This is a genomic window from Pseudomonas sp. 39004, assembly GCF_028682155.1.
GTDB lineage: Bacteria > Pseudomonadota > Gammaproteobacteria > Pseudomonadales > Pseudomonadaceae > Aquipseudomonas > Aquipseudomonas capeferrum.
This window is the reverse complement of the sequence record NZ_JANIAG010000030.1, coordinates 1-41,595: the sequence shown is the minus strand read 5'-3', so window position 1 is coordinate 41,595 and position 41,595 is coordinate 1. Positions and strand designations below refer to the sequence as shown.

Sequence of the window (41,595 nt, the reverse complement as noted above, 5' to 3'; positions counted from 1 at the left end):
CTGTCCAGTGACAGACAGCACGTATTGCATGGACACTTTCACCGAAAGGCGTCCAACCCGCTAAGATGAGCGACTCTTCAACAAGATGCAGACTCCAATGCCCAACGACGCACCCATCGGACCAGGCCGGCCCAAGGACCTGGCCAAACGCGAGGCGATCCTCGAAGCGGCCAAGACACTGTTCCTCAGCCTTGGCTATGCCAACACCAGCATGGATGCGGTCGCTGCGGCGGCAGGTGTTTCAAAACTCACGGTGTACAGCCACTTCAACGACAAGCAGACGCTGTTCTGCTCGGCGGTCATGGCAACCTGCCAGATCCAGCTACCGGACCTGCTGTTCGAGTACCCCGAGGGGGCACCGGTGGACGAGGTACTGCTGACCATCGCCCGTAACTTCCAGGCGCTGATCAGCAGTGACGAAGCAGTCAAGCTCAGCCGCCTGATCATGGCCCAAGGCAGCCTGGACCCAAGCTTTGGCGAGTACTTCTACGAAGCTGGGCCCAAGCGCGTGCTGGCGGGAATGGAAGCGCTGCTGCGCGGGGCGGATGAGCGCGGGTTGCTGCGCATCGACAACCCGTTGTGCGCCGCCGAGCACTTCTTCTGCCTGGTCAAGGGCGCACCGGATTATCGGTTGCTGCTCGGCTGCGCGGGGCCGTTGGAAGGGGATGAAGCCGAGGCGCATGTGCGGGAGGTGGTGGGGGTGTTCTTGCGGGCATATCGGCAATGAAGCAGTAATCAACTAATTTTTGAGCTTCTGCCCTTTTGAGATCACGCTCGCAAAGGGCAGATTGAATACATGTCTCCTCAGGCATTCACGTGTCGCGCCTTCTGAGCTCTGCTACCAAAACGTTTTGAACCATCACATCTCGTGATGACCCAGCGCCTCTCATACGGTTGTTAACTTGGTCCAATTCTCGAGTGAGCTCTTTCTGACCGAGTACATGTGCATGTTTTATCGTCAAATCTCTTTCCTGACTCAAAGAATTTTCAAATCGTTTTCCAGCGGCGCCATCCGGAGTCGAACCGTGCGACTGCACAAACCTACTACTTTTGAGGGGAGCCGAGCTTCTAGCAGGCTTAAAATTTTCAAGCATTTGATATTGCTCGGCAATTTCAGCATCAGAAAATAACTCCTCAAATGGAACTGCAGCAGATTTTTCCACAAAAGATTTTGAGGCAGCGGGACCTACGGGGCGATTTGTGCTTGCCGCTACTTTCTGCGCGGGGACGACTGTCTTCACTACCTTTGGTCTCTTCGGATTCAGCCCAAGCTGTTTTCTGATGAACTTCTCCCCCCAAAAATGCCCAGTCGGATCAGTGCGGTTAATGGGGTCTCCTGCACAATAGGCATACGCATTCAGCCCTCCGCCCCTAAACGGGCTCCAACTGTCCGGGCTGCAGAACCGCATCATTACAACGTTGAACTGCCTGTAGCCATTCCCCAGAAGATAGTTCCCGGTCACCGTCTCCGGTCGCTCGCCATTGAAAGCGAGCAATGAAAGGACGCCACCGCCTCGCGTGAGTTGGCCGTAGGGCGAATAGACCTGCGGTGCCGGGCGACCGCCTTCATGCATTGAAACTACTGAGCGCATCTGATCGCATGCTACCAATGCGTTAGCTAAGCCAGGCGTATTCTCGTTCTTTTGCGCCAAGAAATGGCCAGCTGCCTGAAGGGTGCGCCAATGGCCTTGGCGATTAATTTCAGTAGCCAGGAGGCCTTTACAATAGAAAAGCTTACTGCGACTTTGTTTGATATCAGGTACTGAGATCATGATGCGCAAGACCAACATGACAGCAATTTCCGATATGATTGCGCCTCGCGACACTCTTAACAACTGGCATATTTAACAGGTCCATTCAGGATCGATGTGCGTTACATACAATAAGAACTGAGCTGGCAGGCGGCACTTTAACCTGGCCGAGCGGGCTTGCCCGCGAACTATGTGACACGGTGCATGGCATCAACTCCGCCGGTGTTCGCGGGTAAAGGCAATACTGAGGTCAGGCCTTCAACGCCTTCTTCGGATAAATGTCATACCGGCTCGACTTGCCCTCCAGGCTGTGGCTCGGCTTCGGCCCGTCGATGATCGGCGCCTTGCGCGGCCGTTTCACCACCACCCGGTGGCTGGCAAGCGCCAAAGCGGCTTCGAGCAAGGCCGGGGCATCCAGGTCATCGCCGACCAGTGGCCGGAATACGCGCATCTCTTTTTTCACCAGCGCGCTTTTGTCCCGGTGCGGGAACATCGGGTCGAGGTAGATCACCTGCGGCGGCTCCCCTTCCCAGGCACGCATGCGCTCGATGGCATTGCCGGTCAGCAGGCGCATGCGCCCAACGATCGGGCCCACCTCGTCATCGGCCCGGGCCCGCGCCAGGCCGTCTTCCAGCAATGCGGCAATCAGCGGCTGGCGCTCGATCAGGGTCATCTGGCACCCCAGGCTGGCCAGCACGAACGCATCCTTGCCCAGCCCCGCCGTGGCATCGAGCACCTGCGGCCGTACGCCCTGGGCGATGCCCACCGCCTTGGCGATCATCTGGCCGTTGCCACCGCCAAACTGGCGCCGATGCGCGGCCTGGCCGTCGACGAAGTCCACCCGCACCGGCCCAGGCGCCTGCGGGCCCAGTTGCTGGATCTGCAAGCCTTCAGCGCCCACCTGCACGGCAAAACCCGCAGCATCGTCCTGCAGCGGCAGGCCCAGGCGCTCGGCCCACGCCGTAGCCTGTTGCGCATACTCTGCCGACATCGCTTCGACCCTGATACCCGCGCCTTGCTCTTCCATCGTCCACACCTAAAAAATCAAACCAAGCCCTTATGAATCGGCAACCACGGCCGATACAGGCAATATCCCGCTATTCTGCCAGAGCACAACGCGCGCGACTGCCATGACAGATACTCTTCCCATCGGTTTGACCTACCTGTCGCCTGTCGGCCACTACGGTCAACAGAATACCCAGACCCTCGGGGGCGTCAGCCACCTGTGGCAGGATTTCTTTGCCCGCGCCATGGCCGAGCAACAGGCAGAGGAAGCGGACAGCGTCAGCCAGTCGTTCGTCCAGTACGATCAGCACAGCGGCGAGCCGGTCGGCGGTGCCAGGGCGCTGGCGCTGATCGATGCCCAGCGTGCGCTGCCGGTGCACGACACCGAAATCGCACCGCCCGAGCCACTGTTCCTGCCCAAGGCCGAGCTGGAAGCCAACCTGCTGGAGCCCGCCGCCGAGCCGTTCAGCGCCATCGAGTTGATCGAACAGCAGCGTGAACTCGACCTGAGCAACAGCTGGTTGCGCCCGGTGGTCATGAGCCAGGGTCACCCACTTGCCGAGCCCGGCCCAGGCCCCTCCCCGCGCCCGCTGTTCCTGCCTATCGCCGAATTCGAGACGAACCTGCTGGACCCGGCCCCCGAACCCTTCGACGAAACCACGCTGGCCAAGCAGCAGAATGACCTGGCGTTCGACATCCACTGGGCGCGCCCGGTGGTGCTGAACAACGTTCGCGTTCACGCCTGAGGTTGCGCAAGCTCAGCGGCAGATCTGCCAGCGGCCCATATCGAGGTGGAAGTGATTGTGGTGCGCGGCGTTGTAGTCAGGCCCCAGCACGGTACTGAAGCGTTCACAGGCCACCTGCTGCACCTGACGAAGGAATTCAGCTTTCTGCCCCGCCGCCTGCCAGTCCCGAGCCAGTACGATGCGCTGCCCGTCCTGCAAGCGAAAACCACTGATGTCCAGGGCATTGGCGGTGGCGTGCTGACTGAGCCGGCCTTGTTTGCGGTGATAGACATTGCGGCAGGCAAAACTGCCCAGGTGGTCAACCTGCGTCACCCGCTGCCCCAATACTCGCTGCGCCACCGGTTGCAGCCCATGCTGCTCGAACAGCGCGTAGGCTACCGCCAACGGGCAACTGGCCAGGAAGCTGCTGCTGAGCCGCGCCTGGCCGCCCTCGATGCGCCATACGTTGCGCAGCGGGCAATTGGCCGAGGCCGGACTGTCGGCTTGCGCCCGGTACCGCAGATCGCTGGTTTCCAGTGCCTGACGGCATAGCGCGGGGTCATCGCGCAGGCGCGACAGCTTGAAGGTGGTGAGCAGGTTCGGCGGCTGGCGCACGTCCAGCGGCGCCCAGGGGTTCCAGGCAGCCGGCAGGCGCCAACCAAAATGCCAGACCAGGCCTGCCAGCAGCGACAGACCCAGCAGCAGTGCCAGCAAGGCACGCACGGCGATTCAGCGGCGGAACAGGTCGTTGAGCTGGGCGAAGGGCAGCGCCTGTTCACCGTAGCCGAACGTGCCCTCGTCACGAATCTCCAACGCGGCCCGGTGGAAAGCCCCCAGTGCCGCACGGGCCAGCGACGAGCCGACACTGATGCGGCGCACCCCAAGGTCTTGCAACTGGTTGACGCTCAGGGTCACGCCCGCCAGCCCCATCAGCACATTGACCGGCTTGGGCGCCACCGCCTGCACTACCGCGCGAATTTCTTCGACGGTGCGCAGCCCTGGCGCGTAGAGCACATCGGCCCCGGCCTCGGCATAGGCTTGCAGGCGCAGGATGGTGTCGTCCAGGTCCAGGCGCCCGTGCAGCAGGTTTTCGGCACGGGCGCACAGGGTGAACGGAAACGGCAGGCTACGCGCTGCCTGAACCGCCGCGCGTACGCGTTCTACAGCCAGGCCATGGTCATAGATAGGGGCTTCACTGCGCCCGCTGGCGTCTTCGATGGAACCCCCTACAAGACCCGCCTCGGCGGCCCGCAGGATGGTCTGTGCGCAGTCTTCGGGCAGGTCGCCGAAGCCGTTCTCCAGGTCGGCAGCAACCGGCAAGGCCGTGGCATCGACAATGGCCCCGGCGTTATCCAGGGTTTCGTCCAGGCTCAAGGCACCTTCGGCATCCGGTCGGCCCAGGCTGAACGCCAGGCCCGCGCTGGTCGTGGCCAGCGCCTCGAAGCCCAGGCTGGCCAGCAACTTGGCGGAGCCGGCATCCCACGGGTTGGGGATGACGAAGGCGCTGTCACGTTCGTGCAGTGCCTTGAAGGCTTCGGCTCGCAGGGTTTGCACATCCATGGTCTCAACCTCAGGCAGTCAGGAGTGGTCAGAGTAGTCCCAGTTGTTCGACCTCAGGGGCGCGTGGCAATTCCGGCAAAGGTGCAAGGCCAGGCAGGCGCTGCATCAGACGCTGATGAAAACGCTGGGCCAACGCCGCGGCCAGGCGGTTATCCGAGGTGTGCAGGAAGATGTAGGGGCTACGACCTTCCTCGACCCAACTGGCCACCTTGGCCACCCAGGGCGTCAGGAAGGCTTCATTGGCTTCAAGCTGCGGATGGCCAATGAAACGTATCTGCGGATGCTGGCTGAAGGCGGCCGGGCGTGGCGGCACCTTGGGCTTCTTGGCCTGGGCATGCAGCACGGCGGGCTCGCGCGAAGTGCAACTGAACAACGCCCGCGGGTCGAGGCAGATGCGCTCGACACCACGCTCGAGCAGCAGCCGGTTGAGCTGCCGCTCCTCTTCACCGCGCGCAAAAAAGGCCTCGTTGCGCACTTCGACGGCCAACGGCACGCCCACTTCATCCAGAAAACAGCTCAACTCTGCCAGGCGCGAAGGCCCGAATAGCGCAGGCAACTGCAGCCAGTAAGGCGATACCCGTTCACCCAGCGGTGCCATCAAACGGGTGAAGGCAGCGGCCGCGTCCAACTGGTCACGCAGGTCCCCCGCATGGCTGACCTCGCGGGGGAATTTGGCGGTGAAACGAAAGTGCGCCGGCATCGTCTGCGCCCAGCGTGCCACGGTGGCGGCTGCGGGGCTCGCGTAGAAGGTGGTATTGCCTTCGACCGCGTTGAACACCTGGCTGTACAGGCCAAGGTACTCAGCGGCTCGGGCATCGGCGGGGTACAGGTAGTCGCGCCAGGCGTTTTCGCTCCATGACGGACAACCCAGAAAATAAGGCAGAAGAGAAGGAATCATCCCTCAAATGTACAGGTCGAGCCCCAGTACTTCCATGTCCCAATCGGTAAAACCGGCCGTGCTCAGGTAGCTGGCCAACGCAGTGGCGGTACGTCGGTCACGGGCGCGAGGGAAGACCATGTCTTGCTGACGGGCTGGCAGGCCACCGCTGCGACGGCGAATGGCCGCCTCCTGGGCCAGTTCACCCTGCTCGCCGCTGTCGATGACGTCGGCATCTTCGATGGCCTCATCGCGCACCGACGCTTTGCGCGGTGTGCGCTTGATCGGGTAGGACTGCGATGAGAAACCGTCGATACGCATGGCGTGAACACTCAGAACCGATGATGGCAATTTAGCAGCATCAGGGTTCCGTCGCTAATGCTTGAGTGATAACTGGACCACAGTTCGCGCGAAAGGTTTTATCGTCATCGGCGATAACCGACGAACAACACTCAACGCTTCTTGGGTGTCGCTACATTATCGCGCAAGTACACAGGTTGCGCCTGCTCGGCGGCGATCGCCTCGCCGCGCGCCCAGGCAAAGCTGGCCAGGCTGAGGATATCCAGGGCATTGGGCAACGCCGCCGCATTGCTGGCGGCGACTTGCACAGCCAGGCGCTCGGCATAGCCCCAACCGGTACCGGCACCGAACCACTCGGCGCTGCTGGCGTCGGGCAGCGCCACGCGCTCGGGCGGCAGTACCGCTTCCTGGCCAACCAGGCGCATTTCGCCGGCGCTGGCCTGGTAACAGCCCCAGTACACCTCGTCCATGCGCGCATCGATGGCGGCCGCCACGTGCTGCGCACCCTGCTCGCGCAACGCACCTTGCGCCAGCGCGGCCAGATTGGACACCGGCAGCACCGGACGCTCAAGGGCGAACGCCAGGCCCTGGACCACACCGATGGCGATCCGCACGCCGGTGAAGGCCCCCGGGCCACGGCCGAACGCGATGGCATCCAGCGTATTCAAGGCCACCCCCGAGTCAGCCAGCAGCTGTTTGATCATCGGCAGCAACTTCTGCGCGTGCTGACGTGGGATCACCTCGTAATGGCTGGTTACCTTGCCGTCATGCAACAAGGCGACGGAACAGGCTTCGGTGGCGGTATCCAGGGCCAGCAGGGTGGTCATCGAACGGGTTTCCAGGTGCAGGGAAAAGAGCGCCAGTATAAACGACAACGGCCCGCAAGCGGGCCGTTGTGATGCAAGGCGATGGATCAGCTCAGGGCTGCCAGTACCTTGGCGGTGATAGCGTCGACCGAGCCGACACCTTCGATGTGGCTGTACTTCGGCTTACCAGCATTTGCAGCCGACAGCTTCTGGTAGAACTCGACCAGCGGCTTGGTCTGGGTGTGGTAGACCGACAGGCGATGACGCACGGTTTCTTCCTTGTCGTCGTCGCGCTGGATCAGCTCTTCGCCGGTCACGTCGTCCTTGCCTGCCACTTTCGGCGGGTTGTACTGAATGTGGTAGGTGCGGCCCGAGGCCAGGTGCACACGGCGACCGGCCATACGGCCAACGATTTCTTCATCGTCAACGGCGATTTCGACCACGGCGTCGATGTCGACACCGGCGGCGACCATGGCTTCGGCTTGCGGAATGGTCCGTGGGAAGCCGTCGAACAGGCAGCCGTTGGCGCAATCCGGCTGGGCGATGCGCTCCTTTACCAGGCTGATGATCAGATCGTCGGAGACCAGCTGGCCGGCATCCATGACTTTCTTCAGTTCCAGGCCCAGCGGGGTACCGGCCTTGACGGCGGCACGCAGCATGTCACCGGTGGAGATCTGTGGAATACCGAACTTCTCGGTGATGAACTTTGCCTGAGTACCTTTACCGGCCCCGGGAGCTCCCAGCAGAATTACGCGCATCTCGTGCTCCTCAAATTTTTTTATGAAATTCAATGGATTCGGCAACCAGGGCCAAGTCCGGAAAATCGGGTATGACCATAAATCGGTCAGAAGGCTGCTCAAGATACACAGCGCCCGGCAGCCAGACAAGCGTCCCAAAGTTGCAGGAATGCGCCACTTGCGACCTGCCCGGCAAGCGGTTGCGCTCAGCGCAACCGCCCTCCCCGTTCCTGATTGCCTCCCTCCTCACACCTGCGCCTGGCAAACCAGAGGCGGCCTCAGCCGGTGTTGCGCAGGCCCGCGGCAATACCCGCCACGGTGACCAGCAAGGCCTGTTCCAGCGGGCTGTCCAGAGCGGCTTCGCGCCTGCGCGAGCGCGCCAGCAGCTCGGCCTGAAGGCGGTGCAGCGGGTCCAGGTAAGTATTGCGCAGGCTGATGAATTCCAGGGTCTCGGGGCTGTGCGCCAGTAGCACCGGCTGCCCGGTCAAGCCCAGTACCACCTGGCAGGACTGCGACAATAGGTCGCGCAGGTGCACACCTAAAGGAAGCAGGTCCGGTTGCACCAGACGTTCGTCGTAGGCCTCGGCGATTTGTGCATCGGCCTTGGCCAGCACCATCTCCAGCATGTCGATACGGGTGCGGAAGAACGGCCATTGTTCGCGCATCTGCGCCAACAGTTCGCCCTGGCCGCGTTGCAAGGCATTGTTCAAGGCGGTTTCCCAGCCCAGCCAGGCTGGCAGCATCAGGCGCGTCTGGGTCCAGCCGAAGATCCACGGGATGGCCCGCAGGCTCTCGATGCCGCCGGCGCGGCGCTTGGCCGGACGGCTGCCCAAAGGCAGGCGCCCCAACTCCTGCTCCGGCGTCGACTGGCGGAAATACTCGACAAAATCGGGGTTGTCGCGCACCACGCTACGATACGCCTGCACCCCATCAGCAGCCAGTTGGTCCATCACCTCACGCCAGGCAGGCTGCGGCGGGGGTGGCGGTAACAAGGTGGCTTCCAGCACGGCCGCCAGGTACAGGTTGAGGTTTTGTTCGGCAATGCCAGGCAAACCGAACTTGAAGCGGATCATCTCGCCCTGCTCGGTGGTGCGGAACCGCCCAGCCACCGAGCCCGGTGGCTGCGACAGGATCGCCGCGTGCGCCGGGCCGCCGCCACGGCCAACGGTGCCGCCACGGCCGTGGAACAACAGCAACTCGACTTGATGCTCGCGGCAGATGCGCACCAGGTTTTCCTGGGCCCGGTACTGCGCCCAGGCGGCTGCGGTGGTGCCAGCGTCCTTGGCGGAGTCGGAATAGCCGATCATCACTTCCTGCGGGCCGCGCAGGCCGGCGCGATAGCCCGGCAGGCCAAGCAGGCGCTGCATCACCGGGCCGGCGTTGTCCAGGTCGGCCAAGGTCTCGAACAGCGGTACCACCCGCATCGGGCGGGTCAGCCCGGCTTCCTTGAGCAGCAGTTGCACCGCCAGCACATCCGACGCGGCACCGGCCATGGAGATGACGTAGGAGCCCAATGAAGCGGCCGGGGCCGCCGCAATTTCCCGGCAGGTGGCCAGCACCTCGGCGGTTTCCGCCTGGGGCTGGAAGTGCGCTGGCAGCAGCGGCCGGCGGTTTTTCAGTTCGGCCAGAAGGAACGCGATACGTTGCTCTTCATCCCAGTCGGCATAGCGCCCCAAGCCCAGGTAATCGGTGATCTCGGTCAGGGCATCGCGGTGCCGGGCAGCGTCCTGGCGCACGTCCAGGCGCCCCAGGTACAGGCCAAAGGTCACGGCCCGGCGCAGGCAGTCGAGCAGCGGCCCTTCGGCGATCACGCCCATGCCGCATTCATGCAGCGATTGATAGCACAGCTCAAGCGGCGCGATCAGGTCGCGGTTGTCCACCAGCACTTCGGCACCGGCGGGCTGGCTGCTGGTCAAGGCGGCATGCGCCCAGGCGCGGGTCGCCCGCAGGCGCTCACGCAATTGCTTGAGCACGGCGCGGTAAGGTTCGGCGCTGTCGCCGACTCGCTCACGCAGCGCGCTGCTGGCGTGTTGCATGGACAATTCTGCAGCCAAGGCGTCGATATCGCGCAGGAACAGGTCGGCCGCCATCCACCGCGCCAGCAACAGCACTTCGCGAGTGACTGCGGCCGTGACATTAGGGTTGCCGTCGCGGTCGCCGCCCATCCAGGAGGCGAAGCGGATCGGTGCGGCCTCCAGCGGCAGGCGCAGCCCCGTGGCATCGTGCAGCGCCTTGTCGACCTTGCGCAGGTGGTTGGGGATGGCCTGCCACAGGGAATGCTCGATCACCGCGAAGCCCCACTTGGCCTCGTCCACCGGGGTCGGCCGGGTACGGCGGATCTCTTCGGTGTGCCAGGCTTCGGCGATCAGCCGGCGCAGGCGCTCGCGCACCTGCTGGCGCTCGCCAGGGGTCAGGTCGCGATGGTCCTGGGCTGCCAACTGAGCGGCGATGGCGTCGTACTTCTGGATCAAGGTGCGCCGCGCGACCTCGGTGGGGTGGGCCGTCAGCACCAGCTGGATATCCAGCTTGGCCAACTGCCGGGCCAAGGCGTCGTTGCCGTGCCCGGCCTGCTTCAGGCGTGCCAGCAGCTCGGGCAGCACCCGCGCTTCGAATGGCTCTGGCTGGTCGGCATCGCGACGGCGGATCAACTGATACTGCTCGGCCATGTTGGCCAGGTTGAGAAACTGGTTGAACGCCCGGGCCACCGGCAGCAAGTCTTCATCGGCCAGGTCCGCCAGGGTCGAGCTCAATTGCTCGCCGGCCACCCGGCGGTCCGCCTTGGCGCTGTGACGAATGGCCTCGATCTTCTGCAAAAACGCATCGCCGTGCTGCTGACGAATGGTTTCGCCGAGCAACTCCCCCAACACATGGACATCTTCACGCAAACGCACATCGATATCGGTCATTGGCCCTCTCTGTGGCGCAGCCTTGGCGCACTCGTTCAGGAAACAGCACTGGGCCAAGAGTGCCCATAGCCAAGCGTCGATGGCAAGCGCCCAAGCCAAGCCGCGATCGGCAAAGCAAACTAAAGTGCAAGCAGAGCACTCCGATCCAATGCAGCCCTTCGAGGCGTAGACAGAGGTCATCATGAAAATCCGTGAACTCGCCCAGCACTGGGAACAGAATGCCGCAGGTACCCTGAGCCGTACCGGCCATGTACTGCATCTGGACCTGGAGTCGGAGGCGCGCCTGGCCGCGCTGATCGACATGTACCCCAAACGTACCGCCGAAGAACTGCTCGGCGAACTGGTGGCGGCAGCCCTTGAGGAACTGGAAGCCAGTTTCCCTTATGTACAGGGGCGCCAGGTCATCGCCACCGATGAAGAAGGTGACCCGTTGTTCGAAGACATCGGCCCTACCCCTCGCTTTCTGTCCTTGTCCCGTCGGCACCTGCATGAACTCAGCAGCACTGCTGACGACAGCGAAACATAACCACCCCCCTGTTCCGGGCCTGCAAGGCCCGGAATACCGCGCATGGCGCTGAAAGTTCCAGGCAAATCTCACTGACCAATCAGTCAGAAAAAGTTATCCGTCAACGGCACTTTTTTCTGAACTATTCGAAAAACGCCCGAGTCCGAGCAAATAGCCATCACGCTAAAACCCTGCACACTGCCCTCGTGCACCGTTCAGCTGAAGTACACGGCAACTGTCAGGGAATAAGCGATGGACTGCTACGGACATCGTCGTTATCAGGAGTGATCCAATGGAGCTGACCACCATGAAGACCCGCACTTTCAAACCGTCATCCACTCATGTGCGCGGGTTCAAGCTGGCCGCGCTGGCCCTGGGCAGTAGCCTGGTCCTGGCCGGCTGTGCGGGTAACCCGCCCACCGAGCAGTATGCCGTTACCCAGTCCGCCGTGAACTCTGCCGTCAGTGCCGGCGGTACCGAGTTCGCCGCCGTTGAAATGAAAGCGGCCCAGGACAAGTTCAAGCAGGCTGAAATCGCCATGCATGACAAGAAGTACGACGACGCCAAGCGTCTGGCCGAACAAGCCGAATGGGACGCCCGCCTCGCCGAACGCAAGGCTCAGGCGGCCAAGGCCCAGAAGGCCGTGCAGGATGCCCGCCAGGGCGTTCAGGACGTACGTGAGGAAGGCCTGCGCAGCGCTCAATGAGCCCTGCCCGACTTCCCTTAGCCTTCGCACTCGATCAAAGGATGAACACTATGCGCAAACACGTCATGATTCCCGCCCTGCTGGCCCTGAGCGTCGGTCTTGCTGCCTGCTCGCACGACCCGAACGCCAACCTTGAATCGGCCCGCACCAACTTCTCCGCGCTGCAGAGCGACCCGCAGTCGACCAAGGTCGCGGCGCTGGAAACCAAGGATGCCCAGGACTGGCTGAACAAGGCCGACAAGGCCTATATGGATCGCGAGGACCAGAAAAAGGTCGACCAACTCGCTTACCTGACCAACCAGCGGGTCGAGGTCGCCAAGCAGACCATCGCCCTGCGCACCGCCGAAGGCGAACTGAAAAACGCCTCCGCCCAACGCGCCCAGGCCAAACTGGATGCCCGTGATGCGCAGATCGCCAAACTGCAGGACAGCCTCAATGCCAAGCAGACCGACCGCGGTACGCTGGTCACCTTCGGCGACGTGCTGTTTGACTTCAACAAGGCCGTGCTCAAGAGCAACGCCTACCCTAACGTGACCAAGCTGGCCCAGTTCCTTCAGGAGAACCCGGAGCGCAAGGTGATCGTAGAGGGCTACACCGACAGCGTCGGCTCGGCCAACTACAACCAGACCCTCTCCGAGCGCCGCGCCGCTGCCGTGCGCATGGCGCTGGTACGTGCAGGCGTAGACCCAGCACGCATCGTCGCTCAGGGCTACGGCAAGGAGTACCCGGTGGCTGACAACGGCAGCAACTCGGGCCGTGCGCAGAACCGTCGGGTAGAGGTGACCATCTCCAACGACAACCAGCCGGTGGCACCGCGCTCGGTGAGCCAGGCGCAGTAAGGCTGGCTAGTTGAAAGAAAAAACCCCGCCTTGATGGCGGGGTTTTTCATTGGTCTGCCCGCGAAAGGTCAGGTGCAGCAACGCAGATTGCAGCTCACTGCACCTGCTGCGGTGTGTCCTCGCCCATGCAACGCACCGCACGCTTGCGGTCGTCGACCAACACGCCGGTCAGGCCTTTCTGTTGGGTATCGAACAGCACCAGCACACCGTCCACGCACTGGGCCACCTGTGGCGCCGGGTCGAGCGATACTTTGTAATCCTCGCCTGGCAGGGTCTTGAGCATGGTGAAATCCTGCAGCAACAGGGCATCTTCAGGCTTGGCGAAATGCAGGTAACCGTAGTACCAGAGGGCCCCCACCGTCACGATGATGCTGCCGACGCCGGTCAGGATCAGCGGGATGGCGTTGCGTTCTTCACTCATTGCTTGTTCTTCTCGTCAGGGTAATTGGGCACTTCGGCAAGCCGCCGCAGGCCGTTGAAATGACTCGGGTCGTCCAGAAAGCGCAGCATCACCTGGCGCCACACCGGGTCGGCGAAGGTCTGCACATGGCCACCACGGGTCAGTTGCAGTACCCGCGGCGGTGGCGCGTGCTGGTACAGGCGGATGCCGTTATCCATCGGCACCAGGTGGTCGTCGATACTGTGGAAGAACAGCTTCGGCGGGCCGTCCAGGCGCTCGACCGAACGGATCGCACTGTCACCGTCGGGCACCAGCCACGACAGCGGCACCTGCAATGGCCAGGTCATCCACGACGTACTTAGGGCGAACCGCCCGACCGCACGGTAGCTGGCCGGCACGCCATCGAACACCAGTGCGCTGAAGCGCTGGCGCTGTTCGGGGTGGGCCGCCAGGTAGTGGATGGCCATGGCGCCGCCCAGGCTCTGCCCCAGCAGCACCAGCGGCTTGCCCTTGACCTCGGGCGCCTGGTCCAGCCAGCCCAAGGCCGCCGCAATGTCCTGGTAGACCTCCGGCAAACCCGGTTTGCCCTGAGACAACCCATAACCCCGGTAGTCGACCATCAGTACCTGGTAACCCTGCTCCGGCAGCCAGTAGCTGCCCCCCAGATGGCCGGCCAGGTTGCCGCCGTTGCCATGCAGGTGCAACACCGTGCCCTTGACCTCGACCCCGGCCTTGGCCGGCAGCCACCAGCCATGCAGACGCACACCGTCGGCGGTGGTCAGAGTAACGTCCCGGTATTCCAGCTTGGCCCGTTCCGGTGTGAACGGTTGGCCCGGCTCGGGGTAGAACAGCAGGCTGCTGCACCCGCTCAGGCCCAGCAGGAGCACACCGAGTACCAGCAGGCGGCAGCGTTCAGAGAATGTTCGCGTAGTCGGCTTCAATGCGATCCAGGCTCAGGTGGTTGAGGAAGTTGGAGAAGCACATCCAGGCCGACAGCGCGTTGAGGTCGCGGAACTGTTCGGGCAAGTACTTAGGCGGTTCCACCAGCCCTTCCTCGACCAGTTGGCGCAGGGTACGCATGTCTTCCAGGGTGGTCTTGCCGCAGAACAGCAGCGGGATCTGCTCGAGTTTGCCCTTCTTCACGGCCAACTGAATGTAGTTGTAAACCATGATGAAGCCCTTGAGGTAGGACAAGTCCTTGGTGAATGGCAGCCCATTGGGCACCGAGCCGCGGAACACCCGGCTGGCGTTGCTGTAGCTCTGCGCCATTTCGAAGCCCTGGGCGCGGAAGAACTCGAACACCTGAAGGAAATCGGCGCCTTCCTCGACCATGTGGATGGCGCGTGTGCGGTTGGTGAGCTTGCGCAGGCGGCTGGGGTAAGAGGCGAAGGCAATTACCTCCATGAGAATCGCCAGCCCTTCCTGCGTCACCGTCGACGAGGGTGGCCCTTTGGCCAGGAAGGTGCAAATCGGCTGGTTGAGGCCGTTGAGCGTGGTACCGACATGCACCAGCCCCTCATGCACCTCCAGCGCACGCACGTCGCGGCTGTTGAACATGGCGTCGGCGCGCACCTTGATGTAGTCGGCACCTGCCGCTGCGTCGGCGACGATGCCGTCGGACTCGAACACACGGATGGTTTCTTCGGCTTCACCGAACACCTTGTTCAGGCGGCGCTGGAGGATGTCTACGGCCTCCTTGGCGGTGAGGTTCTTGGGCTCGTCCTTGAGGTCGCCACGGCCATCGATGTTGTTCAGGTAGTCCGAGAGCATCAGGCCCAGGTCGGCCAGGGTCGGGTCACCGGCATGGAAGGCGTCGGAGGCGGCGCCGTAGAGCTCCTGCGAGATCAGCCCGAAGTCTTCGGTGCCACGCGCCTCGAGCATGCGCACCACCATGCGGTACTCCTTGCACATGCGCCGCATGATCTGCCCGACGGGGTTGAACTGGCCCAGCCGGCGGGTGATGTCGCGCTCGATGCTCTGGAACTCGGCCTTGACCGCACTGGAGTCGAACGACAACGGGCGCGACTGGTAATAGGCGCGGTCTACGGCAGGTGGCTCTTTGCCCTTGGCCTTGAGGAAGCCGTGGCGGATGTTGTCGTCCCACTTCACCGCGTCGAGCACACGAATGGGGGTCTGCGCCGCGACGATGCGGTCGGACAGTGCACGGATGGTCTGTTGGTACTCGTCCACTGAGGACTCCTTGCTAGAGGGCAGTACAGGCAACTACTTGCCGCTGCGCTGGAAGCGCGCCACCTCGACGAACAGGTCGGAGTTGGCCGGGTCGTCCAGATAGGCCAGCACCCGCGCCGATGGGCTGTCGATCAGCACGCCCTCACCATTGTCTTCCGGCACCTCGGTGCTGCGCCCGGTCAGTTCTTTCTTCTCGACAGCCTGCTGCACCTGCTCGACATCGAGGTTGTACACCACCAGTTCCTTGCCATCGATGACTTCGAAACCGCCAATCAGGAAATTACCGCCCAGGCGCTTGGGCACGCCGGCCGAGAGGTACCAGCGATTGCCGTGGCGCGACACGGTGAACACATACTCTTCGGGGGCCTTGCCCTTGGCCGTGGCCACGGCCTTGTAGGCATCGCCGCCACTGCGGCTGATCGCAAGTTTCAGCGGCTCGCCCCAGGCGTCCTTGCTGCTCCATTTGCCGAGCAGAGCCTTGGGCGCGGCCTGGTTGCTCGGCAACGGCTCGTGAAAGGTCACCAGACAACCGCCCAGCAGCAGGAATGACAGAGTCAACAACACCACACGCCAGGCTTTCATCAGGTTCTCCTTGAAAATTCAGGTCTGTGCTCAGGCCGATGCCAACACCAGGTGCAGGTAACGGGTAAGCATAGCGAGCATCTGCCCATCGGCTTGCGCGTTCGCATCCTTGAGCAGGCCCTGATATTCCATCTGCTCGATAATCGCCGTCAACATCTGGGCGTCCTGTTCCGGTTGCCGCGACCCGACCACCTGCAGCAACTGTCGGGTACCGTGCAGAAGGATCTGCTCGTGGGCGCACACCAGTTCGGCCAGGCGTGGGCACAGCAGCGCCTCCTGGCGGAACGCCTGCTCGGCCATGAGGAAGTCGCGGCGATTGAGCAACTGGCGGGACACATAGTCAGCGGTCATGCGCGCCACTTCGTCGGCCAGCCGCGCCCTCGCCTGCGAGCTGCCATCGCCCTGGGCCAGCATCTGGCGCAGCACTACCTCGGTGTTGGCCCAGAGCTTGGCCATGTAGGCGGCGCTGCGCTCGACGTACTGGGCGAAGGTATCGGTGAGCAGGTCCTCGATGTCCTTGAAGTAATAGGTGGTGGCCGACAATGGCACACCCGCCTCGGCGGCCACCGCGCGGTGGCGCACACCACGTACACCATCGCGCACGACGATGCGCATGGCGGCGTCGAGGATCAGTTGGCGGCGCTGCTCGCTGCCTTGGCGGGCAGTCTTGCGGCCTTGGTATTGCACGCTTTCGGCGACGGCGGTGGCGATGCCGGCGGCGCCTTGCGGGGCGATTACGGGGGACACGGGGTTACCTCACGGACGGTGTGCTGGCTGCGCCGGCGCTTTTGCGGCTACAGGTAACATAAAGCTTCAGGCACGAAAAAGCCGCCCCTAGAGGCGGCTTTCTCAGATCACTCAGGCCTGCGGACGCATATGTGGGAACAGGATCACATCGCGAATCGACGGCGAGTTGGTCAGCAGCATCACCAGGCGGTCGATGCCGATACCTTCACCGGCGGTCGGCGGCATGCCGTACTCCAGGGCACGGACGAAGTCGGCATCGTAGTGCATGGCTTCGTCGTCACCGGCATCCTTCTCGGCCACCTGGGCCAGGAAGCGCTCGGCCTGGTCTTCGGCATCGTTGAGCTCGGAGTAGGCGTTGGCGATCTCGCGGCCACCGATGAACAGCTCGAAGCGGTCGGTCACGGCCGGGTTCTGGTCGTTGCGACGGGCCAGCGGCGAGACTTCGAACGGGTATTCGGTGATGAAGTGCGGCTGCTCCAGCTTGTGCTCGACCAGCTCTTCGAAAATCATCACCTGCAACTTGCCCAGGCCTTCATGGCCGAGCACCTTGGCACCGGCTTTCTTGGCGATGTCACGGGCCTTGTCGACGTCCTGCAGGTCGGCGGCGGTCAGCTCGGGGTTGTACTTGAGGATCGAGTCGAATACCGACAGGCGCACGAACGGCTCGCCAAAGTGGAACACCTTGTCGCCGTACGGGACGTCGGTGCTGCCCAGCACCAGCTGTGCCAGCTCGCGGAACAGTTCCTCGGTGAGGTCCATGTTGTCGTTGTAGTCGGCATAGGCCTGGTAGAACTCGAGCATGGTGAACTCGGGGTTATGCCGGGTCGAAACGCCTTCGTTACGGAAGTTGCGGTTGATCTCGAAGACCTTCTCGAAACCACCCACCACCAGGCGCTTGAGGTACAGCTCCGGTGCGATGCGCAGGAACATGGCCATGTCCAGGGCGTTGTGGTGGGTTTCGAACGGCTTGGCCGCGGCGCCGCCGGGGATGGTCTGCAGCATCGGCGTTTCGACTTCGAGGAAGTCGCGCTCGATCAGGAACTTGCGGATGTGCGAGATCACCTGCGAGCGAACGCGGAAGGTGTGGCGGGTTTCTTCGTTGACCATCAGGTCGACGTAACGCTGACGGTAGCGCTGTTCGGTGTCGGTCAGGCCGTGGTGCTTGTCGGGCAGCGGGCGCAGCGACTTGGTCAGCAGGCGCACGTTGGTCATTTCGACGTACAGGTCGCCCTTGCCGGAACGGGCCAGGGTGCCTTCGGCGCTGATGATGTCGCCCAGGTCCCAGGTCTTGACGGCGGCCAGGGTTTCTTCTGGCAGGGTCTTGCGGTTGACGTAGACCTGAATACGGCCGGTCATGTCCTGGATGACCATGAACGAGCCACGGTTGAGCATGATGCGCCCGGCAACCTTGACCGGAATCGCTGCAGCTTCCAGTTCTTCCTTGGTCTTGTCGGCGTACTGCTTCTGCAGGTCGTTGCAGTAGCTGTCGCGACGGAAGTCATTGGGGAAGGCATTGCCCTTGGCGCGCTCTGCGGCAAGTTTTTCCTTGCGCAGGGCGATCAGGGCGTTTTCTTCCTGTTGCAGGTCTTGCGGTGCGCTATTGAGGTCGCTCATGTGGTCACATCTTCCATCAGGGAATTCATTGCCCTCGCCCGCAGGCGAGGGTCTTCTCAGCAGGAGTGAAGCTTACAGGCCCTGTTTCAGGCTGGCTTCGAGGTATTCGTCGATGTCGCCGTCGAGCACCTTGTTGCAGTCGCTGCGCTCAACGTTGGTGCGCAGGTCCTTGATCCGCGACGCGTCGAGCACGTACGAGCGGATCTGGTGGCCCCAACCAATGTCCGACTTGCTGTCTTCCAGGGCTTGGGAAGCGGCGCTGCGCTTCTGCATTTCCAGCTCGTACAACTTGGCCCGCAGCATTTTCATGGCGGTGTCTTTGTTGGCGTGCTGGGAGCGTTCGTTCTGGCAGCTGACCACGGTGTTGGTCGGCACGTGGGTGATACGTACCGCCGAGTCGGTGGTGTTGACGTGCTGGCCACCGGCGCCGGAGGAGCGGTAGGTGTCGATGCGCAGGTCGGACGGGTTGATCTCGATCTCGACCTTGTCGTCGATCTCGGGCGATACGAACACGGCCGAGAACGAGGTGTGGCGACGGGCGCCGGAGTCGAACGGGCTCTTGCGCACCAGGCGGTGCACGCCGATTTCGGTACGCAGCCAGCCGAAGGCGTATTCGCCTTTGATGTGCACGGTTGCGCCCTTGATACCGGCGACTTCACCTTCGGACAGTTCCATGATGGTGGCATCGAAGCCGCGCTTGTCCGCCCAGCGCAGGTACATGCGCAACAGGATGTTGGCCCAGTCCTGGGCTTCGGTGCCGCCGGAACCGGCCTGGATGTCCAGGTAGGCGTTGTTCATGTCCATCTCGCCGCTGAACATGCGGCGGAATTCCAGTTTGGCGAGGGAGTCTTCCAGGCGCTGCAGTTCGGCGACCACGTCGTCGACGGTGCCTTCGTCGTTCTCTTCGACGGCCATGTCCAGCAGGTCGCGGCAATCGTTCAGGCCACCGGCGAGTTCATCCAGTGTGCCGACGATGGTTTTCAGCGACGCAAGCTCACGGCCCAGTTCCTGGGCGTACTCGGGCTTGTTCCAGACGCTGGGGTCTTCCAGCTCGCGGTTGACTTCGATCAGGCGGTCATGCTTGTGATCGTAGTCAAAGATACCCCCGAATGGACTGGGAACGCTCGGTGAGGTCCTTGATGGTGTTCAGGATCGGTTGGATTTCCATGGGGGGAGGCTCTCGTGCGAATTCGGTGAAAAGCCTGCGAGTATAACTGAGTCAGACGCGGGGCGGCAGACCCGCCGGGCGGTAGGTTTGGGGGATTTACGATGTGTTGGGCCATAGGCTTTCGGCGCCAGAGAGATCGAGCGCCGCGCGAGCGGCGCTCGATCTCGCCCTCAGGCAATCCCCACCTGATTACGCCCGCTGTTCTTGGCCTGGTACAAGCCCTTGTCCGCCGCCGAAATCAGCTGCCGGCAATGCCCGCCAACCGCCGGCGTCTGCGTCGCCAGGCCAATGCTCACGGTCAACCGCGCATCAGCCGCCGGCGCCGTATGGGCAATACCTAACCCCACCACGGTCTGGCGCAATTTCTCGGCAATCAGCCGCGCGCCACCCGGGGACGTATTGGGCAGCACCAGGGCAAACTCCTCGCCCCCATAGCGCGCCGGCAGGTCAGTCGGCCGCGAACACGAGCCGCGAATCGCTTCGGCCACCTGGCGCAACGCCTCGTCACCCGCCAGGTGGCCGAAATTATCGTTGTAGGCCTTGAAGTAGTCGACGTCGATCATCAGCAACGACAGCTGCTGCTGCTCGCGCATGGCCCGGCGCCACTCCAGCTCCAGGTACTCGTCGAAATGGCGCCGGTTGGAAAGCCCGGTCAGGCCATCGGAATTCATCAGCCGCTGCAGCATCAGGTTGGAATCGAGCAACTGTTGCTGGCTCACGCGCAGGGCGCGGTAGGCTTCGTCACGCTGGAGCAAGGTCAGGTAGGAGCGCGAGTGGTAGCGAATACGCGCCACCAGCTCGATGTTGTCCGGCAACTTGACCAGGTAGTCGTTGGCCCCCGCAGCAAACGCCGCGCTCTTGACCAGCGGGTCTTCCTTGGTCGACAGCACGATGATCGGGATATCCTGGGTGGCGGGGTTGTTGCGGTACTCGCGCACCAGGGTCAGCCCATCCAGGCCCGGCATGATCAGGTCCTGCAGGATGACCGTCGGCTTGATGCGCATGGCCTGCGCCACGGCCTGGTGCGGGTCGGCGCAGAAGTGGAAGTCGATGTTGTCTTCGTGGGCCAGGCCACGACGCACCGCTTCGCCGATCATCGCCTGATCGTCGACCAACAGGACCATCGCCGAGTTTTCATTGGCGGTCGCGAAACCTTCGATCGGTAGATCATTCATCCCTATTCACCTGATCACTGCCGGCCAGGCGGCGTGATTCAATACATATCGTCATTTTGCAAAGAATTCCATCAAGCGCCCGGCTATTCGCTCCAGCGGGCGGATTTCCACCGCCGCGTCGATCGCTGCGGCGGCCTTGGGCATGCCGTACACGGCACTGCTGGCCTGGTCCTGGGCGATGGTCAGGAAACCTTGCTGGCGCATCAGTTTCAGGCCTTGGGCACCATCGCGGCCCATGCCCGTGAGCAGCACACCTACAGCATCGCCGCTCCAGTAGCGCGCCACGCTCTCGAAGAACACATCGATCGAGGGCCGGTAGATTTCGTTGACGGGTTCGGCAGTGTAGGCCAGCTGGCCGTTTTTCAGCAGGCGGATATGGTGGTTGGTGCCCGCCAGCAACACCTGCCCCGGTTGCGGCGGCTCGCCCTCGCAGGCCAGGCGCACCGGCAGGCCTGCCGCGCTGCTGAGCCATTCGGCCATGCCGGCGGCAAACACCTGGTCGACATGCTGGACCAGCACGATGGCCGCCGGAAATGCAGGGGGCAAGCCCTTGAGCAGCACCTCCAGGGCAGCCGGGCCGCCCGCCGACGAGCCGATGGCCACCAGCCCGCGCCGCTGTGACGCTTCGCGCAAGGGCGTGGCAACCGGGCGCGCGGCCGGCGCGCGCTGCTGGCCGATCAGCCAACTGATATTGAGGATCTTGCGCAGCAACGGCGCCGCCGCCTCACGGGCATCGCCCGCCCCCAAGGCCGGGGTATCGACCACATCCAAGGCGCCATGGCCCATGGCCTCGAATACCCGGTGCACGTTCTGTTTGCGGTCGACCGTGACGATCACGATGGCGCAGGGGGTTTCGGCCATGATCCGCCGCGTCGCCTCCACCCCGTCCATCACCGGCATGATCAGGTCCATGAGGATCAGGTCGGGCAACTGCTCGGCGCAGCGCTGCACCGCCTCGGCGCCGTTGCCCGCCACCCAGATCACCTGGTGCGCAGGCTCGAAGGCCAGCGCCCGGCGTAACGCCTCGACCGCCATGGGCATGTCATTGACGATGGCGACCTTCATCCCTGAGCACCTCCGATCAGCTCCACCACAGCATCCAGCAACGCATCGTCGTGGAAACTGGCCTTTGCCAAATAGTAGTCGGCGCCAGCGTCCAGGCCACGCCGTCGGTCTTCCTCACGGTCCTTGTACGACACCACCATCACCGGCAGCGATTGCAAGCGCTGGTCGCGGCGCACCAGGGTGACCAGCTCGATGCCATCCATGCGCGGCATGTCGATATCGGTGATCAACAAGTCGAAGTCGTCGCCGCGCAAGGCGTTCCAGCCGTCCATGCCATCTACCGCCACCGCCACGTCGTAACCGCGGTTGCCCAGCAGCTTGCGCTGCAGCTCGCGCACGGTGAGCGAGTCATCGACCACCAGGATGCGTTTGCGCACTGCACCCCGGGCGCCACTGCTGCCCCGCTCGATGCGCTCCAGGCTGCCGGTACTGAGCAGTTTTTCTACCGAGCGCAGCAGGTCTTCGACGTCGATGATCAACACCACCGAGCCGTCGTCGAGCAAGGCGCCGGACGAGATATCCTGGACCTTACCCAAGCGCGGATCGAGGGGCATCACCACCAGCACCCGCTCACCGATCAAGCGCTCCACGGCAACCCCATAGAGTTGCTCGCGTTCGCGAATAACCACCACCCGCAGGCTGCGCTCATCGTCCTGCCCTGCCGGGCGGTTGAGCAACTGGCTTGCCGCCACCAGGCCGATGTGCCGCCCTTCGTGCCAGAAGTGCTGGCGCCCTTCGATCTGCACGATCTGTTCGGCGGTCACCTCCAGGGTGCGTTCGATATGCGCAAGCGGGAAGGCATACGCTTCGCCGCCCACTTCCACCACCAGGCTGCGCACCACCGAGAGGGTCAGCGGCACCTGCAGGTGGAAGCGGCAGCCCTGCCCCGCCGATTGCGTCAACTCGATCGAGCCGCGCAGCTCGCGGATCATGTGCTGCACGGCATCCAGGCCAACCCCGCGCCCAGACACCTCGGTCACGGTGTCGCGCAGGCTGAAACCGGGCAGGAACAGGAACGTCATCAGCTCCGCCTCGCTCATCCGGGCCACCGTGTCGGCCGGCGACATGGCACGCTCGACGATCGCGCTGCGCAGGCGCTCCAGGTCGATACCGGCGCCATCGTCGATCAGCTCAAGGCTGAGCATGCCGGCCTGGTGCGAGGCGCGCAGGCGAATCACGCCCTCCTGCGCCTTGCCTGCCAGCAGGCGCCGCTCGGGCAGTTCGATGCCGTGGTCGACCGCATTGCGCAGCAGGTGGGTCAGCGGTGCTTCGAGTTTTTCCAGCACATCGCGGTCGACCTGGGTCTTTTCGCCTTCGATGACCAGGCGCACCGGCTTGCCCAGGGAGCGCCCAAGGTCACGGACCATGCGGCTCTGCCCGGCCAGTACGTCAGCGAAAGGCCGCATCCGGCAGGCCAGGGCCGTGTCATAGAGCAACTGCGCGCGCTGGCTGGCCTGCCAGCCGAATTCGTCAAGGTCGGCGGCCTGCTGCTGCAAAATCTGCTGGGTTTCGGCCAACAGGCGCTGGGTCTGGGCCAGGGCTTCGAGCACTTCGCTGCTCTGGCCACTGTCTTCCAGTTGCATGCGCAAACCATCGAGGGCCTGCATGCCTTGGCCATGCATGCGCTTGAGGCGCTGCAAGGTGGCCAGGTAAGGCTTGAGCCGCTGGGTTTCCACCAGCGACTTGCTGGACAGGTCGAGCAAGCTGTTGAGGCGGTCGGCGGTGACCCGCAGCACCCGCTCTGCGCCTTCGCCAGCGCGTTTGCCAGCCTTGCGCCGTGGCACGGGTTCAAGCTCGAATTCCACCTCCATGGCCTCGGGTGCCAGCGGCAAGGGCTCGACGGGCGTGGATTGTACAGGCGCTGCCGGCAATGCCGTTGGCATTGGCACCGGCGCGGCGCCTGGGTCCAGCAGGCTGGCCATCTGCGCGAGGAACACCGGCAGCGTCGCTTGCGCGGCGGTGTCGCCTGGCGTGGCGATGCGCATCAACAGGTCGGTGCCCTGCAGCAACGCATCAATATGCTCGGCGCTCAGCCGCAAGCGGCCTTCCTGGGCAGCCACCAGGCAGTCTTCCATTACATGGGCAACGCTGACGCCAGCGTCTACCCCGACAATGCGCGCGGCCCCCTTCAGGGAGTGGGCCGCGCGCATGCAGGCTTCCAGCTGGTCGGCCTGGGTGGGATTGCGCTCCAGGGCCATCAGGCCGGCGCTGAGTACCTGGGTCTGCGCCTCGGCTTCCAGGCTGAACAGCTCGAGCAACGATGCGTCGCGCATTTGCTCTGGGGTCATGACAGGCTCCGCTGCACGGCAGACAGTAATTGTTGATCGTCCAGCACGCGCACGCTGCGGCCACGCCACTGCAGCACCGCTGCGGTGAAGCGCGTGGTGTCCTGGCCGCTGTCCAGCAACGCCGGGTCAAGCCGATGAATGCCGTCGATCTCTTCGACTGCCATCACCACCGGCCCACCTTCGGCGGCCAGAATCAGCATGCGCGGCATCTCGCGGCCGCTGCGCTGTTGCCCGGCAGTCGGTTGCACCCCCAGCAGGTCAGCCAGCGAAAGGCATGGCACCAACGCGCCACGCACGTTGGCGACGCCTTGTAATACCCGCGAACGCTGGTGCGGTAGCGAATGCACTGCCTGCAAGGGGGCGATCTCTGCCAGGCAGGCGGTCGCCAGGGCCAGCCATTCTTCGCCGAGCCTGAACAACAGCAGGGAGTGGCCGACTGATTGCTCGGCGGCTTGCGCCGCAACGGCCTGGTCATCCTGCAGCAGAGCGTAACGGTCGAGCAGGCGCGTGGCGGCAGCGGCATAGACGTCGCAGTTGCGGCAATGGATGTGCTGCTCCAGCAGCGGGCACTGTTTGTCACCGTGCACGCCGATGCGGTTCCAGCAGTCGTCGATGCGCTCGTCGGCCTGGGCAAGCAGTTGCATCGCGGATTCACCCCTCATCGTTCAGACTCCCGACCGACCCGTGCGGCACGCGCCTGCAAACGCTGCGCACCGGCCAGGTCGCCCTGGGCCGCGAGCAACGCCGCCAGGTGTACCAGGGCCTCGGGGTGCTGCGGTTCGAGGTACAGAGCCTTGCGATAATGGGTAAGCGCCTGGCCGGCATCGCCTTCGGTATCGCTGAGCAACCCCAGCCAGTAGTAAACCTGCGCGGTCGGCGCGAACTGGCTCAAGTAACGCTGGCAAGCGGCGCGCGCCTGCGCACTGGCACCGGCGTTGGCATGCTGGGCAATGCTGGCCAGCAATTCGGCCTCGCTCTCGCCCTTGCTGTCGTGCGCCAGCGACGCCTTGGCAGTGGCCACAAGGGGCCGCAACGGCCGCGTCAGTGACGGGGGCGGGGGCGGGGGCGGGTACACGGGCATGGCCAAAGGCGGCAGCGTGCGCCTGACGGGTGGCGCGGGTGGCACGGCGACCGGCGCGCTGTCGCCCTCCTGGCGCACGTAGGCGAATGACTGCGCAATGCCCAACGGGCGCATCCCCAGCCGCGCCAGCAAGCTGCCTTCGGCAGGCCCGATGAACAGCACGCCCTGCGTGTGAGTCAGGCGCTTGAGCACCTCGAACACGCGCTGCTGGGTGGGCACGTCGAAATAGATCAACAGGTTGCGGCAGAACACGAAATCGTACAGGCCATCGCGGCTGGCCAGTGCCGGATCCAGCACATTGCCTACCTGCAGGCTGACCTGCTGGCGCACCCGGCCCTGCAAGCGGTGGCCGTCATCGAGCGCATCGAAAAAGCGCTCGCGAAAACCCAGGTCGCTGCCGCGAAAGGCATTGCGCCCGTAGACCGCCTGTTCGCCCTTGGCCACCGAAATGGGGCTGATGTCGATGCCATCGATCATGAACGAGCCAGGGCTCATGCCGCCATCCAGCAGCGCCATGGCCAGTGAATAGGGTTCTTCGCCGGTCGAGCACGGCAGGCTGAGCAGCCGCACCGGGCGTGCGCCGGCCAGTTGGGCCAGGCGTTTATGGGCAAGCCCGACCAGGGCCGTGAACGATTCGGGGTAACGGAAGAACCAGGTCTCGGGGACGATGACTGCCTCGATCAAGGCCTGTTGCTCGTCCGCCGATTGCTGCAGGCGCAGCCAGTAATCGTCCAGGTCTGCCGCGTTCACGGCAACGCAGCGCTGGCGCAAGGCGCGCTCGACCATGGACGCCCCCACCGACTCCACATCCAGGCCGATACGCTCGCGCAGGTAGCGGAAGAAACGCTGTTCAGTCATGTCGGCACTCCTTGCCCTGGTGCACCGCTGTGATCGGCAAACACCAGCTCGCGCACGGCGTCCGTCAGCAGGTCATCGACTTCGATCAGTTGCAACAGGCCCAGGTGGTCCTGGCGCACCGGGCCCAGGTAGGGGGCGTCGGCATTGTCCAGGCCATACGGCTGGAAGTCTTCGCGGCGGCAGCGCAAGGTTTCGGTCGCCTGCTCAAGGATCAGCCCGAGTTGCAGGTTGCCCCGGTAACGCACCAGCACCAGACGCGTGCTGGTACGTTGCGCTGCGGCCTGGCCAAAGCTCAGCGCCGACAGGTCGACCACCGGCACCAGCGCGCCGCGGTGCGCGAGAATACCCGCGACCCACGCCGGCGCCTGGGCGATCGGCTTCAGCGGCCGACGCGGCAGCACCTCGACCACCTCGTGCACGTCCAGGGCAAAGCGCTGATCAGCGATGCGAAACAGCAGGTACAACGTGCCCTTGGCGTCGCCCGCCGGCGCGGCGTGGGGTTGCAAGTCGTTCATCGCCGTCAGACTTTGAAACGCGACACGCCGCCGCGCAGGCCTGCCGCCACCTGGCTGAGCTCGTCAATGGCAAAACTGGCCTGGCGCAGCGACTCGACCGTCTGGGTACTGGCATCGCTGAGCTGGGCCAGTGCCTGGTTGATCTGCTCGGCACCGGTGGCCTGGGCCTGCATGCCTTCGTTGACCATCAACACACGCGGCGCCAGGGCCTGCACCTGATGGATGATCTGGCTGAGCTGCTCGCCCACCTGCTGGACCTCGAACATGCCGCGGCGCACTTCTTCGGAAAACTTGTCCATGCCCATCACCCCTGCCGAGACAGCCGACTGGATCTCGCGCACCATCTGCTCGATGTCGTAGGTGGCCACGGCAGTCTGGTCGGCCAGGCGGCGCACTTCGGTGGCCACCACGGCGAAACCACGACCATACTCGCCGGCTTTTTCAGCCTCGATGGCGGCATTGAGCGACAACAGGTTGGTCTGGTCGGCCACCTTGACGATGGTCACTACCATCTGGGTGATATTGCTGGCCTTCTCATTGAGGATGCCGAGCTTGGCATTGACCAGTTCCGCGGCGCCCATCACCTGGTGCATGGTCTCTTCCATGCGCGCCAGGCCTTGCTGGCCGGAGCCGGCCAGGCTCGAAGCCTGATCGGCGGCAGAGGTGACCTCGGTCATGGTGCGTACCAGGTCACGCGAGGTGGCGGCGATTTCCCGCGAGGTGGCGCCGATTTCAGTGGTGGTCGCGGCGGTCTCGGTCGCGGTGGCCTGCTGCTGCTTGGAGGTGGCGGCGATCTCGGTCACCGAGGTGGTCACCTGCACCGATGAACGCTGGGCCTGGGACACCAGGTTGGCCAGCGCCTCGGCCATTTCGTTGAAACCGCTTTCGATGGCGCCGAACTCGTCCTTGCGGTCCAGGCTCAGGCGCATGCTCAGGTCACCCGAGCGCAACCGGTCGAGGGCGTGAACGATACGCTGCATGGGCGCACTGATGGCGCGCATCAGCAGCAACCCGCAGATGCCGGCGGCAACAATTGCCAGCAGCAGCGAAATCATCATGCTGCCCTTGGCCGTGCTCACGGCGCTGACGATGTCGTGGGTGGCAGCTTCGGCCGAGGCCCGGTTGTTCTCGATCACATCGTTCAGGTGCTTGCGGCCATCGACCCAGGCCGGGGTGAGCACCTCGTTGATCAGCCGTTCGGCTTCGACATAATTGCGCTGGCGGTAGGTGTCCAGCACCTGGCCGACGATCTTGATGTAGTTTTCTTCCAACTGCACGAAGCTATCGAAGCGCGTCTGGTCGGCGCGGTCCTGAATGGTCTCCTGGTAGCTGGCCATATGTTGCTTGAGGCGATCCTCGAAGCTCTTGAACAGCTCCAAGTCCGCCGACGTGATTTCGCGATGGTTGGACAAACCCACCAGTTGCTGGCTGGTGACGTAGCTGTCGACCCAGGCACTGCGGATCATCGAGCTGTAGTAGACCCCGGGAATGCTGTCTGTGCCCACTGCCTGCTCGGCACTTTCGATCGCCACCAACCGCGAGTAGGCGGCGACGATCATCAGCAGCATGATGGCGATGATCACGGCGAAACTTGCCAGGATCCGTTGGCGCAACGTCCAGTTCTTCACATTCAGCCCTCAGGAATTCACAACGAGCGGGGAAAATCGCCGAAGTATAGCCCAGGCATCCTACGCTTTTGCGGCTGAAATGCGGGGTATTCAGGCATCCTTGCCTGATGGACAAGCCAAGCCGTGTGCTATTGGCCTGCGCCAAGCCGTACCTGGTGCTCCAGTTCCTGGCGCAAGGCTGGGTCCAGGCGCAACTGGCGGGCCAGTTCGTCCAGGTAGGCACGTTCCATGAAATGCTCCTGGTCGACCATCATCACACTGGCCAGGTACATCTCGGCGGCCATTTCCGGCGTTTGCGCGGCACGCGCCACCTCGGCCGGGTCCAGCGGTTTGTTCAGCTCGGCGTGCAGCCATTGCTGCAGTTCACCGTCCGTGTCCAGGCGGGTGAATTCGCCTTCGATCAAGGCCCGCTCGCGCTCGTCGATATGGCCATCGGACTTGGCCGCTGCCACCAGCGCCCGCAGCACCGCCTGGCTGTGCTGCTCGGCCTGGGCCGGCGGCAGGCGGTCGAGGGTCTGCGGCTCGGGCGCTTGCCCTGCCCCCTGCTGGCGCGCCTGCCAGTTGCCATAGGCCTTGTAGGCCAACACCCCGAGTGCAGCGAGGCCACCGTACGTCAGGGCCTTGCCGCCGTATTTGCGGGCCTTCTTGTTACCCAGCAACAGGCCCAGCGCCCCTGCCCCCAACGCGCCGCCGCCGACACCGGACAACAGGCTGCCGAGGCCGCCGGCGCCCGCGCCTGGCTTGCCTGAGCCCGCTTTGCCGGCCTGGCTGTCGAGCAGTTGCTGGCCAGACTTGAGCAGTTGATCGAGCAGTCCGCGGGTGTTCATTGAAGTGCCTCCAGACGTTGCAAAAGGACAGCCAGATTAAGCCTTGCCCGAGCGATCGCCACGGGGGGATTTGCTTCCGGATGTTGCATTGGCCAGCAAAAAGCCAACTAGACTCGATATCGCCAATACCTCGCACAATCGCACTACGCTTATAACAAGCGTTTCACGGCTTGCTTGATGACTGCCCCGACCAAGATCTCCAATAAGAGGGAACACCATGTCAGCGCACAACACCGCATTGCTCGGCGCCCTGACCGGCGCGTTGCTGGCCAGCGCCAGCCTGCAGGCCGCCGAACCGCTCAAGGCCCTGGGGGCCGGCGAGGGGCGCCTGGATATCGTCGCCTGGCCCGGCTACATCGAGCGCGGTGAAAGCGACAAGGCCTACGATTGGGTCACCGGCTTTGAAAAGGAAACCGGCTGCAAGGTCAGCGTCAAGACGGCCGCCACCTCCGATGAAATGGTCAGCCTGATGACCAAGGGCGGCTACGACCTGGTCACGGCCTCGGGCGATGCGTCGCTGCGGCTGATCGCCGGCAAGCGAGTGCAACCGATCAACACCGCGCTGATCCCCAACTGGAAGAACATCGACCCGCGCCTGCAGAACGGCGGCTGGTACGTGGTCGACAAGCAGGCCTACGGCACCCCGTACCAGTGGGGGCCAAATGTGCTGCTGTACAGCACGCAGGTGTTCAAGCAGGCGCCGACCAGCTGGGGCGTGGTCTTCGAGCCGCAGGACCTGCCCGATGGCAAGCCGAACAAAGGCCGCGTGCAAGCCTACGACGGGCCGATCTACATCGCCGATGCGGCGCTGTACCTGAAGTCGGCCAAGCCGGAACTGGGTATCCAGGACCCCTACGAACTGAACGAGACCCAGTACAAAGCCGTGCTCGAACTGTTGCGCCAGCAACAGCCGTTGATCCACCGCTACTGGCATGACGCCACGGTGCAGATGAGCGATGTGAAGAACGAAGGCGTGGCGGCCTCCAGCTCCTGGGGCTACATGGTCAACGGCCTGAAAGCAGAGAACCAGCCGGTGGCCTCTACCATACCCAAGGAGGGCGCCACGGGCTGGGCCGACACCACCATGTTGCACAGCGAGGCCAAACACCCCAACTGTGCCTACAAGTGGATGGACTGGTCATTGCAACCGAAGGTGCAGGGTGATGTGGCCGCCTGGTTCGGCTCATTGCCAGCGGTGCCGGCGGCCTGCACCGGCAGCGAACTGCTGGGCGCCGAAGGCTGCAAGACCAATGGTTTCGACAACTTCGACAAGATCGCCTTCTGGAAGACGCCGCAGGCGCAGGGCGGCAAGTTCGTGCCTTATAGCCGCTGGACGCAGGACTACATCGCGATCATGGGCGGGCGCTGAGGTCGATTGAGCCTGTACCGGCCTATTCGCGCTGCAGCCCCGCGAAACCGCCGGTACAGGCAACACAGCAACAACTGAGTACCGGCCATGCCCCTAGCAGTCCAGTTCACCCAGGTTTCCCGCACCTTCGGCGAGGTCAAGGCCGTCGACCAGGTCAGCATCGACATCATGGATGGCGAGTTCTTCTCCATGCTCGGCCCCTCCGGGTCGGGCAAGACCACCTGCCTGCGCCTGATCGCAGGCTTCGAGCAACCTGACAACGGTTCGATCCGCATCCATGGCGTCGAAGCCGCCGGGGTGCCGCCCTACCAACGCGACGTCAATACCGTGTTCCAGGACTATGCGCTGTTCCCGCACATGAACGTGCGCGACAACATCGCCTATGGCCTCAAGGTCAAAGGCGTGGCCAAGGCCGAACGACATGCCCGCGCCGACGAGGCCCTGGCGATGGTGGCGCTGGCCGGTTACGGTGCGCGCAAACCGGCGCAGCTGTCCGGCGGCCAGCGCCAGCGCGTCGCCCTCGCCCGCGCCCTGGTCAACCGCCCACGGGTGCTGCTGCTCGACGAGCCGCTGGGGGCGCTGGACTTGAAGCTGCGCGAACAGATGCAGGGCGAACTGAAAAAGCTGCAGCGCCAGCTGGGCATCACCTTCATCTTCGTCACCCACGACCAGACCGAAGCCCTGTCGATGTCCGACCGCGTGGCGGTGTTCAACCGCGGCCGCATCGAACAGGTCGACACCCCGCGCAACCTGTACATGCAGCCGGCTACTACCTTCGTCGCCGAATTCGTCGGCACCTCGAATGTGGTGCGTGGCGAGCTGGCCGAGCAGCTCAACGGCAGCTCCGCGCCGTTTTCCATCCGCCCCGAGCATATCCGCCTGGGCGAACATGCCGCCGACAGCCATGAGGTGCAGGTCAGCGGCCTGCTGCACGATGTGCAGTACCAGGGCAGCGCCACCCGCTTCGAACTGCAACTGGACAGCGGCCAGCTGCTGACGGTGAGCCAGGCCAACGACCGCTGGCAGGCCCACGCGCAAACTTGGCAGGCCGGCCAGCGGGTGCAAGCGCACTGGCCCCGTGAAGCGATGACGGCACTGCTGGAAACCGTACTCGACGAGGGCCGCTGAAATGAACGCGCCCACTGCCAGCCCAGGCCCGTTGCGCCGCTTTGCCAACCTGCTTTACCGGCGGCCCAACCTCTACCTGGCGCTGCTGCTGATCCCGCCGTTGACCTGGTTCGGGGCGATCTACCTGGGCTCGTTGCTGAACCTGCTGTGGCAAGGTTTCTATACCTTCGACGACTTCACCATGGCGGTGACCCCGGACCTGACCCTGGGCAACTTCGCTGCGCTGTTCAACCCGTCGAACTTCGACATCATCCTGCGCACCCTGGGCATGGCCGTGGCGGTGTCGCTGGCCAGCGCGGTACTGGCCTTCCCCATTGCCTATTACATGGCGCGCTACACCAGCGGCAAGACCAAGGCCTTTTTCTACATCGCGGTGATGATGCCGATGTGGGCCAGCTACATCGTCAAGACCTATGCCTGGACCCTGCTGCTGGCCAAGGGCGGCGTGGCCCAGTGGTTCGTCCAGCTACTGCACCTGGATGGCCTGCTGCAGGCGCTGTTGACGGTGCCAGGCATTGGCGGCAGCACCCTGTCGACATCACACCTGGGGCGTTTCATGGTGTTCGTGTACATCTGGCTGCCGTTCATGATCCTGCCGATCCAGGCCTCGCTGGAGCGCCTGCCGCCGTCGTTGCTGCAGGCCTCGGCAGACCTGGGGGCAAGGCCCGGGCAAACCTTCTGGCAGGTGACCCTGCCGCTGTCGACCCCCGGTATTGCCGCAGGCTCGATCTTCACCTTCTCGCTGACCCTGGGCGATTTCATCGTGCCGCAGCTGGTCGGCCCGCCCGGCTACTTCATCGGCAGCATGGTTTACGCCCAGCAAGGGGCGATCGGCAACATGCCAATGGCCGCCGCGTTCACCCTGGTGCCCATCGTGCTGATTGCGCTGTACCTCTCCATCGTCAAGCGCCTGGGGGCATTCGATGCACTCTGAACATGCATCAACGGGTCTGCGCCTGGCGGCCTGGGGCGGGTTGCTGTTCCTGCACTTCCCGATCCTGATCATCGTCCTCTACGCCTTCAACACCGAAGACGCAGCGTTCAGCTTCCCACCCAAGGGGTTCACTCTGAAGTGGTTCACCGTGGCCTTCGCCCGCCCCGACGTGCTCGAAGCCATCAAGCTGTCGCTGCACGTCGCCTGCCTGGCCACGTTGATCGCCCTGGTACTCGGCACCCTGGCCTCGGCGGCGCTGTACCGGCGCAGTTTTTTTGGCAAGGAAGGTATTTCGCTGATGCTGATCCTGCCGATTGCTCTGCCTGGCATCATCACCGGTATCGCCCTGCTCTCGGCGTTCAAGCGTCTGGGCATCGAGCCTGGCCTGTTCACCATCGTGGTCGGCCACGCCACCTTCTGTGTGGTGATCGTCTACAACAACGTCATCGCCCGCCTGCGGCGGACCTCGCAAAGCTTTATCGAGGCCTCGATGGACCTTGGCGCAGATGGCTGGCAGACCTTCCGCTACATCATCCTGCCCAACCTCGGCTCGGCGCTGCTGGCAGGCGGCATGCTGGCCTTCGCGTTGTCGTTCGACGAAATCATCGTTACCACCTTCACCGCCGGGCACGAACGCACGCTGCCGATCTGGTTGCTCAACCAGCTCAGCCGCCCACGCGACGTGCCGGTAACCAACGTGGTCGCCATGCTGGTGATGCTGGTGACCATGCTGCCGATCCTTGGCGCCTATTACCTGACCCGCGGCGGCGAAAGCGTGGCGGGCAGCGGCAAATGACCCTGGAGGAGTCCCTCATGCAAACGCACATGCTGATCAACGGTCGCCTGGTAGCTGGCGACGGGCCGGCCTGGACCGTGCTCAACCCCGCCCAGGGCAGCGCCCTGGCGCAGATCAACGAGGCCACCGAGGCCCAGGTCGACAGCGCCGTGCGTGCCGCCGACCTGGCCTTCGACAGCTGGTCGCAGGCCAGCCCCAAAGACCGTTCCCTGGCCCTGCTGGCGATCGCCGACACCATCGAGCAGCATGGCGAAGAACTGGCCCGGCTCGAATCGCAGAATTGCGGCAAGCCTTTCAGCGCGGCACTGAATGACGAAATACCGGCGATCGCCGATGTCTTCCGTTTTTTTGCCGGCGCAGCGCGCTGCCTGGGCGGCTCGGCGGCCGGCGAGTACCTGCCGGGGCACACATCGATGGTCCGCCGCGACCCGCTGGGCGTGGTCGCCTCGATCGCGCCGTGGAACTACCCGCTGATGATGCTGGCCTGGAAGGTCGCACCGGCACTGGCCGCCGGTAACACGGTGGTGATCAAACCGTCCGAACTGACGCCGCTGACCGCCCTGCGCCTGGGCGAACTGGCCCAGGACCTGCTGCCGCCCGGCGTGCTCAACATTCTCTTCGGCCGCGGCCAGACAGTCGGCACGCCACTGGTTACCCACCCGAAAGTGCGCATGGTGTCACTCACCGGCTCGATCCCTACCGGCGCGCACATCATCAGCGCCACGGCCGACAGCGTGAAGCGCATGCACATGGAGCTGGGCGGCAAAGCGCCGGTGCTGGTGTTCGACGATGCCGACATCGACGCCGCCATCGACGGTATCCGCACGTTCGGCTTCTACAACGCCGGCCAGGACTGCACCGCCGCCTGCCGCCTGTATGTGCAGGACGGTATCTACGAGCAGTTCGTGCAGCGCCTGGGTGACGCCGTCGCAAGCCTCAAGCCCGGTTTGCAGGATGCCGAGGACACCGAGCTGGGGCCACTGATCAGCGCGCAACACCGCGACAAGGTTGCCGGGCTGGTGCAGCGTGCCATTGCCCAGCCGCATATCCGCCTGGTGACCGGCGGCAAGGCGATTGCCGGCGACGGCTTCTTTTTCGAGCCGACCGTACTGGCCGATGCCCTGCAGGATGACGAGATCGTGCGCAACGAAGTGTTTGGGCCTGTGGTGTCGGTCACCCGCTTTACCGACGAGGCCCAGGCGCTGGAATGGGCCAATGACTCCAACTATGGCCTGGCATCATCAGTGTGGACCCGCGACACCGGCCGCGCTCATCGCCTGGCGGCGCGGCTGCAGTATGGCTGCACGTGGGTGAATACCCATTTCATGCTGGTCAGCGAAATGCCCCATGGCGGACAGAAGCATTCGGGGTATGGGAAGGATATGTCGGTGTATGGGCTGGAGGACTACACCTGCGTGCGGCATGTGATGATCAAGCATTGAGACCACCGCGGCGTTAGCAGGAACCTGTGGGAGCGGGCGTGCCCCGCGAAGCAGGCACCGCGAAGGATGGCACGGGCTTCGCCCGTGTTCGCGGGGCAAGCCCGCTCCCACGGGGGTCATTATCAGTCCCGCAAATCCGACTCATGGATAGGGTTGGCCCGGCTGGTAGCCCGTTGATACTGCGCCGGCCAGGTGGCCTTGTTGCCCCCCAGGTCATCATCGGCATGCAGCGGCCAATACGGGTCACGCAACAATTCGCGCGCCAGGAAGATGACATCGGCCTGCCCGGTGCGCAGGATGTGCTCGGCCTGCGCCGGTTCGGTGATCATGCCCACCGTGCCAGTGGCAATCTCGGACTCCTTGCGCACGCGCTCGGCAAAGCGGGTCTGGTAGCCAGGGCCCGTGGGGATCTCGGCGTTGACCGACGTGCCCCCGGACGAGACATCGATCAGGTCCACACCCAGCGCCCGCAGACGACGGGCCAGCTCTACGGTTTCGTCAGGGTTCCAGCCGTCTTCGACCCAGTCGGTCGCCGATACCCGCACGAACACGGGCAGCTCGGCAGGCCAGACATCCCTCACCGCCTGGGTGACTTCGAGGGTCAGGCGGATACGGTTTTCAAAGCAACTGCCATAGTCGTCACGCCGTTGGTTGCTCAGCGGCGAGAGAAACTGATGCAGCAGGTAACCATGCGCCGCATGCACCTCGACCACCTTGAACCCCGCTGTCAGAGCGCGCCGGGCGGCGTCGGCGAACGCCTGCACGATGCCGGCGATCTCCCCTGTCGACAGCTCGTGAGGCACCGCATGTTCAGGGTCGAAGGCGATCTTTGACGGCCCGACCGGCTGCCAGCCGCCCTCTTCGACCTTCACGCTGCCATGCTTGCCCAACCAGGGCCGATGGGTGCTGGCCTTGCGCCCGGCGTGGGCCAGTTGCAGGCCTGGCACGGCGCCCTGGGCGGTGATGAAACGGGTGATGCGCTGCAGTGGGGCTATCTGCTCGTCATTCCACAGGCCGAGGTCTTCGGCGGTGATACGCCCGTCAGGGGTTACCGCTGTGGCTTCGGCAATGATCAGGCCGGCGCCACCGACGGCGCGGCTGCCCAGATGGACAAGGTGCCAGTCGTTGGCCAGGCCATCGATGGCGGAATACTGGCACATCGGCGAGACCGCGATGCGGTTGGGCAGCGTCAGCTGACGCAGGGTGTAAGGCTCGAGCAGCAAGCTCATGAGGGCACCTCCCAAGGACTCCAATGGTGATCCGGCCCGGGCACTCAATTACACGTCCGTGGCCCGGGTCCGGTCTATGTTCAGACTAGACCAGATTGGGTGGGGGGGAGGTTCCATGGGATTTGGGGTGAGGTGAATGAGGCATGGCTTTGGAGGGTATGTGGGGCGGCAATGTGCAGAGCGACAGGTTTGCAGCGCCTATGAGATCGAGCGCTGCGCGGGCGGCGCTCGATTTCCGTTACCCCACAAAAATCAAGGCAAGCACCTTGCCGTCAACGCGGCTCCATGTGGGCAATCATCAGCTGCACACTTTCATTGCCACGAAACTCGTTCACATCCAGCTTGTAGGCCAGCTCCACCCAGCGCACCGTCGGGTTCGGCCACACCTCGCGGTCGACGCCGAAGGCAATGCCATCCAGCCGCACCGAACCGCACTCGCTCTTGAGCACCACCTTCAGGTGCCGCTCACCCACCACACGCTGCTCGACCAGCTGGAACACACCATGGAACAGCGGCTCCGGGAAGTGCTGCCCCCAGGGCCCGGCATGGCGCAAAGCCTTGGCCAGGTCGAGGTGGAACTCCTCCACCGCCAGGCTGCCATCGGACAGCAATCGGCCAGTCAGGTCCTCTTCGCACAGCTGGCGCCGCACTTCTTCGTCGAATGCCTCGGCAAAGGCCGGGAAGTTGCCCTCAGGCAGCGACAACCCCGCCGCCATGGCATGGCCGCCGAACTTGCTGATCAGCTGCGGATGACGCGCCGCCACCGCATCCAGCGCATCGCGAATATGAAAACCGGGTACCGAGCGCGCCGAACCCTTGAGCATGCCGTCGCCAGCATCGGCAAAGGCAATGGTTGGCCGGTGATAGCGCTCCTTCAGGCGCGAAGCGAGAATACCGATCACGCCCTGGTGCCAGTCGGCATCGAACAGGCACAAGCCATACGGCATGGACTCGACCGGCAAATCCTTCAACTGGGCCAGCGCCTCACGCTGCATGCCCTGCTCGATGGACTTGCGGTCCTGGTTGAGGTCGTCCAGCTGCTGGGCCATGTCCTGGGCCAAGGCCGCGTCTTCGCACAGCAGGCACTCGATGCCCAGGCTCATGTCGTCCAGGCGCCCGGCCGCGTTCAAACGCGGGCCAAGGATGAACCCCAGGTCGGTCGAGGTGATGCGCCGGTGGTCACGGCGGGCCACTTCCAGAATCGCCTTGAGCCCCGGCCGTGCGCGGCCGGCACGAATGCGCTCGAGGCCCTGGTGCACCAGAATGCGGTTGTTGGCGTCCAGCGGCACCACGTCGGCGACACTGCCCAGCGCCACCAAGTCGAGCAGCTCGCCGATATTCGGCTGTGCTTGGTTCTGGTAGCGCCCCAGGCTGCGCAGGCGTGCGCGCAAGGCCATGAGCACATAGAAGATCACCCCGACCCCGGCCAACGACTTGCTCGGGAAGTAGCAGCCCGGCTGGTTCGGGTTGATGATCGCATCGGCGTCGGGCAACTGCTCACCCGGCAAGTGGTGATCGGTGACCAGCACCTTGAGCCCCGCTGCCTTGGCTGCCGCCACGCCGTCGACACTGGAGATACCGTTGTCGACAGTGATCAGCAATTGCGGTTGGCGCTGCAGCGCCACCTCGACGATCTCCGGGGTCAGGCCATAGCCAAATTCGAAGCGGTTGGGCACCAGGTAGTCGACGTGGGCCGCGCCCAGCAAGCGCAGGCCCAGCACACCCACGGTACTGGCGGTGGCGCCGTCGGCATCGAAGTCGCCGACGATGAGGATGCGCTGGCGCTGGTCGAGCGCTTCGACCAACAGGTCCACCCCCGCCTCGATGCCTTTGAGCTGCTGGTACGGCAACAGCCGCGCCAGGCTCTTGTCCAGCTCGGCCTCGCTCTGCACGCCGCGGGCGGCATACAGGCGGGTCAACAAGGGTGGCAGGTTACCCAGAAATGGCAGGGTCGACGGCAGGGGGCGAGGTTCGATGCGCATAGGGGCTTCGGCTCAGCCGCGCTCGCCAAGCAGCCACTGCAGCTGCACTTCGTGCTGGCCACGGTCGTCGGTGACGAACACTGTGCCTTCGCTGATCATTACGTCCCACTTGATGCTGCGCGGCATGTCGGTGGCCAGGGTCTCCAGCACCTCTTGCGGCACAGCGGCAATGTTCAGGTTCTTCAGGTTCTTGACCGCAGGCACCACTTTGGTTTCCCACACTCGCAGGCTACCGTAGGCCAGCAGGCTGGTGCGCTCGGTGCGGCGGGAACACCAGGTCAGGCGGTCGGCATCCGGCTGGCCGACTTCGATCCAGTGCAAAACGCGATCGTCCAGGCTCTTTTCCCACAATGCCGGCTCATCGACATCCGACAGACCGCGACCAAACGACAGCTGCTCGTTGTACCAGAGCGCATAAGCCAGTAGACGCACCGCCATACGCTCTTCGGTTTCCGACGGGTGACGAGCAATGGTCTGCTTGACGCTTTCGTACACGTTGCGATCGAGGTCGGTCAGATTCAGTTCGAATTTGTAGGTGGTGGACGGCTGGGCCATGGTCGACGGGCTTCTTGCGCAAAGAAAAGTGACACAGTCTAACCGATCCTGCCCTTCGTTGCGCCGCGGCAGTATCTGCGGCTTCGGAGCTATGATAAAACCACGGCTCTGCCCAGTTGCCACGGATGCCCCATGCCTACGCCCAGCAAACCCCTCGCCGGCCTGAAAGTCATCGAACTCGGGACCCTCATCGCTGGCCCGTTCGCTTCGCGCATCTGTGCCGAGTTCGGCGCCGAGGTGATCAAGGTCGAGTCACCCGATGGCGGCGATCCGCTGCGCAAATGGCGCAAGATGTACGAAGGCACGTCGCTGTGGTGGTTCGTGCAGGCGCGCAACAAACAGTCGCTGACCCTCAACCTCAAGCACCCGGAAGGCCTCGAGATCCTCAAACGCCTGTTGGCCGACGCCGACATCCTGATCGAAAACTTCCGGCCCGGCGTGCTGGAAAAACTCGGCCTGGGCTGGGACGTGCTGCACGCGCTCAACCCGCGCCTGGTCATGGTGCGCCTGTCCGGTTTCGGCCAGACCGGGCCGATGAAAGACCAGCCAGGCTTTGGTGCCGTGGGCGAGTCCATGGGCGGCCTGCGCTACATCACGGGCTTCGATGACCGCCCGCCGGTGCGCACGGGTATTTCCATCGGTGACTCGATTGCCGCCCTGTGGGGAGTGATCGGCGCGTTGATGGCCTTGCGTCACCAGGAAGTCAACGGCGGCCAGGGCCAGGTTGTGGACGTGGCGCTGTACGAGGCGATCTTCGCCATGATGGAAAGCATGGTCCCGGAATTCGACGTCTTTGGTTTCATCCGTGAGCGCACCGGCAATATCATGCCGGGCATCACCCCCTCCTCCATCCATACCAGTGCCGATGGCAAGCATGTGCAGATCGGCGCCAACGGCGATGCGATCTTCAAGCGCTTCATGCAGGCCATCGGCCGCGCCGACCTGGCCGATGACCCCACGCTGGCCACCAACGATGGCCGCGACCTGCGCCGGGACGAGCTGTACGGGGTAATCGACCGCTGGGCCAACAGCCAGCCCCTGGACCAGCTGATGCAGGTGCTCACCACCGCCGAAGTGCCAGCTAGCCGCATCTATTCGGCCGAAGACATGTTCAATGACCCGCAATACCTGGCACGGGAGATGTTTCTGCAGGCACGCCTGCCAGACGGCAAACCCTTCAAGATGCCAGGCATCGTGCCCAAGCTTTCGGAAACGCCCGGTTCCACCGAATGGGTCGGGCCGGCGCTGGGCGAACACACCGAAGCACTGCTCGCTGCCCTGGGCTACGACGCAGCCGCCATCGCCGGCCTGCGCGAAGCAGGCGCGGTCTGACCTCTGCTGCCGCCGATGCGAGTTGCCTGCTGGTTGCGCCCCCTGCTCCTGCTGTGCGGGCTACTGCCCGCACTGGCCATATTGCCCGCCGCGGCCAAGGAGCGTATCTGGTGGCTGGTTCGAGACCTGCCGCCGTTCACCATTTTCGAAGGCCCGGAGAAAGGCCAGGGGGTGGTTGATCGCCTGCTGCCGCAGTTGATCGCGCAGATGCCCGAATACGATCACAGCATCGTCCGGGTCAACCGCGCGCGGGGTATCCAGATGCTTCAGGACGCCAGCAGCTTCACCTGCGACCCGACCCTGCTGTGGACGCCGGAACGCGCCAGGTACGTGCATTTTTCCATGCCGTTACTGGGTGTAATGAGCGGCGGGCTGGTGGTCCGCAAGGAAGACGAGGCACTGCTTGCGCCGTTTCTCACAGGCCACGAAGTCGATCTGCATGGGCTGTTGAACAAGACCACGTTGAAGCTCGGTATCGTCGCCGAGCGCAGCTATGGCACGCAGATCGATGAGGTTCTGCGTCAGCTGCCAGACGCGTCGCTCAGCCGCCACTACGGCAACGATGCCACCGCCAACCAACTGCAGATGCAGCGACTGGGCCGCCTGCACATGGTGATGGGGTACTGGCCAGAGGTGCGTTACCTGATCCAGCAGCAAGGCGGGTCACTGGCGGACTACCAATTCCACCCTGTGCAAGGCGTGGATCCTTACCAGTTTCTGCATGTAGGTTGCTCGAACTCGCCACTGGGGCGCGAGGCCATTACGCACATCGACCAACTGCTGCCCACGCTGCGTCGGGAGACCTTGCCGGGGCTGTATGCACGGTGGCTGGACCCGCAGTTGCAGGAAGACTACCTGGAGCAGAGCAAGCAGTTTTTCAAAAGCGAATAGGCGTTTGCCCATGCCTGCGTGAATCACGCAAAAAAAGAAACCCCGGACGCTGGGGAGGACGCCCGGGGCCAATCGAAAGTCCTTGGAGACTTCCCGGAACAGCCTGCCAACACCGGAGCAAAGCGCTGGCTGGCTACCCTTACTGTGTCTGAAAGCCGGGTCAGGCAAAGGTTCCCTGAGGTTGCTGGCGCTGTTGCAACGCAGCAATGACACAAGGCTGCAATCGCCCTTCGGCAATCTGCAGATCACGGTGCAGACCATCCACCACGTCAATCAGCAGGCGCTGCTCCTGCAATTGGCGCAGGCTTACCGTGCGCTGCAGGGTGATGCCTGCAAGGCTGTCAAATACGGTCAATTGACGATTGCCATTGGCATCAGCGATGCCCAGGTGGGTTTGATATGGGGTCAGGGCTTCGTTGAGCAGTCTGCAGATTCTTTCCATCCGGATCACTCGCTGCGTGGTGGGCTATAGAGAAACTGACCAACAAGCGCAGCGTAAAGTTCGAGACGCTGGCGCTGTTTCAGTGAGCATGCGGTGCAGACGTGACAGTTTGAGTACGCCTGCCCAGGCACTGAAGCGCACGCTGCAGGTGCGTCATGGACAGCGGCCAGGGCAGCTCGGCAATGACCCAAAGCCCCCGTTGTTTGGCCTCCAGGGCAAGATTGTGCTGGTCGGGTGCTGCCTGACCCACGAACATCAAGGCGCGCAACGCAGGCATGCCAGCGAGCCGTTTCAATACGGCATGCCCTGCCTTTGTGGGCATCGCGTGGTCGAGGATCAGCAAGTCAGGGCAGCGGCCAGCGGACAGGCAGGCGCGCAGGTCGACCGCGTCCTCGATGATGCGCACGTCGAATATACCTTGGGCGTTGAAGGCCTGATGCAGAAGAATCTGGTGGGAAGGGCGTGCCTGGTGAATCAGCACGTAAGGCCTGGACATGAGCCGCTCCTGAAGAAGGAAGGACCCGCAAATCTAGGCAAGACGTCGAGCGGTTTAAATAGGAAAAGTCTGAAACAGCGCAAGGAAGCAGCGACAGAGCGAAGCTGCTGCGCAACCCATCGCCGGCTTGCCAGATCGGAAGAG

General features: G+C 63.8%; 41 protein-coding genes. 12 read left to right on the top strand and 29 right to left on the bottom strand.

Going from position 1 to position 41,595, the window contains the following annotated elements; translation table 11 throughout:
- The first annotated feature begins 85 nt into the window (after positions 1 to 85).
- Complete coding sequence (locus NP534_RS07945) at positions 86 to 727, top strand: TetR/AcrR family transcriptional regulator (RefSeq protein ID WP_274098374.1); 642 nt, start codon at positions 86 to 88, stop codon at positions 725 to 727.
- An 85-nt stretch (positions 728 to 812) separates the two neighbouring features.
- Here the strand turns inward: NP534_RS07945 and NP534_RS07940 are convergent, their stop codons facing one another.
- Entirely contained in the window at positions 813 to 1,790 is a 978-nt protein-coding gene (locus tag NP534_RS07940; RefSeq protein ID WP_274098373.1) for an RHS repeat-associated core domain-containing protein, read from the bottom strand.
- Positions 1,791 to 2,001: 211 nt separating this feature from the next.
- Positions 2,002 to 2,778, bottom strand: a complete 777-nt coding sequence (locus NP534_RS07935) for a class I SAM-dependent methyltransferase (RefSeq protein WP_274098372.1) — start codon at positions 2,776 to 2,778, stop codon at positions 2,002 to 2,004.
- A 103-nt stretch (positions 2,779 to 2,881) separates the two neighbouring features.
- On the opposite strand from NP534_RS07935, the gene NP534_RS07930 reads away from it, so the two are divergent.
- Positions 2,882 to 3,502, top strand: a complete 621-nt coding sequence (locus NP534_RS07930; protein WP_033700909.1) for a hypothetical protein — start codon at positions 2,882 to 2,884, stop codon at positions 3,500 to 3,502.
- A gap of 12 nt (positions 3,503 to 3,514) precedes the next feature.
- On the opposite strand, the gene NP534_RS07925 is transcribed toward NP534_RS07930, so the two are convergent.
- The 7 genes from NP534_RS07925 to ppc form a co-directional block, all read right to left on the bottom strand.
- A complete protein-coding gene (locus NP534_RS07925) occupies positions 3,515 to 4,204 on the bottom strand; it encodes an extensin-like domain-containing protein (RefSeq protein ID WP_274098371.1) in 690 nt (229 codons plus the stop codon).
- Between the two features lie 6 nt (positions 4,205 to 4,210).
- On the bottom strand, positions 4,211 to 5,041 hold the full coding sequence (locus NP534_RS07920; RefSeq protein ID WP_274098370.1) for an isocitrate lyase/PEP mutase family protein: 831 nt from the start codon (positions 5,039 to 5,041) through the stop codon (positions 4,211 to 4,213).
- Between the two features lie 28 nt (positions 5,042 to 5,069).
- On the bottom strand, positions 5,070 to 5,939 hold the full coding sequence (locus NP534_RS07915; protein WP_274098369.1) for a DUF72 domain-containing protein: 870 nt from the start codon (positions 5,937 to 5,939) through the stop codon (positions 5,070 to 5,072).
- A gap of 3 nt (positions 5,940 to 5,942) precedes the next feature.
- The gene (locus NP534_RS07910) at positions 5,943 to 6,239 is read right to left on the bottom strand and encodes a hypothetical protein (protein ID WP_274098368.1); all 297 of its coding nucleotides are present in this window, start codon (positions 6,237 to 6,239) and stop codon (positions 5,943 to 5,945) included.
- Positions 6,240 to 6,370: 131 nt separating this feature from the next.
- Positions 6,371 to 7,045 carry a tRNA (adenosine(37)-N6)-threonylcarbamoyltransferase complex dimerization subunit type 1 TsaB gene (tsaB, locus tag NP534_RS07905; protein ID WP_274098367.1) on the bottom strand — a complete coding sequence of 225 codons (675 nt, stop codon included), beginning with the start codon at positions 7,043 to 7,045 and terminating at the stop codon, positions 6,371 to 6,373.
- An 86-nt stretch (positions 7,046 to 7,131) separates the two neighbouring features.
- Entirely contained in the window at positions 7,132 to 7,782 is a 651-nt protein-coding gene (gene adk, locus NP534_RS07900; RefSeq protein WP_274098366.1) for an adenylate kinase, read from the bottom strand.
- Between the two features lie 257 nt (positions 7,783 to 8,039).
- Positions 8,040 to 10,667, bottom strand: a complete 2,628-nt coding sequence (gene ppc, locus NP534_RS07895; RefSeq protein ID WP_274098365.1) for a phosphoenolpyruvate carboxylase — start codon at positions 10,665 to 10,667, stop codon at positions 8,040 to 8,042.
- Between the two features lie 181 nt (positions 10,668 to 10,848).
- Here ppc and NP534_RS07890 point away from each other — a divergent pair, with 181 nt between their 5' ends.
- The 3 genes from NP534_RS07890 to NP534_RS07880 all read left to right on the top strand — a co-directional run bounded on the left by NP534_RS07890 (position 10,849) and on the right by NP534_RS07880 (position 12,717).
- Complete coding sequence (locus NP534_RS07890; protein WP_033701512.1) at positions 10,849 to 11,193, top strand: pilin assembly protein; 345 nt, start codon at positions 10,849 to 10,851, stop codon at positions 11,191 to 11,193.
- Between the two features lie 271 nt (positions 11,194 to 11,464).
- Positions 11,465 to 11,878 carry a DUF4398 domain-containing protein gene (locus NP534_RS07885; RefSeq protein WP_027595759.1) on the top strand — a complete coding sequence of 138 codons (414 nt, stop codon included), beginning with the start codon at positions 11,465 to 11,467 and terminating at the stop codon, positions 11,876 to 11,878.
- A 50-nt stretch (positions 11,879 to 11,928) separates the two neighbouring features.
- Positions 11,929 to 12,717, top strand: a complete 789-nt coding sequence (locus NP534_RS07880; RefSeq protein WP_274098364.1) for an OmpA family protein — start codon at positions 11,929 to 11,931, stop codon at positions 12,715 to 12,717.
- 94 nt (positions 12,718 to 12,811) lie between these two features.
- On the opposite strand, the gene NP534_RS07875 is transcribed toward NP534_RS07880, so the two are convergent.
- From NP534_RS07875 to NP534_RS07805, 15 genes are all read right to left on the bottom strand, one after another.
- Entirely contained in the window at positions 12,812 to 13,138 is a 327-nt protein-coding gene (locus NP534_RS07875; RefSeq protein ID WP_033700920.1) for a hypothetical protein, read from the bottom strand.
- Positions 13,135 to 14,058 (bottom strand): alpha/beta hydrolase, encoded by a 924-nt coding sequence (locus tag NP534_RS07870; RefSeq protein ID WP_274098363.1) that lies wholly within the window; start codon positions 14,056 to 14,058, stop codon positions 13,135 to 13,137. The genes NP534_RS07875 and NP534_RS07870 overlap by 4 nt, the downstream gene beginning before the upstream one ends.
- Positions 14,030 to 15,307, bottom strand: a complete 1,278-nt coding sequence (locus NP534_RS07865) for a flavohemoglobin expression-modulating QEGLA motif protein (protein WP_033700922.1) — start codon at positions 15,305 to 15,307, stop codon at positions 14,030 to 14,032. The genes NP534_RS07870 and NP534_RS07865 overlap by 29 nt, the downstream gene beginning before the upstream one ends.
- Positions 15,308 to 15,340: 33 nt before the next feature.
- On the bottom strand, positions 15,341 to 15,889 hold the full coding sequence (locus tag NP534_RS07860) for a hypothetical protein (RefSeq protein ID WP_274098362.1): 549 nt from the start codon (positions 15,887 to 15,889) through the stop codon (positions 15,341 to 15,343).
- A gap of 30 nt (positions 15,890 to 15,919) precedes the next feature.
- Entirely contained in the window at positions 15,920 to 16,624 is a 705-nt protein-coding gene (locus NP534_RS07855; protein WP_274098375.1) for a TetR/AcrR family transcriptional regulator, read from the bottom strand.
- Between the two features lie 123 nt (positions 16,625 to 16,747).
- On the bottom strand, positions 16,748 to 18,250 hold the full coding sequence (gene lysS, locus NP534_RS07850; RefSeq protein ID WP_274098361.1) for a lysine--tRNA ligase: 1,503 nt from the start codon (positions 18,248 to 18,250) through the stop codon (positions 16,748 to 16,750).
- Positions 18,251 to 18,322: 72 nt separating this feature from the next.
- A protein-coding gene (prfB, locus tag NP534_RS07845; RefSeq protein ID WP_274098360.1) for a peptide chain release factor 2 occupies positions 18,323 to 19,418 on the bottom strand; the annotation gives its coding sequence in 2 pieces (ribosomal slippage) (positions 18,323 to 19,345 and positions 19,347 to 19,418; 1,095 coding nt in all).
- Between the two features lie 170 nt (positions 19,419 to 19,588).
- Positions 19,589 to 20,593 (bottom strand): Wsp signal transduction system regulator diguanylate cyclase WspR, encoded by a 1,005-nt coding sequence (gene wspR / locus NP534_RS07840; protein WP_274098359.1) that lies wholly within the window; start codon positions 20,591 to 20,593, stop codon positions 19,589 to 19,591.
- 51 nt (positions 20,594 to 20,644) lie between these two features.
- Positions 20,645 to 21,658 (bottom strand): Wsp signal transduction system protein-glutamate methylesterase WspF, encoded by a 1,014-nt coding sequence (gene wspF, locus NP534_RS07835; protein ID WP_274098358.1) that lies wholly within the window; start codon positions 21,656 to 21,658, stop codon positions 20,645 to 20,647.
- Positions 21,655 to 23,946, bottom strand: a complete 2,292-nt coding sequence (locus NP534_RS07830; RefSeq protein WP_274098357.1) for a hybrid sensor histidine kinase/response regulator — start codon at positions 23,944 to 23,946, stop codon at positions 21,655 to 21,657. Before NP534_RS07830 ends, wspF begins: the two co-directional genes overlap by 4 nt.
- Positions 23,943 to 24,608, bottom strand: coding sequence for a chemotaxis protein CheW (locus NP534_RS07825; protein ID WP_186662961.1), 666 nt, complete (start codon positions 24,606 to 24,608; stop codon positions 23,943 to 23,945). Before NP534_RS07825 ends, NP534_RS07830 begins: the two co-directional genes overlap by 4 nt.
- On the bottom strand, positions 24,605 to 25,885 hold the full coding sequence (locus NP534_RS07820) for a CheR family methyltransferase (protein WP_274098356.1): 1,281 nt from the start codon (positions 25,883 to 25,885) through the stop codon (positions 24,605 to 24,607). The genes NP534_RS07825 and NP534_RS07820 overlap by 4 nt, the downstream gene beginning before the upstream one ends.
- Complete coding sequence (locus tag NP534_RS07815; RefSeq protein ID WP_274098355.1) at positions 25,882 to 26,400, bottom strand: chemotaxis protein CheW; 519 nt, start codon at positions 26,398 to 26,400, stop codon at positions 25,882 to 25,884. Before NP534_RS07815 ends, NP534_RS07820 begins: the two co-directional genes overlap by 4 nt.
- A gap of 5 nt (positions 26,401 to 26,405) precedes the next feature.
- Complete coding sequence (locus NP534_RS07810) at positions 26,406 to 28,028, bottom strand: methyl-accepting chemotaxis protein (RefSeq protein ID WP_274098354.1); 1,623 nt, start codon at positions 28,026 to 28,028, stop codon at positions 26,406 to 26,408.
- 128 nt (positions 28,029 to 28,156) lie between these two features.
- Positions 28,157 to 28,855 carry a tellurite resistance TerB family protein gene (locus NP534_RS07805; RefSeq protein ID WP_274098353.1) on the bottom strand — a complete coding sequence of 233 codons (699 nt, stop codon included), beginning with the start codon at positions 28,853 to 28,855 and terminating at the stop codon, positions 28,157 to 28,159.
- A 217-nt stretch (positions 28,856 to 29,072) separates the two neighbouring features.
- Between NP534_RS07805 and ydcS the strand changes: the two genes are divergently transcribed.
- From ydcS to NP534_RS07780, 5 genes are all read left to right on the top strand, one after another.
- Positions 29,073 to 30,224 (top strand): putative ABC transporter substrate-binding protein YdcS, encoded by a 1,152-nt coding sequence (gene ydcS / locus NP534_RS07800; protein ID WP_186654365.1) that lies wholly within the window; start codon positions 29,073 to 29,075, stop codon positions 30,222 to 30,224.
- 87 nt (positions 30,225 to 30,311) lie between these two features.
- Positions 30,312 to 31,352 carry an ABC transporter ATP-binding protein gene (locus NP534_RS07795; protein WP_274098352.1) on the top strand — a complete coding sequence of 347 codons (1,041 nt, stop codon included), beginning with the start codon at positions 30,312 to 30,314 and terminating at the stop codon, positions 31,350 to 31,352.
- Between the two features lies 1 nt (position 31,353).
- Complete coding sequence (locus NP534_RS07790) at positions 31,354 to 32,286, top strand: ABC transporter permease (protein ID WP_274098351.1); 933 nt, start codon at positions 31,354 to 31,356, stop codon at positions 32,284 to 32,286.
- Positions 32,276 to 33,082 carry an ABC transporter permease gene (locus NP534_RS07785; protein ID WP_274098350.1) on the top strand — a complete coding sequence of 269 codons (807 nt, stop codon included), beginning with the start codon at positions 32,276 to 32,278 and terminating at the stop codon, positions 33,080 to 33,082. Before NP534_RS07790 ends, NP534_RS07785 begins: the two co-directional genes overlap by 11 nt.
- 17 nt (positions 33,083 to 33,099) lie before the next feature.
- Positions 33,100 to 34,524: a gamma-aminobutyraldehyde dehydrogenase gene (locus NP534_RS07780; protein WP_274098349.1), complete on the top strand. Its 1,425-nt coding sequence runs from the start codon at positions 33,100 to 33,102 to the stop codon at positions 34,522 to 34,524.
- Positions 34,525 to 34,646: 122 nt separating this feature from the next.
- On the opposite strand, the gene NP534_RS07775 is transcribed toward NP534_RS07780, so the two are convergent.
- From NP534_RS07775 to NP534_RS07765, 3 genes are all read right to left on the bottom strand, one after another.
- Positions 34,647 to 35,753, bottom strand: a complete 1,107-nt coding sequence (locus NP534_RS07775; protein WP_274098348.1) for an NADH:flavin oxidoreductase/NADH oxidase — start codon at positions 35,751 to 35,753, stop codon at positions 34,647 to 34,649.
- Between the two features lie 272 nt (positions 35,754 to 36,025).
- Entirely contained in the window at positions 36,026 to 37,735 is a 1,710-nt protein-coding gene (recJ, locus tag NP534_RS07770) for a single-stranded-DNA-specific exonuclease RecJ (protein WP_274098347.1), read from the bottom strand.
- A 12-nt stretch (positions 37,736 to 37,747) separates the two neighbouring features.
- Complete coding sequence (locus tag NP534_RS07765; RefSeq protein ID WP_274098346.1) at positions 37,748 to 38,290, bottom strand: YaeQ family protein; 543 nt, start codon at positions 38,288 to 38,290, stop codon at positions 37,748 to 37,750.
- A 132-nt stretch (positions 38,291 to 38,422) separates the two neighbouring features.
- Between NP534_RS07765 and NP534_RS07760 the strand changes: the two genes are divergently transcribed.
- Both NP534_RS07760 and NP534_RS07755 read left to right on the top strand, forming a co-directional pair.
- Positions 38,423 to 39,622 (top strand): CaiB/BaiF CoA transferase family protein, encoded by a 1,200-nt coding sequence (locus NP534_RS07760; RefSeq protein WP_274098345.1) that lies wholly within the window; start codon positions 38,423 to 38,425, stop codon positions 39,620 to 39,622.
- Positions 39,623 to 39,637: 15 nt separating this feature from the next.
- Positions 39,638 to 40,513, top strand: coding sequence for a TIGR02285 family protein (locus NP534_RS07755; protein ID WP_274098344.1), 876 nt, complete (start codon positions 39,638 to 39,640; stop codon positions 40,511 to 40,513).
- A gap of 160 nt (positions 40,514 to 40,673) precedes the next feature.
- Here NP534_RS07755 and NP534_RS07750 read toward each other — a convergent pair whose 3' ends face one another.
- The gene (locus NP534_RS07750) at positions 40,674 to 40,955 is read right to left on the bottom strand and encodes a DUF3509 domain-containing protein (RefSeq protein WP_033700949.1); all 282 of its coding nucleotides are present in this window, start codon (positions 40,953 to 40,955) and stop codon (positions 40,674 to 40,676) included.
- Positions 40,956 to 41,034: 79 nt separating this feature from the next.
- Positions 41,035 to 41,451 carry a response regulator gene (locus NP534_RS07745; RefSeq protein ID WP_274098343.1) on the bottom strand — a complete coding sequence of 139 codons (417 nt, stop codon included), beginning with the start codon at positions 41,449 to 41,451 and terminating at the stop codon, positions 41,035 to 41,037.
- Positions 41,452 to 41,595: the final 144 nt, after the last annotated feature.

What these genes read in the sequence shown, in the direction of transcription:
- NP534_RS07755 (WP_274098344.1), top strand. Translation starts at nt 39,638, where the DNA reads ATGCGAGTTGCCTGCTGGTTGCGCCCCCTGCTCCTGCTGTGCGGGCTA.
- wspR (WP_274098359.1), bottom strand. Translation starts at nt 20,593, where the DNA reads ATGAATGATCTACCGATCGAAGGTTTCGCGACCGCCAATGAAAACTCG.
- NP534_RS07785 (WP_274098350.1), top strand. Translation starts at nt 32,276, where the DNA reads ATGCACTCTGAACATGCATCAACGGGTCTGCGCCTGGCGGCCTGGGGC.
- NP534_RS07880 (WP_274098364.1), top strand. Translation starts at nt 11,929, where the DNA reads ATGCGCAAACACGTCATGATTCCCGCCCTGCTGGCCCTGAGCGTCGGT.
- recJ (WP_274098347.1), bottom strand. Translation starts at nt 37,735, where the DNA reads ATGCGCATCGAACCTCGCCCCCTGCCGTCGACCCTGCCATTTCTGGGT.
- NP534_RS07780 (WP_274098349.1), top strand. Translation starts at nt 33,100, where the DNA reads ATGCAAACGCACATGCTGATCAACGGTCGCCTGGTAGCTGGCGACGGG.
- NP534_RS07945 (WP_274098374.1), top strand. Translation starts at nt 86, where the DNA reads ATGCAGACTCCAATGCCCAACGACGCACCCATCGGACCAGGCCGGCCC.
- ppc (WP_274098365.1), bottom strand. Translation starts at nt 10,667, where the DNA reads ATGACCGATATCGATGTGCGTTTGCGTGAAGATGTCCATGTGTTGGGG.
- NP534_RS07825 (WP_186662961.1), bottom strand. Translation starts at nt 24,608, where the DNA reads ATGAGGGGTGAATCCGCGATGCAACTGCTTGCCCAGGCCGACGAGCGC.
- NP534_RS07915 (WP_274098369.1), bottom strand. Translation starts at nt 5,939, where the DNA reads ATGATTCCTTCTCTTCTGCCTTATTTTCTGGGTTGTCCGTCATGGAGC.
- NP534_RS07795 (WP_274098352.1), top strand. Translation starts at nt 30,312, where the DNA reads ATGCCCCTAGCAGTCCAGTTCACCCAGGTTTCCCGCACCTTCGGCGAG.
- NP534_RS07760 (WP_274098345.1), top strand. Translation starts at nt 38,423, where the DNA reads ATGCCTACGCCCAGCAAACCCCTCGCCGGCCTGAAAGTCATCGAACTC.
- NP534_RS07815 (WP_274098355.1), bottom strand. Translation starts at nt 26,400, where the DNA reads ATGAACGACTTGCAACCCCACGCCGCGCCGGCGGGCGACGCCAAGGGC.
- NP534_RS07860 (WP_274098362.1), bottom strand. Translation starts at nt 15,889, where the DNA reads ATGAAAGCCTGGCGTGTGGTGTTGTTGACTCTGTCATTCCTGCTGCTG.
- adk (WP_274098366.1), bottom strand. Translation starts at nt 7,782, where the DNA reads ATGCGCGTAATTCTGCTGGGAGCTCCCGGGGCCGGTAAAGGTACTCAG.
- NP534_RS07745 (WP_274098343.1), bottom strand. Translation starts at nt 41,451, where the DNA reads ATGTCCAGGCCTTACGTGCTGATTCACCAGGCACGCCCTTCCCACCAG.
- NP534_RS07940 (WP_274098373.1), bottom strand. Translation starts at nt 1,790, where the DNA reads ATGTTGGTCTTGCGCATCATGATCTCAGTACCTGATATCAAACAAAGT.
- lysS (WP_274098361.1), bottom strand. Translation starts at nt 18,250, where the DNA reads ATGAGCGACCTCAATAGCGCACCGCAAGACCTGCAACAGGAAGAAAAC.
- NP534_RS07890 (WP_033701512.1), top strand. Translation starts at nt 10,849, where the DNA reads ATGAAAATCCGTGAACTCGCCCAGCACTGGGAACAGAATGCCGCAGGT.
- NP534_RS07875 (WP_033700920.1), bottom strand. Translation starts at nt 13,138, where the DNA reads ATGAGTGAAGAACGCAACGCCATCCCGCTGATCCTGACCGGCGTCGGC.
- NP534_RS07820 (WP_274098356.1), bottom strand. Translation starts at nt 25,885, where the DNA reads ATGACTGAACAGCGTTTCTTCCGCTACCTGCGCGAGCGTATCGGCCTG.
- NP534_RS07790 (WP_274098351.1), top strand. Translation starts at nt 31,354, where the DNA reads ATGAACGCGCCCACTGCCAGCCCAGGCCCGTTGCGCCGCTTTGCCAAC.
- tsaB (WP_274098367.1), bottom strand. Translation starts at nt 7,045, where the DNA reads ATGACCACCCTGCTGGCCCTGGATACCGCCACCGAAGCCTGTTCCGTC.
- NP534_RS07830 (WP_274098357.1), bottom strand. Translation starts at nt 23,946, where the DNA reads ATGACCCCAGAGCAAATGCGCGACGCATCGTTGCTCGAGCTGTTCAGC.
- NP534_RS07750 (WP_033700949.1), bottom strand. Translation starts at nt 40,955, where the DNA reads ATGGAAAGAATCTGCAGACTGCTCAACGAAGCCCTGACCCCATATCAA.
- NP534_RS07805 (WP_274098353.1), bottom strand. Translation starts at nt 28,855, where the DNA reads ATGAACACCCGCGGACTGCTCGATCAACTGCTCAAGTCTGGCCAGCAA.
- NP534_RS07775 (WP_274098348.1), bottom strand. Translation starts at nt 35,753, where the DNA reads ATGAGCTTGCTGCTCGAGCCTTACACCCTGCGTCAGCTGACGCTGCCC.
- ydcS (WP_186654365.1), top strand. Translation starts at nt 29,073, where the DNA reads ATGTCAGCGCACAACACCGCATTGCTCGGCGCCCTGACCGGCGCGTTG.
- NP534_RS07765 (WP_274098346.1), bottom strand. Translation starts at nt 38,290, where the DNA reads ATGGCCCAGCCGTCCACCACCTACAAATTCGAACTGAATCTGACCGAC.
- NP534_RS07910 (WP_274098368.1), bottom strand. Translation starts at nt 6,239, where the DNA reads ATGCGTATCGACGGTTTCTCATCGCAGTCCTACCCGATCAAGCGCACA.
- NP534_RS07930 (WP_033700909.1), top strand. Translation starts at nt 2,882, where the DNA reads ATGACAGATACTCTTCCCATCGGTTTGACCTACCTGTCGCCTGTCGGC.
- NP534_RS07935 (WP_274098372.1), bottom strand. Translation starts at nt 2,778, where the DNA reads ATGGAAGAGCAAGGCGCGGGTATCAGGGTCGAAGCGATGTCGGCAGAG.
- wspF (WP_274098358.1), bottom strand. Translation starts at nt 21,658, where the DNA reads ATGAAGGTCGCCATCGTCAATGACATGCCCATGGCGGTCGAGGCGTTA.
- NP534_RS07920 (WP_274098370.1), bottom strand. Translation starts at nt 5,041, where the DNA reads ATGGATGTGCAAACCCTGCGAGCCGAAGCCTTCAAGGCACTGCACGAA.
- NP534_RS07885 (WP_027595759.1), top strand. Translation starts at nt 11,465, where the DNA reads ATGGAGCTGACCACCATGAAGACCCGCACTTTCAAACCGTCATCCACT.